This window comes from Burkholderia anthinoferrum (assembly GCF_002925705.1).
GTDB classification, from domain to species: domain Bacteria; phylum Pseudomonadota; class Gammaproteobacteria; order Burkholderiales; family Burkholderiaceae; genus Burkholderia; species Burkholderia semiarida.
This window is the reverse complement of record NZ_LFZP01000057.1, coordinates 112,419-168,990: the sequence shown is the minus strand read 5'-3', so window position 1 is coordinate 168,990 and position 56,572 is coordinate 112,419. Positions and strand designations below refer to the sequence as shown.

Below are 56,572 nucleotides of genomic sequence, written 5' to 3'. Positions count from 1 at the left end.
CGGCTTGCGATAGAGTCGATAGGAAGATCCAATAGTTAGGTGGAGTCCCGTGCTACTACGTCATATCCGTTACTTCCTTGCAGTGGCAGAACAGCGGAATTTCACGCGCGCTGCCGAGGCGCTTCATGTGTCGCAGCCGACCCTATCGCAGCAGATTCGGCAGCTCGAGGACACCTTGGGAACACAGCTGTTCGATCGTTCAGGCAGAACCGTTCAACTGACCGACGCGGGAGAAGCGTGGATGCGTTACGCCAAGCTCGCGCTACAGGACCTTGACGCAGGGGTGAGGGCGATACACGACGTGGCGGAACTGAGCCGGGGCAGCCTGCGTTTCGCAGTAACGCCGACCTATACGGCATCCTTGGTCGGGCCGATCGTCGATGGCTTCCACCAACTGCATCCTGGCATCAGGATCGATATTCGCGAACTCACACAGGATCAGATGGAGGCGCAGCTTGCAGACGACAAACTTGATATCGGTGTCGCATTCCATCCGGCCTTGTCGGTCGACATCGAAAGCCAACCCCTCTTCGCGGAGACGCTGAGCTTGGTGGTAGGCCGCAGCCACCCGCATGCCGCACGCCGTAAAGCACTCGCGGGGCATGACTTTGGCAAGGAGCCGTTGGTCTTGCTGAACGACACATTCGCGACACGTCGGTTCATCGACGAGCATTTTGCGCGTCACTCTATTCGACCGCTTGTCGTAATCGAAGTGGATACGATCGGTGCAATCGTTGAAATCGTGCGTCGCGGGCAGCTTGCGACGGTTCTCCCTGATCACATCGCACACGTACAAGAGGGCCTACATCGCGTGCCGCTTGATCCCCCTCTGCCAACGCGCACGGCCGCCGTTTTAGAGCGCAGGGGTGCGTATCGCACTGCGGCAAGCAGGGCGTTCTTACAACTGCTGACTGAGCGGTTCGGAAAGCCGACGTGACCTTCATCGACGCTGACAAAGACATCGACGGCGTCACGGAGTTGATTGACCTGCATCGAAGCTGATAGTCAAACCGTCAACCGCGTGCTCGCTGGCCGTAGATCCGGTGGATAGCGACGTTCTCCGCGTTTCCGCGCGCGATGCGTTCGCGTAACAGAAGACGGATGTCGGCGCGAAGGTTCTGCGATTGCGCCTTCAAAAGCTTGCAATGTCAGAAGTGGTTCACGAGGCTGCGGCTCACTTCCTCCGCTTGGCCTTCGCCGGCCTGCATTAGTGGAACCACCGGACGAGATTCGCGCACAATCCGACCAAACCAGCAGTACCAGTGAACTTCGACACACGCCCAACAATCCGTCGTTCTTCGCTACCGAATTGTCGGGCGCTGATCGCTCACCGCGGCTGTAACGATCCGGGCTTCAAAGCCCCAATTCGCTCAGTCCCGGATGATCGTCTGGCCGACGGCCCAAGGGCCAGTGATACTTGCGCTCGGATTCCTTGATCGGCATATCGTTGATGCACGCATAGCGGCGTTGCATGAGGCCATCCTCGCCGAACTCCCAGTTTTCGTTGCCATAGGAGCGGAACCAGTTGCCCGAGTCGTCGTGCCATTCATAGGCGTAGCGCACGGCAATGCGATTGCCGCCGAACGCCCACAGTTCCTTGATCAGACGATACTCGTGCTCCTTCTTCCACTTGCGCTCGAGGAACGCCTGCGCTTCCGCTCGATTGTTCGCGAACTCTGCGCGATTGCGCCATTTCGTGTCGAGCGAATAGGCGAGCGCGACCTTGGCGGCATCGCGCGAATTCCAGCCGTCTTCCGCGAGACGGACTTTCTCGATGGCCGTCTCCAGCGTGAACGGCGGAAGCGGCGGACGAATAGCGGCGGGTGAAGTCATTTCGGATCTCCTTGTGGGGGACAGCGCGTTGTTGGTGCTCGACGTGGAGCGCGGCCCCGCCATCGTGCAGCCCGAGAGGGCAAGGCCGCCCGAAGCGAGCGCGGCACCGGTGCTCAGCAAGAACTTTCGTCTTTGCATCATGGGTTCAGAACGGCTTGGTCGGCAGATACTTGCCGTTGAGCGTGATGACGGCACGCTCGCCACCTTCCGGGTCCGGAACCTTCTGGATATCGAGTTTGAAGTTGATCGCGCTGATGATGCCGTCGCCGAATTTCTCGTGAACCAGCGCCTTCAACGTCGTGCCGTACACCTGCACCATTTCGTAGAAGCGGTAGACGGTCGGATCGGTCGGCACGCCACCCGGAATGCTGCCGCGCACCGGAATGGTTTGCAGCAGGCGAACGGCGTCGTCGTCGAGCCCGAGGCGTTCGGCGACGAGCTTCGCCGCATTCTCCGGCAGCGTATGCTGACCGAGCAGCGCGGCTGTCGTGTATGCGAGGCTCAGGCCCGTGCCTTCGTTGATGGCTTCGAACGTGAGGTTCTTGCGCACCTTCGCGTCGACGATCGTTTCCGTCAAAGCTTCGCGTGCGTTCGGTGTGACTTGCGATTGGGTCATGATGTTGCTCCTTGAGTAAATCAACCTGGTGAGATCGGCGTCGGTGTGACGAGCCGGGAATCAGAGCGCAGCCGCGCACTCGGCGGGCGTCGCGGTGACATCGGGATGCGCGGCGAGCGGCACGAACTGGCGAGTCGCCGCGTCGAGCGCGTAGATCGAGCCGGATTCGATGTCGTAGACCCATCCGTGCAAATTGAGGCGGCCTTGCGCGAGTCCCAGTGCAACGGAGGGATGGGTCTTGAGGTTGTCGAGCTGTGCGATGACGTTCTCGCGCACCATCGAATCGACGCGCTCGCGCTCGCTCGCATGTTCACGCGCCTCGTTGACGAGCTTCGCCGAGTCGGCGTAGCGCAGCCAGTTCGCGACGGCGGGCATATGGTCGAGGCACTTGCACGTCGCGACGGCCGTCATCGCGCCGCAGTCCGAATGGCCGCATATCACCACATCCGTCACGCCGAGCGCGGCCACTGCATATTCGACGGTCGCCGAAACGCCGCCCGGCTCGGGACCGAACGAAGGCACGATGTTGCCGGCATTGCGGATCACGAACAGATCGCCCGGTTCGCGCTGAGTGACCAGTTCGGGAACCATGCGGCTATCGGAACAGGAAATGAACAGGGTGCGCGGCGTCTGGCTGGTGGCCAGCTTGCGGAACAACTCCCTGCGCGCGGGCATGATGTCCCGTTGAAACTTCAGAAAACCGTCGATGATCTCTTGCATGGTCAGCTCCATTCAGTCTGGCGTTCGCCGCCGCGTCGGTCAGTGCGATGCGTTGAACAGAGAATGGGCCCGTTCCGTCATAGTGTCCAAGACGGGTTTATGATGCTAACCATAGGAAAGACCAATTGTTGTCGGGCACGAAGAAATTCGCCGTGCTGCTGCGTGGTATCCGTTACTTCCCGGCCGTCCCGGAACACGGCAATTTCACGTGCGCCGCCGAGGCACTGCACGTTTCGCAGTCCACGCTGTCGGAGCAGATACGCCGACTGGAAGGCACGCTGCGCACTCAGCGGCTAGACCGTTCAGGGCGGAACGTGCAACTCATGGATGCCGGCGCGGCGGGGATGCGCTATGCGAAATCCGTGCTATGGGATCTGGATGCGGGCGGGCGATACATGACGTCGGCGAACTGAAGGCTCGGCAGACGAGTGATGACGAATCGATGATTTTTTCTGCCGACACCGCGAGTCACTGTCCGGCCGGGCAATGGGTGCCCGCGATGCTGGAAGGCGTATGGAGGCAAGCCACAAGCGCTCACGAACAGTAAGATCCGCTTCGTTTGCGCCGTAGCCGGTGTTGTATACGTTGAGCAAGCATATCGGCAGTCGAGATCTCCTCCTGGTCATTCGGCTGTTGGCCTTCGTGAAGAGCAAGCGCTGCCCCAATACCAACGGAGACTGCGGCGGCTCAACATCGGAGGACCGGTTCATGGTGAACAAGGGTCATTGGCGCGAACGATGCGAAGCGCCGCTCAGGGTCCTTTGGAGCCGGTAACGGACCACCGCCGCATGTGGCAACATTGCGGCCATCGCTACATCACACCACCGTGCTGACTGATCGATCCATCGGAGGGAACTCATGTTTGACCACGTCAAATTCGGCGTCAGCGACTACGCCGCCAGCAAGGCGTTTTTCCTGAAGGCGCTTGAACCGCTGGGCGCCGAAATTGTCGGGGAAGGTGAGCCGTCGTACGGGATCGAGATCGGGCTGCCCAGCAAGTCTTCACTGTGTTTGTTCCCGACCGACGAGAAGCCGGCGCCTCTCCACATCGCGTTCGCGGCCGACACGCGGCAGCAAGTCGATGCGTTCCATCGCGCGGCGCTGGAGGCCGGCGGGAAAGACAATGGCGCGCCCGGGCTACGGCCGCATTATCACGCGAACTACTACGCGGCGTTCGTCATCGGTCCGGATGGACACAATATCGAGGTGGTGTGTCATCGGGCGGAGGGGTGATGCGCTGGATCGGTAAAACGCTCGCGGCGATCGCAAGCATGGCGCTCGTCGGCATCGCCTGCGTTCAAGCAGCGCCCCGCGAAACGGCATTCCCGCGCTTCACGCAAACCGAAGGCAAGCTCGATGCCGACGGGCTTCCGCTGTCAGGCGTGAAGCTCTGCGCGCTGCCCGACCGTGCGCCGTGCTTCGAGATGCCGCCGGCGCCGCTTCCTCATTCCTCGAAGGAGCTATACCAGTTCGGCCTGAATCCACGGTCCGAGCGGTTACCGATTGCATCGGGCGGCTCGTGGGTGTTCTTCTCGGGGATGTTCTCGGGCGGCGGCAGCGGGATGCTGGAGCGTGTGGCCGTGCTGCGTGTCGGCGCGAACGGCAAGATCGAGAACCTGATGCCGATCGTCACCGAAACGGAAATGGCCGACCGCGCGATGTGGAACTTGCCGGAGGTGTCGCCGTATCCGCTGTTCGTCCGAGCCGATTACGTATGGGGCAAGGACGAGGATCATTTCGGTCAGCACTTCTTCGACGTCGACGCGTGGATGTTCGATCCCGCCGCCAATCAATACGTGAAGCGCTTTTCCTACCGCACGAGCAAACGCTACGACAGGGGCGAGGGCGCGGACCACGTGTTGACCGCCGAGCGTCCGGAGATCCTGCGGCGCCTTGCCGCCGGCAAGTAACGCAGCTATCGACGCATTTCTCCGTACGTTTCCTTGCACACCTCGCGTAGCGCGTCGACGAGCAGATCGCGCGCGGGCGAATGCGAATCGGCGGAGCGCGTGAACAATGCAATCGGCGGCAGCGTCCACACCAGCGAATAAGGCACGATCGCCACGCCGGCGATCCGCACCAGTTCCTCCGCGATATCGGCCGGGACGATCGACACGGCCTCGTCGCTCGACGCGATCATTTCGCCGATCAGCTTCGACGAGTAGCTTTCGACGATCGGCACGGGCGGCGCGATGCCGGCCGACAGGAACAGGTCGGTCACCTGTTCGCGCATCGGCGTATGCGGCGCGCCGAGAATCCAGTCGAGCGCGTGCAGCTTGTGCCAGTCGAGCGGCGTGCGGGCGAGCTTCGCGGCCAGCCGCCGGCTCGCGATCATGCGCGGCTGCTGCTGGTACAGCACTTCGAACGAAACCTGCCCGAGATCGATCGCCGACGACGCGCGCCCGATCACGATGTCGACACTGTGATCCCTGAGCTGCAGCAGCAGCTGGTCGCTGGTGCCTTCGTGAATCGTCACGGTCAGCCGCCGCTCCATGCGCGCTTGCAGCCGCTTCAGCGCGGCCGACAGCATCTGGCCGGAGATGAACGGAATCACGCCGATGTGCAGATGAGCCGCATGCCCGGCGGCGACGGCCTCCATCTCGCGGGCGAGGTGGTCGAGATCCTTGATCATCGCCTTCGCCCGCTCGAGCACGACCGCGCCGAGCGCGGTGGGCCGCATGCCGCGCGACGAGCGCTCGAACAGCGGCGTGCCGAACATGCTCTCCAGTTCGGACAGCGCGTTCGTCACGGCCGGCTGGCTGCTTGCCATGTGCTCGGCGACGCGCGTCAGCGATCCGTGCTGCTGGATCTGCAGCAACAGCACCAGATGCCGAATCTTCAGACGCGCGCCGAGCCGCCTGACCACGTCGTTTGCGTCAAAATTCATTGACTGGTCATGCATTCATCATGAAAAAGTGATGGGCCGATATTAAAACAGAATCATCACGTTATGGCGGATCCCTAGAATCACCTTCATGGATCGCGCCGGGACTGGCCTGGCGCCCACGCCGGGACGAAAACATGAAACAGACAGAGACACAGCAGCAGGCCGCTTTCGACTATCACGAATTTCCGACCCCCGGGAAAATCTCGGTCGTCGCGAGCAAGCCGCTGGTGACCCAGCGCGATCTGGCGCTGGCCTATACGCCCGGCGTGGCGAGCGTGTGCGAGTCGATCGCCGCCGATCCGCTGACGGCGCACCGCTTCACGAGCCGCGGCAACCTGGTGGGCGTGATCACGAACGGCACCGCCGTGCTTGGCCTGGGCAACATCGGCCCGCTCGCGTCGAAGCCGGTGATGGAAGGCAAGGCCGTACTGTTCAAGAAGTTCGCGGGCATCGACGTGTTCGACATCGAGATCAACGAAACCGACCCGGACAAGCTGGTCGACATCATTGCCGGCCTCGAACCGACGTTCGGCGGCATCAACCTCGAGGACATCAAGGCGCCGGAATGCTTCACCGTCGAGCAGAAGCTGCGCGAGCGCATGAAGATTCCCGTCTTCCACGACGACCAGCACGGCACGGCCATTACCGTGTCGGCCGCGTTCATCAACGGGCTGAAGGTGGTCGGGAAATCCATCAAGGAAGTGAAGGTCGTGACGTCGGGCGCCGGTGCGGCCGCGCTGGCGTGCTTGGACCTGCTGGTCGACCTCGGGCTGCCGGTGGAAAACGTGTGGGTGACCGACATCGAAGGCGTCGTCTATCGCGGCCGTACCACGCTGATGGACCCGGCCAAGTCGCGCTTCGCGCAGGAAACCGACGCGCGCAAGCTCGCCGACGTGATCGGCGGCGCGGATGTGTTCCTCGGGCTGTCGGTCGGCGGCATTCTCACGGCGGAGATGCTCAAGCAGATGGCGGCGCGCCCGCTGATTCTCGCGCTGGCCAACCCGACGCCGGAAATCTTCCCGGAACTGGCGCACGAGACGCGCGACGACGTCGTGATCGCGACGGGCCGCTCGGACTACCCGAACCAGGTCAACAACGTGCTGTGCTTCCCGTACATTTTCCGGGGCGCGCTGGACGTGGGTGCGACGACGATCACGCGCGAGATGGAAATCGCCGCGGTGCACGCGATCGCGGGGCTGGCCGAGGAAGAGCAGAACGAAGTCGTCGCGGCGGCCTATGGCGCGTACGACGTGTCGTTCGGCGCCCAATACCTGATTCCGAAGCCGTTCGACCCGCGCCTGATCGTGCGGATCGCGCCGGCCGTGGCGAAGGCGGCGATGGAAGGCGGCGTGGCGACGCGTCCGCTCGCGAATCTCGATGCGTACGTCGAGCAGTTGCAGCAGTTCGTCTATCACTCGGGTGCGTTCATGAAGCCGCTGTTCGCGACCGCGCGCCAGCTCGTGCGCGACGGCGGCAAGGCGCGGATCGTGTTCACCGAAGGCGAGGACGAGCGTGTGCTGCGTGCGGTGCAGGTGATCGTCGACGAGAAGCTGGCGCGGCCGATTCTGGTCGGGCGTCCGGAGGTGCTGCTCGCGCGCATCGAGCGGTTCGGGCTGCGTTTGCGGCTCGGTCAGGACGTCGAAGTGACCAATCCGGAATACGACGAACGTTTCCCGCAGTACTGGACGAAGTATTGGGAAATGCGCTGCCGCGACGGTATCTCGAAGGAAATGGCGCGCGTGGAAATGCGCCGCCGCCTGACGCTGATCGGCGCGATGATGGTGCGGCTCGGCGACGCGGACGGGATGATTTGCGGGACGGTGGGCGAGTATCACAATCACCTGCGGTTCGTGGACGAAGTGATCGGCAAGAAGCCGGGTGCGTCGACCTACGCGGCGATGAACATCCTGTTGCTCGATCAGCGGACGGTGGCGCTGGTGGATACGCACGTGAACGACAACCCGGATGCGGAGCAGATCGCCGAATTCACGATCGCGGCGGCGCGGCAGATGGAATGGTTGAACCTGACGCCGAAGGTTGCGCTGCTGTCGCGGTCGAATTTCGGGTCGGGGAGTGCGGCTTCGGGCGCGAAGATGCGCCGGGCGCTGGAGATCATGCGGGAGCAGGCGCCGGATATCGAGGCCGATGGCGAGATGCATGGCGACTGCGCGCTCGATGAAGGGCTGCGGGCGAAGCTGCTGCCGATGTCGCCTTTGAAGGGGGCGGCGAATTTGCTGGTCTGTCCGAATGTGGATGCCGGCAACATCGCGTACAACCTCCTCAAGACCGAGGCGGGGAGCAATGTGGCGGTGGGGCCTTTCCTGTTGGGGGTTAATGCTCCCGTGAACATCCTTACGTCCAGCGCCACCGTGCGGCGGATCGTGAATATGGCTGCGTTGACGGTGATTGAGGCGAATCGGGGTGTGGGTGGGTGATTGAATGGCTTCGTGGGGCGGCTGAGGCCGCCCTTTATTTGTCAGCTTCGGCCATGAGCGGCCGTCGTGACGGTGCCAAGCAATGTCTGCCCTAAGCTGGCACCCAAGCCAAGAATCTTGGAGCAACTCGTGACAAGTCCTCCTATTCAATCACCCCATTGAGAATTGTCCCAATCTTCGCGATTTTCTCGTAATCGAATTGATTTAACAGTTGTTTTCATTGCTATTGCGGAATTGCTTGGGTATCGATTATTTTGGCGCCGATTCGTTCAGAGGTGCTATCTACCCATGTCAGTTGTCAAAAAAGTTCCGTACTACCAGATGGAATCGCGCCTTTTATATTCCGGAAAGCATTGGAAATGCTATTCAGGCATCGTCGGGTGCGTTCCCATCGACACGCAGCAAAAGATCTCGTTCGCTAGGCTTGCGCCAAATGAGCAGCCACCGCCGCCTCCGCCCAAGATAGCCGATCGAGTCGCAGCGCAGAAGCCGCGAGCCCTGGCTCCAGCACCGGTTAAGTCACCCGCCAAGCCACAGCCGAGCGACAAGCCTCAAGACGCAGAGCAAGCCGACAAACTGCCCGAGTTCGATCTGCAGGATATCCCCAACGCGATGGACAGGGCGGGGTGGCCAATTTCGGCTAAGTTGGCGCGAAAGTGGTTGGCGAGTCCCAAGCATATCTACAACAACAAGCTCAACTCACCGCAGCCGATCGACGACACGACAGTCACTCTGGAGTGGGCGTTGAGATTTAGTGGTGCATCCTGGCGATTCAAGCAACTCGTCCGGCAAGCGATTTACACGGAGAAAGCTGCTGAAGCAGTCAAGAATGCGCTGGTGCCCGTGATCGAGAGGGTTTTTTCTGCCGGAAAGATGAACGCAGCGGGTATCGTGATCGACACTGCTCCGTTTCTGACGGATCTGCTTCAGTTTCATATCGCCTGGAGATTTCAGTTCCAGTCGGTATCATCCTTTGCCACCCTCGACGGAACGGCTTTGACCGATCTAACCGGCGCTCTGGGAAACTTCAATTTCTACGCTGCTGTTGGGAGGGCGACCGTTACCGGTGAGCGCTACTACAAGTACGAGGGTAAGAACACAATATTCTGTCTCGAACCGGTTGCACAGATGACCCACATCTATGTCTACATCAAGGACAGCTACTCGTTCAACGACGACTCGCCTTCCAAGAGCCAGTACCTCGGTCACTGGAACAAGAGCGGGATGGTTTTGTCCTATGCCGCGGCCATCAACGATCTCTTTAAGAGCAGTAACTTTAACGTTGGGAGCTCGACCATTGAGGAGTGGCGCTATCTCCCTGAGGGAGAAGAGATCGATAAGCCGATCGACAAACGAACCAGTCGCTTTCTGAAATTTCGAGTGAAAGATGTCTACTGGCCGGTGCATAACAAGACGTACCGGGACTGGAGGTCGGTGCATAATCGTGGTGGCGACTTCATGGTCTACAGCAAGCCAAAGCTCATCAAGCTGGACAAGCCGATCATTTTGAAAATTGACACCGTATGCAGATCCATTCCGGCCGAGCAATGAAAGGGGCCATGACCATCCTCAAAGTAGTCTTGTCCGTGAGCGCCATATACCTCGTTGTCGATATCGCGTGGCTGTGCTTGCCACTCAACGTGAGGAACGGAATCGTACTTGTCTCGGCGATGAATACGAAGCCGGCGATCTTCGCCATCACGTCGATCATCTTCGGTTTCTACCTGTACCGGCGCGTCAGAAATTTCAACCGTTTCAGCCGAGCGAAGCGCGCAGGCCTCGCGATCGTCACGCTCGTTTTTTTTGCGTTCGTCTACCTGGTAGGATTTCGCGGGATCATGGCTGACCGTACCGATTGTCAGCGCTTCAACTACAACGTCAAGATGAATGGCGGTGTCAAGCACGTTGACGGCACAACCTACATCATCAACATCTGCGGGAGTGGTGCTCCGGGCAATGGTTTTTTCGTGGATCAGAATGAGCAGGTCAAACTCGTCGTCAGCAATGCACACGGCTCGACGCTCGCCACTCGACTATTTTTCGTTTTTTGGGACGGCCGGCCGGGGGAAGAATCGACCATCATCCGTAAGAACAAGTTGATTTATTTCGACGCATCGGATGAGTACGACAGTGAAAGGTCGATCTCGCTGCCACCGACCATGCTCGATTGGATCGCGGCGAGAATTCCGATTTGGCTTCGCTGAGAACGCTCTCGATGCCGTGGTGGTCGTCGCGTTGAAGCGGCGCCGCCCACGATTCACGATTCTTGCTGAACCGCCCAAGCCAAGAAAGCCGTAGCGATCATCATGACCACCCGGGCGAAACAACCACCCGAATCAAACACCCGTTCGGCAAACCGCCCCGGAACCCCCGCATCATCCGCGCACCGCCAACACGCACCCCACCGCGATGTAATGACCAAACCGCAAGACCTAGTGCATAGATATCGTTTGCCGCGCCCTTAATGACTGTCGACAATCGTGGCTCGAATTCACCGCCGCGGCGCCAGAAGCGCCTTGGCGGCCGGCACTCGACGGCTATCCCGGCCGTCCGCGCCCACCCGCTCACGACGACATGTACGCGTTCACGCCCTCATTCCAAAACCCTGCCGGCTCGCCGATCCGCGAGTTGTTCAAGTACCTGTCCGAACCGGGCATGATTTCCTTCGCGGGCGGTTATCCGGCCAGCGACCTGTTCGACGTCGCCGGCCTGAACGCGGCCGCCGAACGCGCGTATGCCCAGCCCGTCCGCTGCCTGCAATACGGCCCGACCGACGGCCTCGCCGAACTGAAGCAGCAAGTGATCGCGCTGATGGCGCGGCGCGGCGTCGCATGCACGCCGGCCGAACTGCTCGTCACGACCGGATCGCAGCAAGGCCTCGACCTGCTGCTGCGCGTGATGGTGTCGTCCGGCGACGTCGTGCTGACCGAACAACCGGCGTACCCGGCCACGCTTCAAGCCATGCGTTTGCAACAGGCGCGCATCGTGACGATCCCCGTCGACGGCGAAGGCCTCGACGTCGATCGTCTCGGCGAACAACTCGCGTCCGGCGCGATCGCGCAGCCGAAGCTGCTCTACACGGTCCCTACCTTCGCGAACCCGACGGGCGCGACGCTCACGCGCGAACGCCGGCTGAAGCTGCTGCGTCTCGCGGTGCAATACCGTTTCCTGATCGTCGAGGACGACCCGTACGGCGACCTGCGCTTCGCGGGCGAAACGGTGCCGTCGATGCTCGCGCTCACCGGCGAGGTGGACGGCGCACGCGACTGGCTCGTGCATTTCGCGAGCCTGTCGAAGATCGTCGCGCCGGGGCTGCGCGTGGGCTGGACGATCGCGCCGGCCGAGATCGCGCGGCGCTGCGTGATCGCGAAGCAGACGGTCGATCTGTGCAGCGCACCGTGGACGCAGGCCACCGCCGCCGAATATTTGGCGGACGGCGCGCTCGAACGCCATCTGCCGCGCATCGCGGCCGCGTACCGGATCAAATGCGACGCGATGTGCGACGCGCTGCGCGACGGGTTCGGCGATGCGATCGAGTTCCATCGTCCCGAAGGCGGGATGTTCGTGTGGGCGCGAATCGGTGCGGTGTCGTCGGACGTGCTGCTGCAACAGGCGATCGCGCACAAGATCGTGTTCGTCCCCGGCAAGGCGTTCTTCGCGGACAACGTCGACGCGGCGTCGCTGCGCCTGTCGTTCGCCGCGCCGGACGTCGACGCGATCCGGGAAGGCGTCGCGCGCCTCGTCCGTGCGTATGGTGCGGCGCGGGCCGCGTAAGGAGACATCGGCATGACCATCACCGTCAACGAAACGGCATCGACGCGCGCAGCGGCGAGCGGCGGCGACAAGCGGCCGGCGAAGCATCGCTCGTCGCAGATCAGCGCCGGGCCGCAGTATGTGGCCGACGTGCTCGGCCGCTTCGGCGCGGAGCCGGCGACCGATGCCGGCGATGCGGCGCCGGTGGTGCTCGGCTACAACTGACTGGCACAGGCGCGGCGGCGCACCGGATGCGAGCCGTCGGCGAAACGAACGGTTAAGCTTGCGCGATCGAAACACCGACGATCGCCGCCGCCCCATGTCCGACTCGACCTCCGAATCGCTCGCGCAAACGTACGACCGCATCTGGTCCTGCCTCGAATCCGGCGTCAGCGTTCAGCGCTCGCCGTTCACGATGTTGCAGGCGGCGACGCTCGGTCTCGATGGCGCACCGAAGGTCCGGACGATCGTGTTGCGTCAGGTGAACCGCGTCGAGCGCGTGCTGTCGTTTCATACCGATGCGCGCTCGGCGAAGGTCGCGGAGTTGCGTCGCGATCCGCGTATCTCGATCGTCGCCAATGATCTCGACGCGCTCGTGCAGATTCGCGCGGAAGGAATTGCATCGGTCTGCGATGACGAAACGCAACGGCGCGCGCTCTGGGCATCGAGCCGCCCGCATACGCTGCTGCTGTATCGAGCACCGTTGCCGCCCGGCACGCCGGTCGCGTCTCCGGAAGCCGCACATGTCGACAGCACCGCACCAACCGGCGACGGCTACGAAAACTTCTGCCTGATCCACATGACGGTGACACGCATCGACTGGCTCGAACTCGCGCGCGCCGGCCATCGCCGAGCGGTATTCGACCTGAACGAAAACCGCTACGAAGCCCGCTGGATCGCGCCCTGAAGCGGGCCGAACGCGCTCGAGCCGCTCAAGGCCGCCCGTCCGACGCGGCTTGAATCATCCACTCACGCATCACCGCGATCGCACCGTCGTCGCGGCGCTCGGCCGGATACACGAGATAGAACCCCATCGACAGCGGAAACGCGAAGTCGAACGGCTTGCACAGCCGTCCGGCGGCGATGTCGCGCTCGACGAGCGGCTCGGTCGCGAGTGCGATGCCCTGGCCGGCGACGGCCGCATCGATCGCGAGCGACGTCTGGTTGAAGCGCAGCCCCTTGTGCGGATCGACGTCGACCGGTTCGGGCATCGCCGCGAGGAACTCGGGCCACAGGTCGTGCGCGTCGTGCAGCAGCACCTGGCCGGCAAGCGCGCGCGGCGAAGCCGGCGCGGTCAGCAGCGAAGGGCTGCACACCGCGCACACGTCGAGCGGGAACAGCGCATGGGTGACGAGATGCTTGCCGAACGGCGGCTTGCCGTAGCGAATCGCGAGATCGACGCCGTCGTGGCGGAACGTCGCGATCTGCGGGTCGGCGATCACGCGCACGTCGTAGTCGGGATGCGCGTCGGTGAACTGCGCGAGCCGCGGGATCAGCCACTTCGACGCGAACGACGGCGTCGTGCTGATCGTCAGCGCGGCGCGCCGTTTCACGAGCTTGTCGGTGGCGTCGGCGATCGCATGCAGCGCGCGCTGCACGTCGGAAAAATAAGCGGCGCCGTCGTGCGTGAGCGCGAGGCCGCGCGGCAGGCGCTCGAACAGCTTCAGGCCGAGCACGTCCTCGAGGTGGCGCACCTGCTGCGCGACGGCGCCCTGCGTGACGCCGATCTCGTCGGCGGCGGCGCGGAAATTGAGGTGTCGCGCCGAGACTTCGAACGCGCGAAGCGCATTCAGCGGCGGCAGGCGGGAAGGGCGTGGCGGCATCGTCAGACTGTAGAAAAACTATCGGCTGGCGGCAGAAATACTGGTTCGACAGCCGGAATCGATGCGCCTACATTACCACCATGGCGCGCCGAATGGCGGCTGCGCGGCGGCGGAATCGGAGCAAGGAGCACATCGTGACTGTAGAAAAAGTGGCGTTGATCACGGCGGCGGGCAAGGGCATGGGCGCGGCGATCGCGCGCGAACTGGCGGCGACGGGCTATCGCGTCGCGCTGATGTCGCCGTCGGGCAGCGCGGTGGCGCTCGGCGAGGAACTGGGCGGGTTCGGCATCAAGGGCTCGGTGACGGACGAAGCCGATATCGACACGCTCGTGCAGGAAACGGTCGCCCGCTACGGGCGGATCGACGCGGTCGTGAACAATACCGGCCATCCGCCGAAGGGCGAACTGCTGGCGATCACCGACGACAACTGGCACGCGGGGCTCGACCTGATCCTGCTGAACGTGGTGCGCGTGATGCGCCGCGTGACGCCGATCTTCCAGAAGCAGGGCGGCGGCGCGGTGGTGAACATCTCGAGCTTCGCGGCGGACGCGCCCGAGCAACCGATGCCGGTGTCATCGGCGCTGCGCGCGGCGCTGAGCGCATGGACGCGCCTGTACGCGGAACGCTATGCGGCCGAGAACATCCGGATGAACGCGGTGCTGCCGGGCTTCATCGACAGCTGGCCGGAAACGCCGGAGATCGTCGCGCGCATTCCGGCCGGCCGCTTCGGCAAGACCGGCGAGATCGCGAAGACGGTCGCGTTCCTGCTGTCGGACGGTGCGGGCTACATCACCGGGCAGAACATTCGCGTCGACGGCGCGATCGTCAAGGCGCTCTGAGCGCCGCAGCGGCGAGCGAGCGGCGGCGCGGGCCGCCCGCTCGCGGTGCAGCCGCTACAAACGCGTACAAATCAGACAAATCCCGGATACATCAGACCTTTCAAATGGGCGACGCCGCGTGACGAGGGCGCGCCGGATCGAAAGCCTGGGCGCGATCCCGCGCGCGGCATCTTCACTTTCCACTTCACGAAAGGATGCCGAACGATGTCTTCCACACCGTTTTCCCCGATGCGTCGCCACCTGCTGGCCACTTCCGTGGCCGCCGGGGTCTCGGCGATGCTGCCCACCGCGCTGCATGCCGCGACCGGCGCGAGCGGCATACGCCCGTTCACCGCGCACATTCCCGATGAAGCCGTGGTCGACCTGCGCCGCCGCATTGCCGCGACGCGCTGGCCGGGCCGCGAAACCGTCGCCGACGAATCGCAGGGCGTGCGGCTCGCGCGCATGCAGGCGCTGCTGCGCTACTGGGGCACCGACTACGACTGGCGCAAGGGCGAGGCGCGCCTGAACGGTTTCCCGATGTTCATCACGGAAATCGACGGGCTCGACATTCATTTCATCCACGTGCGCTCGCGGCACGAGAACGCGATGCCGATGATCATGACGCACGGCTGGCCCGGCTCGGTCTTCGAGCTGCTGAAGGCGATCGGCCCGCTGACCGACCCGACCGCGCACGGCGCGAGCGCGGACGACGCGTTTCACGTCGTCGTGCCGTCGTTGCCGGGTTTCGGCTTCTCGGGCCGTCCGACGAAGACCGGCTGGGGTTCCGATCACATCGCGCGCGCGTGGGGCGAGCTGATGGCGCGGCTCGGCTATACGCGCTTCGTGTCGCAGGGCGGCGACTGCGGCTCGGTGATTTCGCACCGGATGGCGATGCAGCGCGTGCAGGGCCTCGTCGGGATTCACGTGAACATGCCGGCGACGGTGCCGCCGGACATCGCGACGCTGCTCCAGGTCGATGCGCCGGCGCCGGCGTCGCTGTCGCCGAAGGAGAAGGCCGCGTACGAGAAGCTCGCGACGTTCTACCGCGACAACTGCGGCTACTCGGCGATGATGGTCACGCGGCCGCAGACGGTCGGCTATGCGCTGGCCGATTCGCCGTCCGGACAGGCCGCGTGGATGTACGACAAGATCTCGCAGTGGACGTACAGCGGCGGCGTGCCCGAACGCTCGATTCCGCGCGACGAGATTCTCGACGATATTTCGCTGTACTGGCTGACGAACACCGCGACGTCCGCCGCGCAGATCTACTGGGAGGATCACTCGAACAACTTCAACGCGGTGGATATCTCGCTGCCGGCCGCGATCACGGTGTTTCCGGGCGAGATCTACCAGGCGCCGCGCAGTTGGGCGGAGCGCAGCTATCACAACCTGATCTACTTCAACGAAGTCGACAAGGGCGGGCACTTCGCCGCATGGGAGGAGCCGGAACTGTTTGCGCGTGAAGTGCGTGCCGGGTTCCGGCCGTTGCGGCGCGTGTAAGCGCGGTTGCACGACGAATGCGGGCCAGGCGGTGGCGCGGCCCGTGTTCGTTTTCAGGTAACCGCCTGCAAGGCCTGCGCAAACCGCTTGTCCGCGAGATACGCAACGTTGAAGCGGCAATACCTCGACGGACGATCGGCCTGCGGCGAAAACACCGCACCGGGCGCGAGAATCACGCCACGCTCGAGCATTGCCTGCGCGAGCTGCATCGAATCGGGCCAGCCGGGCAGCGCGGCCCACAGATACAGGCTCTGGTCACAGGGCCGATAGACCTCCGCGCCGAGGCGGCCGAGCGCATCGAGTGCGGTACCGGTCGCGCGCCGCAACTTCTCCTGAAGATGAATCGTATGCCGGAGGAAATGGCCATCGCTGACGATCGCGTCGAGCGTGCGTTCGCAGTATTCCGAGCTGCTGACGTGCGTCAGCATCTTCACGTCGGCGAGATCGCTGGCAAGCGCCGCATTGCACGCGAGAAACCCGACACGCAGGGCCGCCGACACCGATTTCGAAAAACTGCCGATATAGATGGTGCGGCGCAGCTGGTCGAGCGTCGCGATGCGCGTGAGCGAGCGCGGCCGCAGGTCGGCGAGCGCATCGTCCTCGACGATGATCAGATCGTGCGCGTCGGCGAGCTGCAGAATGCGGTGTGCCTTGGCCGCGCTCGTATCGGTCGCGGTCGGGTTGTGGCCGACCGATTGCGTGAAGAACAGCTTCGGCCGGTACGCGGCGACATGCTCGGCCAGTTTCGCGACGTCGGGGCCGTCGATCTCGCGCGGCACGCCGACGATGTTCGCGCCGCTCAGCTTGAGCTTGCCGAACAGCGGGTAGTAGCCGGGATCGTCGACGAGCACGGTATCGCCGGGACGCACGAAGTAGCGCAGCACGAGGTCCATCGCCTGGTTCGCGCCGTGCGTGAGCACGATCTGCGCGGGCGGCGCCTCGATCTCGTAGCCGGCGAGCTTCTGCTGCAGCGACTGGCGCAGCGGCAGATAGCCGAAGCGGCTGCCGTAGCGGAACAGCGACGCGGCGCTCGTGCGCATGATGCGCTGCTGGTACTGGTTCAGCCGCGTTTCCTCGAGCCACTCGATCGGCGGGAAGCCTTCGCCGAGATTGAGCACGTCGGGCTTCACGTGCAGTTGCTCGCGCATCAGCCACACGATGTCCATCGCGCGGTCGAGCGAGCTCGGCTCGTCGATGTCGGGCACGGCGGCCGCGCGCCGCGTGACGAAGAAGCCCGAGCCGCGGCGCGGCTCGATCAGGCCATCGGCCGCGAGCATCTCGAACGCGCTGATCACGGTGTTCTTCGAGCAGCCGGACGCCTCGGCGTATTCCCTGATCGACGGCAGTTTCGCACCGGCCGGCAACACCCCTTCTTCTATCTGTCTGGCCAGATTGTCCGCCATTGCGCCAGACAGGCTGGCTTTCGCACGCTGTTTCATCGGAATGTTCCGTCGGGGCCGGCCCGCTGTCATGGGTACGGGTGGATGACTGTCTGCGCCGTCTGTACCTTTTCAATGGGTACAGCGTGACTATTATTCGGCTATCCGCTGCCTGCCGCAAGCGCCGACGGGCTACACCGCCACCCCGAAACAGCCGACCCATCATGCCGATCGATTCCGCCTTGCCGAACTTCCGCTCGCTCACGCCCGAGCAACGCCTGTCCCACCTGTCCCGCATCGTCGGGCTCGACGACGCCGAGCACGCGCTGCTCGCGAAACCGGGCGCGCTGCCGCTCGAGACCGCGAACGGGATGATCGAGAACGTGATCGGCACGTTCGAACTGCCGATGGCGGTGGCCGGCTACTTCCGGATCAACGATCGCGACGTGATCGTGCCGATGGCCGTCGAGGAGCCGTCGATCGTTGCGGCCGCATCGTATATGGCGAAGCTCTCCCGCGCGGCCGGCGGCTTCCGCACGTCCAGCAGCGGCCCGCTGATGCGTGCGCAGGTGCAGGTGATCGGCGTCGGCGATCCGTACGGCGCGCGGCTCGCGATCCTGCGGCACGCGGCCGAACTGATCGCCCTCGCGAACAGCCGCGACAAGGTGCTGGTCGGCCTCGGCGGCGGCTGTCGCGACATCGAGGTTCATGTGTTCCCCGACACGCCGCGCGGCGCGATGATCGTCGCGCACCTGATCGTCGACGTGCGCGACGCGATGGGCGCGAACACGGTGAACACGATGGCCGAAACCGTCGCGACCCGCATCGAGGCGATTACCGGCGGCCAGGTACGGTTGCGGATACTGTCCAACCTCGCCGATTTGCGGTTGGCGCGCGCGCAGGTACGGTACTCGGCGGCGACGCTCGCGACCGACGATTACGCCGGCGAGGACGTGATCGACCGCGTGATCGACGCATACGTGTTCGCGGCGACCGATCCGTACCGCGCGGCGACCCACAACAAGGGCATCATGAACGGCATCGATCCGGTGGTGGTCGCGACCGGCAACGACTGGCGCGCGGTCGAGGCCGGCGCGCATGCGTACGCGAGCCGCAGCGGCCGCTATACGTCGCTGACGACGTGGGAGAAGGCCGCCAACGGCGACCTCGTCGGCACGATCGAGATGCCGATGCCGGTCGGGCTCGTCGGCGGCGCGACGAAGACGCATCCGCTCGCGCGCCTTGCATTGAAGATCATGAACGTGACGTCGGCGCAGGAGCTCGGCGAAATTGCGGTCGCGGTCGGGCTTGCGCAGAATCTCGGTGCGCTGCGCGCGCTCGCGACCGAAGGGATCCAGCGCGGACACATGGCGCTGCATGCGCGCAACATCGCCGTCGCGGCCGGTGCGACGGGGGCCGACATCGACCGGATCGCGCAGCAGATGGTCGCGGCGAAGGACGTGCGTACCGATTTCGCCGTCGCGTTGCTCGCGGGCCGCAGCGGCGGCTGACCCGCGCGCTGCACGCCGCGCGATACAGGCGGCGCGCTGCGCGCCGCGCCGGCATGGCCGGCGACATATCAAACCAGGAGGAGACACATGGAACAGACCGGTTCAAGCGCCGTCGCACCCGCGCCGCATCGCGCCCGGCCGTTGGCCGGCGCCGATGCGGCGGCCACGACGCTCGTCGAGGTATGGGGCGATACGGTGGCGACGAAGCATCTTGCGTGGTCGGTGCTGCTCGGCATCGCGATCAGCCTCGGCGCGTTCGAGGTCGGCCGCATCGCGCTCGCATCGTTCGTGCACGACGCGGCGATCGCACGCGCTTACGCGATGCTGATCGGCCTGGGCGGCTGCCTGCTGGCCGGTGCGATCTGCGCGCGGCTGTTCAAGCCGAAGCGCACGGTGATCGAACATGCGGCGGGCGGCGCCGAGCGCGACGACGCATTGCGGCAACTCGCCGAAGCATCGGGCGGGCTCGGCTCGACGAACGACCTGTCGCCCGCCGCGCGCGCCGAGATGGAGGAACTCGGGTTGCTCGACCTGTTCGCGTCGTACGACGCCTCCACCGGGCGCGCCCGCGCGGGAGGCCGCTGATGGACGCGCTGCTGCATGCATTGCCGGCCGCGTTCGCGATGGGGCTGCTGGGCGCGATCGTGTTCTCCGCCATCGGCCTGATCTCCGGCACCGACGAAACGACGACGATCGCGCCGCTCACGTTGCTCGTCGCGCTGCTCGGCGTGCCGCCGGCCGGCGTGTTCACGTTCTTCCTCGCGGGCGCGGTGGCCAAGCACATCACGCACGCGATCCCGACCGCGCTGCTCGGTATTCCCGGCGACACGATGGCCGCGCCGCTGCTGCAACAGGCGACGCTGCTGCGCGCGCTCGGCGTGCCGCACATCGCGCTGCGCAAGATGATCTCCGGCGCGATCGTCGCGGCGTTCGTCGCACTGCCGCTCGCGGTGCTGTTCGCGTCGCTGCTCGCGCCGTTCGGCGCGGCGATCGCGAAGGCGGCGCCGTGGGTGTTCCTCGCGGCGGCCGTCGGCATCGCGTATTTCTCCGCCGGGCGATGGGCGTCGGTACTGCTGCTCGTGCCGTTCGTGATGCTGGTGGTCGGCTTGCAGGCGCTCACCGGTCGTTACGGCGTGAAGCTGAGCGTCAGCTACTTCCTCGGGATCGCGATCGGGCCGCTGGTGGCCGACCTGTTCTCGATCCTGTCGCCTGCCGAGCGGCGGCGCATGCGTCGCGACGGGCCGTCGACGTTCGTGCTCGCGCCCGACGTGAAAAGCTGGCGCGGCTACTTCCCGAATCCGCTGAAGGTGCTCGACCGCAAGCAGGTCGCATGGACGGTCGGCACGGCCGCCGTGTCGAGCGCGACGTTCGTGTTCAGCCCGGTCGCGATGACGGTGCTGATGGGCGAGATCGTCGGTGCGCGCGTGCGTCATGCGTACCAGCGCCTGACGACCGTGATCGCCGCGCGCAACGGCGTGACCGAGGCGACCTACATCGCCGAAGCGCTGATTCCGCTGATCGCGTTCGGGCTGCCGCTGAGCCCGGTGGCGGCCGGCCCCGCGGCGCCGCTGTTCAATGCGCCGCCGCGCTTCACGGTCGATGCGGCGAGCGGGCAGATCCACAACCTGCATACGCTGATGAGCTGGCCGGCGTTCCTCGGCTACGGGCTGCTGTCGATCGTGCTGGCCGCGCTGATCGCGTATCCGCTCGCGATGCACCACGCGCACCGCGCGGCGTCGTTCGTCGCGCGCAAGCTGAGCCATGAAGCGATCATCGCGACCTTCGCGGGGCTGATCGTCGTGATCGGCGTGTGGGAAGGGCAACTGCTCGGGCTCGCCGTGATCGTGACGATCGGCCTGTTCGGCGGAATGCTGTCGCGCCTGTTCGCGTTCAACACGGGCGTGCAGTTCATGGGCTATTACGTCGCGGTGCTCAGCGTGCCCGCGATCGCCAAACTGTTCTGACGCACCGGCGCCGGTCGCGGATGCCCGGCCATCGCGGCGAAACGTCGCTTTTCCGACGATTTTTGAATCGCTTTTTGTCGTGTTCGCACACAGATACGTTGGGATACAAAGCGCCCGGTCCGTTCGGATATAAAACCGGTGAAGCGATTCACACGACGGCGCGGTGCGATGCGCCGCCGCTGCGAACGACGATACCGGATTGCCCGCACGTGCCGCGGGCCCCTTCCTTAGCGATCGACAATGGAGAACCAGTCATGTCCGATAACGTGAACACCCGCCGCCGCCTGATCCTGGGCTCGACGCTGGCGAGCCTCAGCCTGGCCGACCTCGGCTTCAGCGCGCTTGCGCATGCGCAGTCCGCGCCCGACGCATCGGCCGGCAAGCGTGCGGCCGGCGCCGCGTCGCTGGGCACGATCCACCAGATCGACGCGGGCGTGCTCAACGTCGGGTATGCGGATCTCGGCCCGAAGAACGGCCCGGCCGTGTTCCTGCTGCACGGCTGGCCGTACGACATCTACAGCTATGCCGAAGTCGCGCCGCTGCTCGTCGCGGCCGGCTATCGCGTGATCGTGCCGTACCTGCGCGGCTACGGCTCGACGACGTTCCGCTCGGCCGACACGGTGCGCAACGGCCAGCAGGCCGTCACGGCCGTCGACATCGTCGCGCTGATGGATGCACTGAAGATCGACCGCGCGGTGTTCGGCGGCTACGACTGGGGCGCGCGCACGGCCGACGTCATCGCGGCGCTGTGGCCGCAGCGCGTGAAGGCGCTGGTGTCGGTGAGCGGTTACCTGATCGGCAGCCAGGCGGCGAACGCCAAGCCGCTGCCGCCGAAGGCCGAGCTGCAGTGGTGGTACCAGTTCTATTTCACGACGGAGCGCGGCGAACTCGGCTACGCGCAGAACCGCGATGCGTTCAACAAGCTGATCTGGCAGCTCGCGTCGCCGAAGTGGCAGTTCTCCGACGAAACGTTTGCGCGCACGGCCGCGTCGTTCCAGAATCCCGACCACGTGGCCGTCGTGATCCACAACTATCGCTGGCGCCTCGGGCTCGCGAAGGGCGAAGCGCAATACGACGACATCGAGCGGCGTCTCGCGGCAGGCCCCGCGATCGCCGTGCCGACGATCACGATGGAAGGCGACGCGAACGGCGCGCCGCATCCGGAGCCGGCCGCGTACGCGAAGAAGTTCACCGGCAAGTACCAGCACCGGACGATCACCGGCGGCATCGGCCACAACCTGCCGCAGGAAGCACCGCAGGCATTCGCCGATGCGATCCTGCAAGTGGAGCATCTGTGATGCGGGCGCGCGTGGGAGTGTGGCGGCGCGGTGCGCGCCGGGTGGTCGCCGCGGGCGTGCTGCTGGCCGGTGCGTGGTCGGCGAGCGGGCCGGCCGCGTTCGCGGAACAGCCGAAGCCGGCCGCGGCCGCGTCGCCGATCTACGGCGTGACGATTCCGCCCGGCTATCGCAAATGGGAAATGGTTGCGCCGGCAGAGGAAGCCGCGCCGCTCGACGAGTTGCGCGTGGTGCTCGGCAATCCGGTCGCGATCCGCGCGCTCGAAAAGGCGACGCTGCCGTTTCCGGATGGCACGATCCTCGTGAAGCTCGCGTACAAGCGCAAGCAGTCCGACGAGTTTCCGCCGGCGACGGTGCCCGGGCAGGCGACGACCGTGCAGGTGATGGTGAAGGACTCGCGCCGCTATGCATCGACGGGCGGCTGGGGCTTCGGACGCTTCATCAACGGCGTGCCCGCCGACATCGGCCAGCATCAGACGTGCTTTGCGTGTCACCAGGCGCGCGTGAAGAATCACGATTACGTGTTCACGCGGCTCGCGCCGTGACGTGACACGGCGGCGTGAAGTGGATGGAAAGGCGTGCCTTGCGAGGCACGCTTTTTTTTCATGCGGTGCGCGGCGGGGGGGCGAAACGGATCACGCGCGTTTGTATCGCACTGTATCTGCGGTCGTTCCTGAAAAACTGGCATGCAGAACGCCCCGGTTTCGGAAACATGCCGGATACGTGCGCGGGTTCTACTGTCGACATGCAGCAAGCGTTCAGCGCCAGACGTTCACGCCGAATGCCAAGTGATCGACACCCCAACTTCCTTCAAGGAGAACTCTCATGAAAGCCGCTCGAATCCTCGCCGTTGCCGTCCTCGCCATCGCTCCGGCCCTGTCGTTCGCCGATACGGGCCACGGCCTCACGCGTGCCGAAGTGCGCGCCGACCTCATCCGCCTCGAGCAGGCCGGCTACAACCCGGCCGGCAGCGAAGCGCACTACCCGGACGATATCGCGGCCGCGGAACAAGCCGTCGCCGCCGCGCAGCAGGTCGCACGCTCGGACCAGAACGGCCCGTCGAAGTCGCAAGGCGACAACGTGGCCGATGCGTCGACGTCGGCCGGCCATCGCGACGCCGCCAACGACCTGTACGCGCATTCGTGATCGGTCGCCGCGCCTGCCTCACGGAGGTGTGGCGCGCACTGAAGCACTTCACTTGAACAACACGAAGAAGAAAGGAGCATGACGATGGCCGGTTTGATGAAACGCGTTCTGGTATCCGCCGCGGTAGTCGGCGGACTGTTCGGTGCGGTCGCGGCGCAGGCCGCACCGAAGGAAGACCTGAAGGGCACCAACGTCGTGCTCGTGCACGGCGCGTTCGCCGACGGGTCGAGCTGGAACCGCGTGATTCCGCTGCTCGAGGCGCGCGGGCTGCACGTGGTGTCGGTGCAGAATCCGCTGAGTTCGCTCGCCGACGATGCGGCCGCGACGAAACGCACGATCGACGAACAGAAAGGGCCGGTCGTGCTGGTCGGCCATTCGTGGGCCGGCGTCGTGATCAGCGACGCGGGCAACGACGACAAGGTGAAGTCGCTCGTGTACGTCGCGGCGTTCGCGCCCGACAACGGCCAGTCGATCGCCGACGTCACGCAAGGGCTGCCGGCGCCGTCGTGGGCGGGCGAGTTGCGCAAGGACGCGGGTGGTTTCGCGCGGCTGTCGGACAAGGCGATCGCGCAGGATTTCGCGCCGGATCTGCCGCCCGCGCAGCAGCGCATCGTCGCGGCGACGCAAGGGCCGTGGTACGGTGGCTGCATCTCGGAGAAGGTCACGCAGGCCGCGTGGCATGCGAAGCCGTCGACGTTCGTCGTCGCGACGCAGGACCGGATGATCGATCCGAAGCTGCAGGAAGCGATGGCGAAGCGGATCGGCGCGACGGTCGCGCGCGTGAACGGCAGCCATGTCGCGATGCTGAGCCAGCCGAAAGCCGTGGCCGATGCGATCATCGCCGCCGCCGAGCGCACGAAGCACGATACGCAGTGAGCGAATGCGGCGCCGCGCCTTCGTGAGGATGCGCGGCGCCTTGAGTGATGGCGATGTCTTTCCACCAGGAGAAGTGATGACGCAACTCTGGCAACTGTCGGCAACCGAACTCGCGAAGCGCGTGCGGCAGCGTGAAGTGTCCGCGCGCGACGTGGCGGAATCCGTGCTCGACCGGCTGGACGCCGTGAATCCAGCGATCAACGCGGTGGTCGAGCATCGCCCCGACGACGTGCGGCGGCAGGCCGACGAAGTCGATCGCGCGATCGCGCGCGGCGACGATCCGGGGCCGCTCGCGGGCGTACCCGTCACCGTGAAGATCAACGTCGACCAGGCCGGCTTCGCGACGACCAACGGTACGCGCTTGCAGGAGAGCCTGATCGCGCAAGCCGACAGCCCGGTGGTCGCGAACATCCGCAAGGCCGGCGGGGTGCTGCTCGGCCGCACCAATTCGCCGACGTTCGCGTTGCGCTGGTTCACGTCGAATCTCGTGCATGGCCGCACGCGCAATCCGCGTAATCCGTCGCTGACGCCGGGCGGATCGAGCGGCGGCGCGGCGGCGGCCGTCGCGGCCGGGATCGGCCCGCTCGCGGTCGGCACCGACATCGGCGGCTCGGTGCGTTACCCGGCCTATGCGTGCGGCGTACACGGCATCCGGCCGTCGCTCGGCCGCGTGCCGGCGTTCAATGCATCGTCGCCCGAGCGGGCGATCGGCGCGCAACTGATGTCGACGGCTGGGCCGATCGCGCGCACGATCGACGATCTGTCGCTCGCGCTGCGGGCGTTCTCCGCACCGGACGCGCGCGATCCGTGGCACGTCGCGGTGCCGTTCGACGGGCGCGCGGTGCCGAAGCGCGCGGCGTTGTGCGTGCGTCCGCGTGGCCTCGAGGTCGTGCCCGAAGTCGAGGCCGCGTTGCGCGATGCCGCGCGTCGGCTCGTCGATGCAGGCTGGACCGTCGACGAGATCGACGATACGCCGCCGATGCGCGAGGCGGCGCTGCTGCAGGAGCAGCTGTGGCTGGGCGACGGGTTCGACGCGCTGGCGAACGCGGTCGAGCAAGACGGCGATCCGGGCGCGGCCGCGGTGATCGCCGCCGTGCGCGGCAAGGTGCGCGACCTGCCGGCCGACGTGATCAGTCGCGCACTGGTTCGACGCACGACGCTGACGCGGCAGTGGCGGCTGTTTCTCGATGAATATGCGGTGTTGCTGCTGCCTGTTTCCGCGGAACTGCCGTTTCCGGACGATCTCGACCGGCAAGGGCCGGACGGGTTCGAGCGCGTGTGGGAAGCGCAGCTCACGTTGCGCGCGCTGCCCGCGATGGGGCTGCCGGGGCTGGCCGTCACGACGTCGCTCGTGAACGGCGTGCCGGTGGGCGTGCAGGTGGTGGCCACGCATCATCGCGAGGATCTGTGTCTGCTTGCCGGGCGCGATATCGAGGCGCGTGGCGCGCCGGTTGCGCCGGTCGATCCGGTGGCGTGATGTGTCGACGGCGCGCGCATCGGCGAGGCTCGGCGGCTTCGTCGGTGCATCGCGTGGCCCGTGTCATTTCGGATTCCATGACGACGCGCGAAATGCGCGTCGATCGTCCCCCTCCTTTCTTTTCACCCCCTTCGATGCACGACATCGAACGGCCATCGCCCTCCATTTCCAGCCCGCGATCGACCGCGCGCCGATAGCGCGCGTCCGCTATTGCATTCCCCGCGGCGCTGATTAGGAAATGAATTTTTATTGGTTCTGCTTCCCGGACCGCACTCGCATAGTGGCGCTGACGGCTATAGACAGCACGCAAGCTGCGACGGCCGCATTCCCGGTGTTTTTGTTCATACGAATCTGCGAGAACGAGGAAGTGTCATGACGGTTGAACTGCAAGAACGAACCGCTGCGCAGCAGGCGCTCGAAGACGCGCGCGCGGCAGCCGTGGCGGCCGGCACGCCCTACGCGGGCGGCGTCGCGCCGCAAGCCGCGTGGGCGCTGTTCGCGGCGGGCGATGCATTGCTGGTGGACGTGCGCACGGCCGAGGAACGGAAATTCGTCGGTTACGTGCCGGAGTCGCTGCACGTGCCGTGGGCGACCGGCACGAGCCTGACGCGCAACCCGCGCTTCGTGCGCGAGCTGGAAGCAAAGACCGGCAAGGATGCGGTCGTGCTGTTGCTGTGCCGCAGCGGCAACCGCTCGGCGCAGGCGGCCGAGGCTGCCACGAAGGGCGGTTTCACGCAGGTATTCAACGTGCTCGAAGGCTTCGAGGGCGACCTCGACGACCGGCAGCATCGCGGCGGCCGCAACGGCTGGCGCTTTCGCGGCCTGCCCTGGGCGCAGGATTGATTCACGGCCGTTACGGGGAGAAAGCAGCATGGCCGCGTTCGACATCGACGACATCGTTCAATCGCTGCAGACGGTGCGCCGCGCATGGCGCGAAAAGCAGCGGCGCTCGCTTGAACCGGGCGGGCGCGATTTGCCGGCGCGCGAGGCACTCGCGCAGATCGTCGGCGCGCTGAAGGGCGTGCTGTTCCCGATGCGGCTCGGGCCGCCCGACCTGCGGCAGGAAAGCGAGAACCTTCACGTGGCCCACGCGCTCGACGCGGCGCTGAATGCGCTGCTCACTCAAGTGACGCTCGAATTGCGCTACGCGGCGCGTCAGCGCAATGCCGACGGGCCGCTCGACAACCTCGACGAAGTCGCGTCGAAGGCCGTGCAGGCATTCGCCGCGCGCCTGCCGGAGATTCGCCGGCTGCTCGACAGCGACGTGCTGGCCGCCTTCCACGGCGATCCGGCGGCCGGCAGCGTCGACGAGGTGCTGCTGTGCTACCCGGGCATCCTCGCGATGATCCACCACCGGCTCGCACACGAGCTGTACGGGCTCGGCCTGCCGCTGCTCGCGCGGATCATCGCCGAGCAGGCGCATGCGGAAACGGGCATCGACATTCATCCGGGCGCGCGCATCGGCGCGGGCTTCTTCATCGATCACGGCACGGGCGTCGTGATCGGCGAGACGGCGATCATCGGCGAGCGCGTGCGCGTGTACCAGGCCGTCACGCTCGGCGCGAAGCGCTTCCCGCGCGATGCGGCCGGCCATCTGGAGAAAGGGCTGGCCCGCCATCCGATCGTCGAGGACGACGTGGTGATCTATGCGGGCGCAACGATTCTCGGCCGCGTGACGATCGGGCGCGGCGCGGTGATCGGCGGCAACGTGTGGCTCACGCAGGACGTGCCGCCCGGCGAAAACGTCACGCAGGCCGTGCTGCGCAGCGAAGCGAACGCCGCGCCGCGCACGGCGGCGCGCGTCGCCTGGGAGGCGCGATGAGCGACCTCATCCATCACTTCGGCGCCAACGTGCGCAAGCTGCGCGAAGCGCGCACGTGGTCGCAGGAGCAACTGGCCGAGCATGCGGGGCTGAACCGCTCGTACGTCGGCGAGATCGAGCGTGGCGAGGCGATCGCGTCGATCGTCACGGCCGACAAGATCGCGCGCGCTTTCGACGTGTCGATCTCGACGCTGCTGCCGGGCGCGTACGTCACCTGAGCTCGCGCCGCATCGTTTCCCCTTCGGTTGCACGCCCCTGACGGCTATAGCATGTTGAGCCGGCACGGGTGTGCTTCCGATAATCACCGAGCGTCATAAGCAATCCCGTTTTTCATCTTAAGAACCCGGAGCCACACATGTCGACCGTTGCAAGCGGCATGGCCGCGCTGAGCGATCACGCCGCCCGCCAACTAGCGAACGCTACCAAGACCGTCCCCCAGCTTTCCACGATCACGCCGCGCTGGCTGACCCATCTGCTGCAATGGGTGCCGGTCGAGGCCGGCATCTATCGGCTGAACCAGGTGAAGAACCCGGAAGCCGTGCGCGCCGCGTGCACGCAGCTCGAGGACGAAAGCGTGCTGCCGCAGACCTTCGTGCCGTACGAGGAACAGCCGCGCGAATACTTCCTGAACGCGGTGAGCACGGTGCTCGACGTGCATACGCGGATCTCCGATCTTTACAGCAGTCCTCACGACCAGATCAAGGAACAGCTGCGCCTGACGATCGAGACGATCAAGGAGCTGCAGGAAAGCCAGCTGATCAACAATCCCGATTACGGGCTGCTCGCGAACGTGACCGACGAACAGCGGATCTTCCCGCTGACGGGCGCGCCGACGCCGGACGATCTCGACGAGCTGCTGACGAAGGTGTGGAAGGAGCCGGCGTTCTTCCTCACGCACCCGCTCGCGATCGCCGCGTTCGGCCGCGAATGCACGCGGCGCGGCGTGCCGCCGCCGACGGTCAGCCTGTTCGGCTCGCAGTTCCTCACGTGGCGCGGCATTCCGCTGATCCCGTCGGACAAGGTGCCGGTCGCGGACGGCAAGACCAAGATCCTGCTGCTGCGCGTCGGCGACAAGCGCCAGGGCGTCGTCGGCCTGTATCAGCCGGGCGTCGCGGGCGAGCAGGGGCCGGGCCTGTCGGTCCGCTTCATGGGGATCAACAACCAGGCGATCGCGTCGTACCTGATCTCGCTGTATTGCTCGCTCGCGGTCCATTCGCCGGATGCGCTGGCTGTCCTCGATGACGTCGAAATCGCCAAGTTCCATGACTATCCCGACACCTATCGTTAATCCCGGCGTGGCCGCCGGCGACGCGCACGCGTTGCCGCACGCGCCGCTGCCGGCCGGGTTGCCCGATCCGGCGACGCTTGCGCGGCTCGCGTCCGAGTTCTTCGCGACGCCGCCCGGGCAGGCCACCGCGCCCGGGCTGTCGGCGGGCAGCGGCGCGGTCGGCGGCGTGCCGTCGGCATTGCCGGCGGCGGCGCCGATCCTCGCGTCGGTCAGCAACCCGGTGCCGGGCGGCTCTCCGCTTGCAGGCCCGGGCGGAGCGGGCACCGGCGTGCCGGGGCTCGCGCTGCCGCAAGGCAAGGTACCGGGCGCGAACCTCGCGCCGTCCGCGCCGACGCATGTGTTGTCGCTCGGCAACCGCGCACCCGCGCTCGCGCCGCATGCGGCCGCGCAGAACGGGCTGCCCGACAACGCCGTGTCGATCGCGCCCGCGCTCGAACCGCGGGTCGGCGGCGCGGCGCTCGGCGTGCCGCAGGTGAACGCGGCCGCACCGGAAGGCGCGACGAAGGCGTCGCCGTACTACTTCACCGACGGTTCGCTGCAGGGCTGGCAGGCGACGCCGCAGGACATCGTCGTGCCGTCGAACGGCCTCGCGTCGCCGGAAGCGTTCGGGTTGCCGGGCGACGACGCGCTGCGCGAACTGCTCGCCGTGCGTCGCGACGTGCCGGTGTCGCGTGGGTCGGGCGCCGACGTGCCGCGTTATTTCATCGACGATGCGCAGGCGGCCGAGCCGCAGGGCCAGCCGTATCGCGGCGCCCACCCGCCGTTCGACGTGAACGCGGTCCGCCGCGATTTCCCGATCCTTCAGGAGCGCGTGAACGGCAAGCAGCTCGTCTGGTTCGACAACGCGGCGACGACGCACAAGCCGCAGGCCGTGATCGACCGCCTCGCGTACTTCTACGCACACGAGAACTCGAACATCCACCGCGCGGCCCACGCACTGGCGGGCCGCGCGACGGATGCGTACGAGCATGCGCGGGAAACGGTGCAGCGCTTCATCGGCGCATCGTCGCCCGACGAGATCGTGTTCGTGCGCGGCACGACCGAGGCGATCAACCTGATCGCGAAGACGTGGGGCGTGCAGAACGTCGGCGAAGGCGACGAGATCGTCGTGTCGCATCTCGAGCATCACGCGAACATCGTGCCGTGGCAGCAGCTTGCCGCGCAGAAAGGCGCGAAGCTGCGCGTGATTCCGGTCGACGATTCGGGGCAGGTACTGCTCGACGAATACCGGAAGCTGCTCAACGATCGCACGAAGATCGTGTCCGTCACGCAGGTGTCGAACGCGCTCGGCACGGTCGTGCCGGTGAAGGAGATCGTCGAGCTCGCGCATCGCGCGGGCGCGAAGGCGCTGGTCGACGGCGCGCAGTCGATCTCGCACATGCGGGTGGACGTGCAGGCGCTCGATGCGGATTTCTTCGTGTTCTCCGGGCACAAGATCTACGGGCCGACCGGGATCGGCGTCGTGTACGGCAAGCGCGCGATCCTCGACGACATGCCGCCGTGGCAGGGCGGCGGCAACATGATCGCGGACGTGACGTTCGAGCGCACGGTGTTCCAGCCGCCGCCGAACCGCTTCGAAGCCGGTACCGGCAACATCGCGGATGCGGTGGGGCTGGGTGCCGCGCTCGATTACGTGAACCGCGTCGGCATCGAGAACATCGCGCGCTACGAGCACGATCTGCTCGCGTATGCGACGAGCGTGCTCGCGCCGGTGCCGGGCGTGCGGCTCGTCGGCACCGCGCGCGACAAGGCGAGCGTGCTGTCGTTCGTGCTGAAGGGCTATGAAACCGAGGAAGTCGGGCAGGCGCTGAACGAAGAGGGCATCGCGGTGCGCTCGGGGCACCACTGCGCGCAACCGATCCTGCGGCGTTTCGGGCTCGAGGCCACGGTGCGGCCGTCGCTCGCGTTCTACAACACGTGCGACGAAGTCGATGCGCTGGTGAGTGTCGTCAGGAGACTGGCGGCGCGACGTTGACGTCGTCGTTCTCGTTGCGCCGATGTTGTCCACTTGCGGCGGCCTTCGCGGGCCGCCGCAAGCGTTTTCATGCTACCCGGTCAGAAGCGCACGACCGGCTTCTTCTCGACGTTGAACCCGTCGCGCAGCACGCACGTGATCGAACGCACGCGTTGCGATGCGCGATGACCGTATCGACCTCGTGTTCAGGCGTGCGCGGGAATGCGCGCCGGCGCGGTACGGCAGGTGAACGGCGAGCATTCGAAACGGACAAATATGCAGCGAATCAACGTCCGGCCAGCATCCGCCCGCCGACCCCTATCAGCAACAGCCCGGCCGCCGTATCGAGCACGGCCTTGCGCTGGACCAGCAGCCGGCGCACCGACGGGTGCGACGCGAGCAGCGCCATCGTGCAATACCATGCGGCCGAGATCGCGACCGACAGCGCGACGACCGACAGATCGAGCCACGCCGGCGCGTGGGCCGGCACCATCAGCGCGAAGATGCTGCCGTAGAACGCGACGGATTTCGGGTTCGTCATGCTGACGACGTAGCCCTTTCTCGCCGCGTGCCAGTCGGACATCGCGGCCGGCGCGGAAACGGGCAGCGGCTTGCGCGCGGTCGCGATCATCTTCAGGCCGAGCCAGATCAGGTACGCGGCGCCCGCCAGCCGCAGTGCGGTGTGAACCCATGCGACGTGCGTGACGAGCAGGCTCAACCCGCCGATCGCGATCGCGGCCCAGGTGCCGGACGCCGCGGCCAGGCCGAGCCCCGTCATCACGCCGGCGCGACGCGACGCGACCGCGGTGGAGGTGACGATCACGAAGTTCGGGCCCGGGCTGGCGACGCTCAGCAGCAGGACGCCGGCGAGCGGCAGCAGGGTGTTGGCGATGGGTGACATGGGGTGGAAGCGGCGTGGCGGAACGGATCTTGATCTTACCCGAGCGCGGCAGGCGGCTTCGTCGAACCCGGCATTCCGTGGCGCCAAAGCAAACAACGCGTGACGACTTCCGTCGCCACGCGTTGTTGCAGGATTCTGCCCAACCGCGCGCACGCCGACAAACCGGCGCGCACGCTGCCGCGTCGTCAGAAATCGAACCCCGGCCCGCCCGCACCCGGGCCGCCCGGCGCGGCGGCCGGCGCCGCGTCCTTCGGCGCTTCGAACACGGTCGCATCCGTCGTCAGCAGCAGCCCGGCCACCGACGCCGCGTTCTGCAGCGCGGTGCGCGTGACCTTGGTCGGATCGAGCACGCCCGATTCGACGAGATCGCCGTACTCGCCCGTCTGCGCGTTGTACCCGAAGTTGCCCGTGCCTTCGGCGACCTTCGCGACGACGACGCTCGCTTCCTCGCCCGCATTCGTGACGATCTGGCGCAGCGGTTCCTCGAGCGCGCGCAGCACGATCTTGATGCCCGCGTCCTGATCGGCGTTCGCGCCCTTCAGTTCGCGGATCGCCTGCCGCACGCGGATCAGCGCGACGCCGCCGCCCGGCACGATGCCTTCCTCGACGGCCGCGCGCGTGGCGTGCAGCGCGTCGTCGACGCGGTCCTTCTTCTCCTTTACCTCGATTTCGGTCGCACCGCCGACCTTGATCACCGCCACGCCGCCCGCGAGCTTCGCGACGCGTTCCTGCAGCTTCTCGCGGTCGTAGTCGGAGGTCGCCTCGTCGATCTGCACGCGGATCTGCTTCACGCGCGCCTCGATGTTCTTCGCATCGCCCGCGCCGTCGATCACCGTGGTGTTTTCCTTGCCGACCTCGATGCGCTTCGCCTGGCCCAGTTCTGCCAGCGTTGCCTTCTCGAGCGTCAGGCCGGTTTCTTCCGCGATGACTTGACCGCCGGTCAGGATCGCGATGTCCTCGAGCAGCGCCTTGCGGCGATCGCCGAAGCCCGGCGCCTTGACCGCGACCGTCTTCAGGATCCCGCGGATGTTGTTCACGACGAGCGTCGCGAGCGCTTCGCCTTCGACGTCTTCGGCGATGATCAGCAGCGGCCGGCCCGACTTGGCGACTTGTTCGAGCACCGGCAGCAGGTCGCGGATGTTCGAGATCTTCTTGTCGTGCAGCAGGATGTACGGGTTTTCGATCTCGGCGATCTGCTTGTCCGGATTGTTGATGAAGTACGGCGACAGGTAGCCGCGGTCGAACTGCAGCCCTTCGACGACGTCGAGCTCGTCGGCGAGCGACTTGCCGTCCTCGACGGTGATCACGCCTTCCTTGCCGACGCGGTCGATGGCCTCGGCGATGCGCTGGCCGATCGATTCCTCGCCGTTCGCGGAGATCGTCGCGACCTGGGCGATTTCCTTGCTGGTGGTGGTCGGCTTGCTGATCTTCTTCAGTTCGTCGACGGCCGACGCGACGGCCTTGTCGATGCCGCGCTTCAGGTCGAGCGGATTGAGCCCGGCCGCCACGTATTTCTGGCCTTCTCGGACGATCGCCTGCGCGAGCACGGTGGCCGTCGTCGTGCCGTCGCCGGCCGCATCGCTGGTGCGCGACGCGACTTCCTTCACGAGCTGGGCTCCGATGTTCTGCAGCTTGTCCGCGAGTTCGATTTCCTTCGCGACCGACACGCCGTCCTTCGTGACGACGGGCGCGCCGAAGCTGCGTTCGAGCACGACGTTGCGGCCCTTCGGCCCGAGCGTGACCTTCACCGCGTTCGCGAGGATGTTGACGCCTTCGGTCAGTTTCGACCGGGCGATGTCGCTGAAAATGATTTCCTTGGCTGCCATGATTGCGCTCCGTTATTGATTGACGACCGCGACGATGTCTTCCTCGCGCAGCACGAGAAACTCGTTGCCGTCCACCTTGACGGCTTGCCCCGCGTACTTGCCGAACAGCACGCGCTCGCCGACCTGAAGGTCGGGCACGATGCGCTGGCCGTCCGTGTCCTTGCGGCCGGGGCCCACGGCGATGACTTCGCCCTGATCGGGCTTTTCGGCGGCGCTGTCGGGGATCACGATGCCCGACGCGGTGGTGGTTTCCTGATCGAGTCGCTTCACGATCACGCGATCGTGCAAGGGGCGTAGGCTCATTGGTTCGTCCTGTGCGGTTCTGTCGAAATTGGCTGGCACTCTTTGGCAGAGAGTGCTGACGAGTATAAAAACGCGCGGCGGCGCGATCCAATAACGGATTTCGAAAAGCATTTGCGCGAATGCGCTATGGACGAACAGCAGCCGGTGCAGGCCGTCAGATCAGCAGCGACACCGTCTTGAACAGCGCGAGGTCCTCCTTGCGCGCGGATCGCGCGTGCCGGCGGATGACATGCAGCAGGCAATCGATGAAGCAGCGCGCGGCGTCGCTGAGCGTGCTGCTGCGGCGCGTGACGATGCCGAGCTCGCGCGGTTCGAACGTCTCCTTCAGCGACAACGCGCGCATCCGGTCGCCGGACGGCGGCACGGCCGCGAGAATCGTCGGGCACCACGTGCACATGTCGGCCTGTTCGAGCATCGTCTGCAACATCGCGACCGACTGCGCGCGGACGATGCGCCGCTCGTCGATCCGGGCGCCGTGGCGCGTGAACAGATAGTCGACGAGCGCGGCCTGCCCGTCGGCCGCGAAGTTCAGCACCCAGTCGTTGTCGAGCAGGTCGTGGATCGACCGCGCGCGTTCGAGCGGATGGCCGGCGCGCACCATGACCGACGTCTCGTAGCGCAACATCGGCTCGCATGCGAATTCCTGCGTGCCGCCCGGCTGCACGTGCCCGAGCGCGAAATCCATGCTGCCGTCGCGCAGCAGCGGTTGTGCGACGGCCATCAGCGCGTCGTAGAGTTCGAGCCGCACGTCGGGCATGTGCTCGCGAAATCGCAGCACCGCTTCCGCGAGGAACGTCATCGTGAGCCACGGCGTGACACCGATGCTCAGTCGGCCCTCGACGCGGCCGCGCATGCGTTCGAGATCGCTCTGCGCGTGTTCGAGCTGTTTCAGCACGAGCCTCGCGTGCGTGAGCAGCGTCTTGCCGTAGTCGGTGAAGCCGATCCCCTCCGGCGCGCGCACGAGCAGCGGCAGGCGCTCGCTCGCCTCCAGCTCGCGCAGCGCACGCGTGACGGCCGCCTGCGACAGCCCGAGCGAGCGTGCCGCGCCGCGAATGCTTCCAGCCTCCGCGCTGGCGACGAGCGCCTGCAACTGATGCAGCTTGATCGTGCTCATGGTGCGATACCCGACAACGAAAGGTTGTCATCATAACGAAACCGCGGCTGTTCGACGGGATTTTCGCTACCTACGATTAGGGCACGATCGGTCATTCGGGCGATCGGCAACCGGAATGCATCGAGGAGAATCGGGTTGGACCATTCATCCATTCAGCCGGAAATGGCGGCGATCGAGGCGGAGATGATCGCGCTGCGGCGCCGGCTGCACGCGCATCCGGAGCTGGGTTTCGACGAGCATGCGACGAGCGATCTCGTGGCCAAGCATCTGACAACGTGGGGTTATCGGGTGACGCGCGGGCTCGGCGGCACCGGCGTGGTCGGCACGCTCACGCGCGGCGCCGGGAAGCGGCTCGGGCTGCGCGCCGACATGGACGCGCTGCCGATTCGCGAGGCCACCGGGCTGCCGCATGCGAGCCGGCACGACGGCGTGATGCACGCGTGCGGTCACGACGGCCATACGACGATGTTGCTCGCGGCCGCGCGCTGTCTGGCGGAACGCGCATGCTTCACGGGTACGCTGAACCTGATCTTCCAGCCGGCGGAGGAAGGGCTCGGCGGCGCGAAGCGGATGATCGACGACGGGCTGTTCGCGCGCTTTCCCTGCGACGCGGTGTTCGCGATGCACAACGTGCCGGGCCTGCCGGCCGGCGTGCTCGGCTTCTGCGACGGCCCGGCGATGGCGTCGGCCGACGAGGTGCGCGTGCGTGTGACCGGGCGCGGCGGGCATGGCGCGGCGCCGCACCTGACGGTCGATCCCGTGGTCGTATGCGCGTCGATCGTGATGGCGCTGCAAAGCGTCGTGTCGCGCAACGTCAATCCGCAGGATCTGGCCATCGTCACGGCCGGGTCGATTCATGCGGGCACGGCATCGAACGTGATTCCCGCGCATGCGGAGCTCGCGCTCAGCGTGCGAGCGCTTTCGCCCGACGTGCGCGCGCTGCTCGAAACGCGCATTCGCGAGATCGTGCACGGGCAGGCCGCGAGTTACGGCGCGACGGCCGAGATCGATTACCGCCACGACTATCCGGTGCTGGTCAATCACGCGGCGGAGACCGCGTTCGCGCGCGACGTCGCCCGCGAATGGGGCGGCGATGCCGCGCTGATTCCGCACCTGAAGCCGATCGCGGCCAGCGAGGATTTCGCGTTCATGCTCGAAGCGTGCCCCGGCAGCTACCTGTCGATCGGCAACGGCGACGGTGTCGGCGGTTGCGGGCTGCATCACCCGGGTTACGACTTCAACGACGCATGCGTCGCCATCGGCGCGAGCTACTGGATTGCGCTGGCGGAGCGCTACCTCGCGTGAGGCGCCCGCACGCTTTCGATCGACGATTCACACACGCAAGGAGACTGGCAATGAAGACATGGATGGCGGCGCTCGCGGTGGCGCTGGCGGCAGGAACGGCGCAGGCGGGCGACTGGGCGGGCAAGGAGATTCGCCTCGCGGTCGATCCGACTTATCCGCCGCTCGAATACAAGCTGCCCGACGGCACGCTGACGGGCTTCGGGATCGACATCACGAACGCGTTGTGCGCGGAGTTGCGTGCGCGCTGCGTGTGGGTCGAGTCGAGCTTCGACGGGATGATCCCCGGGCTGCTCGCTCGCAAGTTCGACGTGATCGCATCGTCGATGACGATCACGCCGAAGCGGATGCAGCAGATCACGTTCACGAACCGGATCTCGAACGCGCCCGCGCGGCTGATCGCGCGCAAGGGTTCGCCGCTGCTGCCGACGGCCGCCGCGCTGAAGGGCAAGCGGGTAGGTGTCGAGCAGGGTTCCGCGCAGGCCGATTACGCGATTGCGAACTGGCAACCGGCCGGCGTGCAGATCGTGTCGTATCAGAACCAGGACCAGGTCTACGCCGATCTCGTGACGGGCCGGCTCGACGCGGCATTCCAGGCGTCGATCGCGGCCAGCGACGGTTTCCTGAAGAAGCCGCAGGGCAAGGATTTCGCGTTCGTCGGCCAGGCGATCGACGACGTGAAGTACTTCGGGCAGGGCGACGGACTCGGGCTGCGCAAGCAGGACAACGATCTGCGCGAGGCATTCAACCGCGCGCTCGCGACGATTCTCGCGAACGGCACGTACCAACGGATCAACCGGAAGTACTTCGACTTCGACATCTACGGCGCGAAGTAACGCGCGGGACCGGCACGAGGGGACGGTGCGCGGCTCGCCGCGCACCGGAAACGGAAGCAGCATCGCACCTGTGCGAGCGGCGGACCATGAACCGCCGGCTCGCCACGGTAAATCATATCGATAAGGATTACATATAATGAAATGGAGATTTGTTTTCGTCGCGATTCCGGCGCTGTGCGCGGCGCCCGCGTTCGCGCAAGGCAGCGTCACGCTTTACGGCCTCGTCGACGCGGGTATCGACTATACGAACAACGTCGGCGGGCACGGCGCGTGGCAGATGGCAAGCGGCTTCGCACAGGGTAGCCGCTGGGGGCTGAAGGGCACCGAGGACCTCGGCGGCGGCTACAGCGCGCTGTTCCAGATCGAGAACGGTTTCAACGTCAACAGCGGCACCCTCGCGCAGGGCGGTCGCATGTTCGGGCGGCAGGCGTACGTCGGGCTCGGCAGCGCACGGTTCGGCACGCTGACGCTCGGCCGGCAGTACGACGCGCTCGTCGACTATCTCGCGCCGACCACCGCGAACGGCAGTTGGGGCGTCTATCCGTTCGCGCATCCGTTCGACAACGACAATACCGGCAACACGTTTCGCGTGAACAACACGGTCAAGTACACGAGCCCGGATTTTTCCGGCTTTTCGTTCGGCGGCACGTACAGCTTCAGCAACGACACGGGCTTCGCGAACAACCGGCAATGGAGCGTCGGCGCGCAGTACGAGCACGGCGGCCTGCTCGTCGGCGCGGCGTTTCTCAACGCGGACAACCCGGGTGCGACGTCGGGCGGTGCGATCGCCGGTTCGGGGTCGGTCGGCGCCGATGCCAATTTCGCGTCGGCGCGGTTGCGGATCTTCGGCGCGGGCATCAACTACACGGCGGGGCCCGCGACGGTCGGCTTCGCTTACACGAACAGCAACGTCACGCGGCCGGGCGCGAACGTCGGCTACCTGTTCGGCGACGAAACGATCGAGCCGGTGACGGGCCCGCTCGCGGGCGGCACGGTCACGTCGATCAAGTACCAGAACTTCGAAGTGAACGGCAAGTATCAGTTCACGCCGGCGCTGTTCGTCGGTGCGCAGTACGTGTACACGACAGTGCGCTATGACGCGACGACGGGCTCCGCGAAACCGAAGATTCATTCGATCGGGCTGATGGCCGACTACAACCTGTCGAAGCGCACGGACGTGTACCTGATGGGCGCATTCCAGCGCGTGGCGGGCGACGCGACCGGCTCGTCGCTCGACCAGGCTTACATTCCCGGTGCGGCGGATCTGTCGTCCACGTCGAAGCAATTGATGGTGCATGCCGGGATTCGTCACAAGTTCTGACGAGGTCATCCGGGAAGCGGCGAGCGCGGCACGAGGCCGTCCGCCGCTCGCCGCCCGTGCATCTCGCGTCGCTCACTGAGCGACGCGAATCACGACCTTGCCGAAGTGCTGCCCCGACTCCAGGTACGCATACGCCTGCGGCGCTTCGTCGAAGCCGAACACGCGATCGACCACCGGCTCGATCCGTTTCGCGTCGACGAGCCGCACGACGTCGTCGAGCATCGTGCGGCTGCCGACCATGAAGCCGTGCAGCCGCCGGAAGCCGCCGATCAGCGGCAGCAGCGCGAGTTCCGGGCCGCCGAAGCTGCTGAGTCCGCCGATCACCGACACGAGGCCGCCCAGCTTCGTCGCGGCGACCGAGCGCGGCAGCGTGTCGCGGCCGCCGACTTCGACGACCAGATCCGCGCCGGCGCCGCCGGTGAGCCGCAGCACTTCGTTTTGCCATTCGGGTGTCGCGCGATAGTTGATCGTTGCGTTCGCACCGAGTGCGCGGGCGCGTTCGAGCTTCGCGTCGCTCGACGAGGTCACGATCGTGCGCAGCCCGGCCGCCTGCGCGAGCTGCAGCGCGATGATCGACACGCCGCCGGTGCCGAGCAGCACGACAGTCGCGCCCGGCGCCAGCCCGCCGTCGACGAACAGCGCGTTCCACGCGGTGACGCCCGCACACGACAACGTCGCCGCCTTGTCGTAGTCGAGATGCGCGGGAATCGCCACCAGCGCCGTTTCGTCGGCGACGAAGCGTTCGGCCAGCACGCCGTCGAATTGCGCGCCGGGCGAGCCCGATACTTTGTGCGGCGTCGGCGGCCCGTCGATCCAGCGCGGGAAATAGGTATTGATCACGCGGTCGCCCGGCTTGAAGCGCGTGACGTCGCGGCCGGTCTCGACGACTTCGCCGGCGCCGTCGGCGACCGGGATCAGCGCTTCCTTTCCGATGCCGAGATAGTCGCCGCGCGCGAACATCAGGTCGCGATAATTCAGCGCGGCCGAGTGGATCTTCACGACGACGTCGGTCGGCCCGACCGGATGTTCCGTCGCATCGACGCGACCGAGCCCGGCAATGCCGTCGCCCGGTTTGATTTGCCATGCATGCATGTCGGCTCCTTTTCGAGATAGTCGGGACTATCATAGTGTCGCGCCCGGGGACGCATTGGCGAGAATTCGGCCAATGATTGTCGCCGGTGTGGAAACAACCCTGTCATCCCATTTCATCGGAGCGGAACGACATGGACGAACGGCTCAGAGGCGTCGCCGAATTCGTCGACGTGGTGGAATCGGGCAGCTTCGCGGCGGCGGCGCTGCGCCTCGGCATGACGCGCTCGGCGGTCGCGAAGATCGTCGCGCGGCTCGAACAGCGTCTCGGCGCGAGGCTGCTGCAGCGTACGACGCGCCAGCTCGGCCTGACCGACGAAGGGCACGTCTATTACGAGCAGTGCCGGCGGCTGCTCGCCGAACTCGGCGAGACGGAGGCCGCGCTCGACGCGGGCCGCCGCGAGCCGGTCGGGCGCGTGCGCATCAGCGTGCCCGTGCTGTTCGGGCGGCAATGCGTGGCGCCCGTCGTGCGGCGCCTCGTCGAGCGTCATCCGCGGCTCGAAATCGACGTGTCGTTCAGCGATCGCGTGGCCGACCTCGTCAACGACGGTTTCGACCTGGCGGTGCGCATCGGCGAACTGGCCGATACGAGCGCGCTGGTCGGCCGCAAGCTCGGCGTGCAGCGCATGGGCATCTGCGCATCGCCCGCGTATCTCGCGCGTCACGGCCGGCCAGCGGGGCTCGCCGAACTCGCGTCGCACGTCGGCATCGCGTATTCGCGCGGCGGACAGCCGGCGCCGTGGCGGATCATCGGCGCGGACGGCGCGGTGCACGACCATCGCGCGGCCGGCCGCCTGCGGTTAGACGACCTGCAGGCGATCGCAGACGCGGCCGCCGCCGGTGCGGGCCTCGCGTGGCTGCCGTGCTGGCTGATGGCGCCGTACGTGCGCGACGGCCGTCTCGCGCTCGTGATGGACAGCGACAGCGTGTCGGGCGCCGAGGTGTTCGCGGTGCGGCCGGCTGCGCGTCACGTGCCGTCGAAGGTGCGGGTGGTCGTCGATGCGCTGGTCGACGAGATTCCGCGGATGCTGGCGTCGGACGACGCGAACGGCGAGCGCGCATGACGGCGGCCGATTCTCCGATGACGGCGCGCAATCCGGTTGGCTGCACGTCGCGCTTGCTCTCGTCTCACATATCGAGAAGGTAACCGGTAAGGCGCTACGTATTCTTTTCCATTGTCTCCAACGCTCGGCGTAACAATGTCAGTTCGATCACTTCGAGTTGGTACGCGAAGCGCGACTGGACCCGCCTCATCATCATGGAGCCGACGGACAATCCAAAGACGAGGGCGATACCCCAGAGAATCGCCGTGTTGATGAAGTTTCCGGAGACGAATCCGCTCGCCAGCGTATTCCCCAGCCACGGCAATCCACCCGCATCCTTAATGTTGGTGAACGTGATGGCAAGAAGCGCATATGCTGCCGCGCCGCTACCAAAGAATGAAGCGACACGCGAATCGAGGCGTTTCACCTTGATCCGCAGGCAATGCTGCGCGCATTTGAGGGTGTCGTCCGCATAGCTGTTCAGCAATCGGGCGTTCTTTTCGTCGGTTTCTATCTCGCGGATGAGCGTATCCAGCGCTTCTTGCTTCCAGTGACACATCTTTACGACGCCGACGATGGGTTCCACAACGAGAGAGAGCAGGCTGAGGACGACTGTAAAGGTATAGAGTGTGACTGCCGGAATCACCTGCCACTCGGCAGCCGCCAATTTATGCCACCCGGCTAACAAGAGGAGCAGCAGAAAGCAGAAGCCGCCACTGCCAAGGAGGAGTGTGGAGGCCTTCCGCGCGCGCTCCATAGACAACGTTTTTATTGGACGGTAAGGCTCGCAAGTATCGAGCGTTTTCAGTAGTTCCGTGATTTTCGACATGACGACTCCGATGAAAATTCGATGGTTGGATGGCGTGCCTGCATGGTCTTGAAAGCGACATCAACATGCGGATGCGCGCGTGAACGACGGCGCACGACGGGATGATGGGGCGGGGATGCGCATTCCTGTCTCGATTACGGTTTGGAAAGCATGGGCAAGCACGCGCTGCTTGAGCCGCATATTCCCGCACCCCGTTAGCATGTGACGAATCCGACTTTGGGCGCCGCGCGAGCAACGCTAAGATCGCCGCTCCCGTAGCTCGAGCGTCAACAAAAATGAAAAAGTCCGCGTCGCCGTTGCATGCCGTTCGTTTCCGTGTCGTCTGCGCCGCGATTGCCGGCGCGGTGTCGCTCGCGTCGTGCGGCGGCGTCGACAGCAATCCGCCGCCGCAGGCCAGCGCGACGCCGTCGGCCAAGCGCCCGAACATCCTGTACATCATGGCCGACGATCTCGGCTATTCCGACATCCACGCATTCGGCGGCGAGATCAATACGCCGAACCTCGACGCGCTCGTCGCATCGGGCCGCATCCTGTCGAACCATCACACGGGCACCGTCTGCGCGATCACGCGCGCGATGCTGGTGTCGGGCACCGATCACCATCTCGTCGGCGAAGGCACGATGGGCGTGCCGACCGACGAGCGGCGCGGGCTGCCCGGCTACGAAGGCTACCTGAACGACCGCGCGCTGTCGTTCGCGCAACTGCTGAAGGACGCCGGCTATCACACCTATATCGCGGGCAAGTGGCACATCGGCTCCGGAATCGTCGGCAGTACGACGGGTAGCGGGCAGACGCCCGACCAGTGGGGCTTCGAGCGCAGCTACGTGCTGCTCGGCGGCGCGGCGACGAACCACTTCGCGCACGAGCCGGCCGGCTCGTCGAACTACACGGAAGACGGCCGCTACGTGCAACCGGGCCAGCCCGGGCAGCCGGGCGGCGCGGGCGGCAGCCCGGCCGTGTTCTATTCGACCGATTTCTATACGCAGAAGCTGATCTCGTACATCGATGCGAACAGGCAGGACGGCAAGCCGTTCTTCGCGTACGCGGCCTATACGTCGCCGCACTGGCCGCTGCAGGTGCCCGATCCGTGGCTGCACAAATATGCGGGCGTCTACGACGCCGGCTACGATGCGATCCGCAACGCGCGGATCGCGCGACAGAAGGCGCTCGGCCTGATTCCGGCGGATTTCAAGCCATTCGACGGGCTGCCCGAGACGACGACGGCATCGCCCGCGACCGCGAACAACGGCACCGCGAACGCGAAGTACATCAGCGCGGTACATTCGGCCGCGGACGGCTACAGCGACTACGGCAGCGGCAAGGTCGACAAGCTGTGGTCGAGCCTGTCGCCGGCCGAGCGGAAGGCGCAGGCGCGCTACATGGAGATCTACGCGGGGATGGTCGAGAACCTCGACTACAACATCGGACTCCTGATCCAGCATCTGAAGGACATCGGCGAATACGACAACACGTTCATCATGTTCCAGTCGGACAACGGCGCGGAAGGCTGGCCGATCGATTCCGGCGCGGACCCGACCGCCACCGACACCGCGAACGCGCAGGAGCCGGTCTATTCCGCGCTCGGCACCGACAATGGCAAGCAGAATGCGCAGCGCCTCCAGTACGGGCTGCGCTGGGCCGAAGTGAGCGCGGCGCCGTTCCGGCTCACGAAGGGCTATTCGGGCGAAGGCGGCGTATCGACGCCGACGATCGTGCACCTGCCGGGCCAGTCGCAGCCGTTGCCGACGCTGCGCGCGTTCACGCACGTGACCGACAACACGGCGACGTTCCTCGCGGTCGCGGGCGTCACGCCGCCGTCGCAGCCGGCGCCGCCGCTCGTCAACACGCTGACGGGCGTCGACCAGAACAAGGGCAAGGTCGTCTACAACAACCGCTACGTGTATCCGGTCACCGGCCAGTCGCTGCTGCCCGTGCTCACCGGCTCGGCGACGGGCGAGGTGCACACGACGCCGTTCGGCGACGAAGCGTACGGTCGCGCGTACCTGCGCAGCGCCGACGGCCGCTGGAAGGCGCTGTGGACCGAGCCGCCGCTCGGGCCGCTCGACGGTCACTGGCAACTGTACGACCTCGCGTCGGATCGCGGCGAGACGACCGACGTGTCCGCGCAGAACCCGTCGGTGGTCGGCACGCTCGTCGACCAGTGGAAGGCCTACATGAGCAACGTCGGCGGTGTCGAGCCGCTGCGTCCGCGCGGCTATTACTGATCGCGGGGCGAGACGATGCGGTTGCGTTTCTGGACGATCGGCGCGGCGCTGGCCGCCACGCTGTTCGCCGCCGCGTTCGCGGCGGGCTATGCGAATCCGGCGGCGCCGGCAGGCGACGCGTTCGACGAGCTGAATCGCGGCCGCGCGCTCGCGCCGCTCGGTTCGGAGCGCGCGTGCGAACGCTATTCGGGGTTGCCCGCGAAGTGGCGCGACGATCCGAAGGCCGGAATGGTGCATCTGCGCGGCGGCGCGTTCGTGTTCGGCAGCACGCGCGGCTATGCGGACGAGCGTCCGGCGGGCGACGGGCGCGCGCGTGTCGGCGGCTTCTGGATCGACCAGACCGACGTGACGATCGCGCAGTTCGCGGCATTCGTGCAGGCGACCGGTTACGTGACCGAGGCCGAGCAGCAGGGCGGCGCGGCGGTGTTCCATGTGCCGACGCGCGACGAGTTGAATGCGCGCGACCTCGCGTGGTGGTCGTGGGTGAAGGGCGCGTCGTGGCGGCATCCGCGCGGGCCCGGCAGCAACGTGGACGGGCTCGGCAACCTGCCGGTGACGCTCGTCACGCAGCGCGATGCGCTCGCGTATGCGCACTGGCTCGGCCGCGACCTGCCGACCGAGGCCGAATGGGAATATGCGGGCAAGGCCGGCCGCGACGACGCATCGCTCGATGCGGCGCCGCGCGATGCGCACGGCAAGCCGGCCGCGAACTACTGGCAGGGTGCGTTTCCGGTGCTCGACTCGGCCGAGGACGGCCATGCGGGGCTGGCGCCGGTCGGCTGCTATGCGGCGAACGGCTTTCGTCTTTACGACATGATCGGCAACGCGTGGGAATGGACGAAGGACGCGTACACGGGCCCGCATCAGTCGCACACGAACGGCGATACGGCGGCCGTCGCCCCGCCGACGCACCGGCACGATACGCCGATGGTCATCAAGGGCGGCTCGTTCCTGTGCTCGCGCGATTACTGCGTGCGCTATCGCGCATCGTCGCGCGAACAGCAGGAAGCCGATCTCGGCGCGTCGCATATCGGCTTCCGCACGATCCTGAGGGACGCGTCATGACGACGCGCATCGGGCGTTGGGTGGCGGCCTGGCTGCTGGCCGCATGTGGCGTCGTGCATCACGGCGCGGCGATGGCCGCCGAAGCCGCCGCTCCGGCCGTGCGCGTGGGCGTCACGCGCGGCGTGCATGCGCAGATTCTCGACGAAGTGAAGCGGGTGGCGGCCGCGCGCGGGCTGAGCGTCGACGTCGTCGAGTTCGACGATGCGTCGCGCATCGACACGGCGCTGGCCGACGGGCGCATCGACGCGGCCAGCTTCGAGGATGCGCAACAGCTTGCCGCGACGCGTGCGCGCAAGCGCTATGCGCTGACCGAAGTCGCGCCGACGGTCACGCTGCCGATGGCGTTCTATTCGCGCAAGCTGAAGCGCCTGAACGAACTGCAACCCGGCGCGACGGTCGCGCTTCCCGCCGATCCGCGCGGCTTGGCGCGCGCGCTCGTGCTGCTGCAGAACGACACGCTGGTGACGCTGCGCGAAAAAGCCGGCCTGCATGCGACGCTGCGCGACGTGACGGGCAACCGGCTCGGGCTCAAATTCGTCGCGCTGCGCCGCGACCGGCTTTACGCGGCGCTCGATACGGCCGCGTTCGTCGCGATCGACAGCGACGACGCGGCCCGCTTCGGGCTGCAGCCGGCGCGCGACAGCATAAGCCTCGAGGACGCCCGCTCGCCGTATGCGAACGTGCTGACGGTGCGCGACGCCGATCGCGCGAAGCCGTGGGTCGCGCAGCTCGTCGCCGCGTATCACTCGGACGACGTCGCGCGCTTCATCCTCACGCGCTACCAGGATTCGGTGCGGCGGCCGTGGTAGACACCTGGCTGCTCGCGTGCAACGCGTGCGGACGCTGCTGCAACAGCGCGCCCACGTTGTCGTTGCGCGAGCTGTTCCGGCATCGGCATCGCTTCGTCGGCGCGTTGACGATTCGCCGCGTGCCGAAGCGGCGGATCGGCGAACGCTGGCAGGCGGGCGGGCGCGAGCATGCGCTCGATGCGGCCGACGTCGCGGCCGCCGATGCGCTGGCGGACCGGTTGTTCCACCGCGGCGGCGGCGTGCATGGCGAATGGCTCGCGCTGACGCTGCAAGGCTACGACTATCCGTCGCTGGGCCGCTGCGCGGCGCTCGCCGACGACGGCCGTTGCGGCGTGCACGCGAACAAGCCGTCGATCTGCCGCGCGGTGCCGCTCGATCCGATGCTGCCCGACCGGTTGCAGTCGCGCGTGCTCGTGGCACGGCGCGACGATGCGGCGTGGCTGGGCGCGAACTGCATCGTCGAGGCGGGAAGCGGGCAATCCGCCGGCGAGCGGGCGTTTCCGATTCCGCTGGTGACGGCCGGGCAGGTCGCGGATCGTGCGGCGCTCGACGCGCATCGCGATGCGCTCGTGTTCGAGCGTGCGGTGTGGCGCGACGCCGTGTTCGCATCGTTGACCGATGGCGGGCACGACGTGCGTCATGCGCTGTCGCGGCTTGCGCCCGGCGGCTACCTGACCGTGTCGATCGTGCCGGTGCTGTTGGCCGTCGCACCGGTTTCCGCACGTTGTCGCGCACTGTGCATCGACTTGATCGATGCTCAACTCGCGTTGATCGGCACCCGCATCGAAGCGGCGCTCGCGCGCCGACGAGCCGACGACCGGCCGGCGACGAGCGAATTGCGCGGCTTCGCGCAGGCGCTGGAACGGGCGCGACGCGCGCTTGCGGCCATGCCGGCTCCGGCAGCCGCAACGCATGAGGACGCGCCGCGCATCGACGCGTGGCTCGACGATCGCGTCGACACCGATTCGCTTGCCGCCTGACGATCGCGGTACGCCGCGCGTGCCTTACACTTGGCGCTCTTTCAATCGTTGCAGAGCGAGCGGACATGTACGCGTCGACCTTCATTTTCCGTGCCGGGCAGTACGACGACGAATTCCACCGGCTCGACCGGCAGATCGCCGACGTGGCGCGCGCGACGCCCGGCTATCTCGGCGAGGAAACGTGGGAGAACGCGGAAGCTGGCCTGATCCAGAACGTCTACTACTGGGAATCCGAGGCGGCGCTGCGGCAATTGATGCAGCATCCCGCGCATCTCGAAGCCAAGGCGAAGCACGCGCGCTGGCTGGACGGGTATCGCGTCGTGATTTCGCAGGTGCTTCGCGAGTACGGCGACGGCAAGCTGACGCCGCCGCATGCGGGGCCCTCCGCGTAACGGCTGCCGGTCAGGCGGTCGCGCCGGCGTCTCCCGGCGTGGCCGGTTCGCGCGCCGGGCGCTCCCAGATCGGGAACGTCGCGTTCTGGATCGACGTCTGCGCGTCGATGACCTTGCGGTGATCGATGCCGGGCAGGTCGAGCAGCCGATCGACCGCCGCCTTCGCGCCCTCCGCATCCTGCGGGAATGCGCACGCGAATTGCCTGTTCGTATCGAACAGGACCCACCAGACATCCGACGCGAACGGCCCCTGGTCGTTGGTTTCGATCAGGATCGCGCCGAGGTCGGACAGCGCGATGCCACGCGTCGCTCCGGTCCGGTCGGTCGACTCGATGCGCGTATCGGTTGCCGTCACGGTCCAGCCGCGCGGCCGGGCATTCGGCCGGGCCGCGGTGCGGGGGCCGGTGCCGGTCGGCACGGCCGCGTCCGCGGCGCCGGCGGCAAGGCCCGGCGCACCGCCCTCCTGCGCCCCCCGCCCGTCGATCCACGGTAGCGCGGCGGCGCCCGCGATCGCTGCAACCCACAAGTAGTATCCGGCCCCGAACGTACGGATCGTTTCGTAGTTCGCGTCGGTCGGGATCGTATGCCACCCGAGCGCAAAGACCACGACGACGGCCAGCAACGCCGACACGGTGCGGCTCGGCCTGAGCAGCGCGACGACGAGCAGCGGGTTGCCGAGCCATGCGAATTGCAGGTCGAGGATCGCGAGCGGCCCGAGCGCGAGCACGGTGTAGCCGTGCCACCAGCTCACCGCGCCGGCCGCATTCGGCGGTTCGGCCGCGACGGGCAGCAGCGACGCGACATACAGCGCGACGATCACGATGCGCGCGAGGTTCAGGCGGGGCGAAGCGGAGCGAATCTGCATGTTGCCTTCTCGTGGTGCACGATCATGCGAAGCGACGAATGCCGGACGGCGGGGCCGTCATTCACGACGCGCGGCGCCGATGTGGCGACGCGCCGAACGCGATTGTGGGCGATTCGCGCCGCGATGTCGAACGCGCGATATCCGGCGCGTCACGGTCAAAGCGCTTCGACCAGCAACCGCGTGCTCTTCTCGCAATACTCGTGACATGCCGCGCGCGCGGCGATCGATGCGCCGTGCACGAACCGCGGCGCGTCGGCCCGCCGCGACATCGACACGACGATCGACGGCGGCGACGGCTGCAGCGGCAGCTCGACGACTTCGCCGCTTTCGATCAGCGCGTCGACGAACAGCACCGGAATCGCGGCGACGCCGAAGCCGTCGCGCACCAGTTGCACGATCACCGAGATCGACGGCGACCCGGTGATGCGCGTCTCCGACAGCGGCACGCCGTGCGCGTGCGCGAGCGTGCGCACGATGTCTTCCAGCGCGCGATGGGGCGCGGTGCCGCGCCCGTAGGTGAGGATCGGCTGGCGCAGCACCTGCCGCGCGAGGCCCGTGCGCGTGTTCGGCAGCAGCCCGGCGCGCGCGATCCAGCGCACCGGGTAGTTCGCGAGCGCATCGCATACGACCGACGCCTCGTCGCTGCCCTCGACGCGGATGATCAGGTCGAGCTCGCCGGCCATCAGCCGGCGCTGCAGCACGACGCTGACGTCGACGGTCAGGTCGATCTCGAGCTGCGGATAGTCGGCCGCAAGCCGCCGCATGTAGTGCGGCAGCCAGCTGTGCACGACCGTCTCGATCACGCCGAGCCGCAGCTTGCCGCGCAGGGCGCTCTCGCCGGACGCGGCGGCCTGCAGCTCCTGCGTCGCCTCGACCACCGCTTTCGCATAGCCGAGCAGGTATTCGCCGTTCGGCGTGAGCCGGAATTCACGGCTGTCGCGGTCGACGAGTACCGTATGCAGTTCGTCCTCGAGCGCCTTCAGGCGCTGCGAGATCGCGGCCGGCGTCGCGTGCAGCGCAGCCGCGGTCGTGCGGAAGTTGCGCAGCTTCGCGAGCGTGACGAAGGTTTCGAGAAAACGCGTGTTCATGGTGGACGGGCGAGCAGTGGATGCGCAGCTTGCCGCCGACGAAAAATGAACGGGACCGGGGAAAACCCGCGGATACGTTAAGAAATTCTATACAGCGGGCGCAAAAAAACTCGTTGGCGACAAAATTTTTTCCTTTCTATTCTTTGCCGTATCCGATGACACACCACCGTCATCGCCACGTCATCCCGACCCGAGACCGATTCTCATGACGCCTTCCGAATTCCGCCAGTCCGTGCGCCGCGGCGCGTTCCGCGGCCCGACCGCCGGCCATTGCGGCCCATTTGCCCAGGCGAACCTGGCGATCCTGCCCGACGCGTACGCGCACGATTTCCTGCGCTTCTGCCAGGCCAACCCGAAGGCCTGCCCGCTGCTGGGCGTCGGCGAACCGGGTGCGTTCCGGATCGACGCGCTGGGCGAGGATCTCGACATCCGCACCGACGTGCCGAGCTACAACATATATAGGGACGGCCGCCTGACCGAGCGCGTCGAGTCGCTCGAAGCGCTGTGGCGCGACGATTTCGTCGTATTTGCGATCGGCTGCTCGTTCTCGTTCGAGGACATGCTCGCCCGCGAAGGCATCGGGCTGCGCCATGTCGAAGAAGGTCGCAACGTGCCGATGTACCGCACGTCGATCGCGAACCGCCGCGCGGGCATCTTCGGCGGCCAGCTGGTCGTGTCGATGCGGCCGCTGCGCGGCGCCGACGCCATTCGCGCGGTGCAGATCACGAGCCGGTTCCCCGGCGTGCACGGCGCGCCGATCCATATCGGCCACCCGCGGGAACTCGGCATCGAGGATCTGAACGCGCCCGAATTCGGCGACGCGGTGACGATTCGCGACGGCGAACTGCCGGTGTTCTGGGCGTGCGGCGTGACGCCGCAAACCGCGCTGATGGACGCGAAGCTGCCGATCGCGATCGCGCATACGCCCGGCCACATGCTGATGACCGACATCCCGAACGCGTCGCTGGCCGTGTTCTGACGCGGCCGGCATCCGGTACGCCACGCACATACGACACACCGCACCCCACGCCCTTTGACGGCGCACAACGACAGGAGCACCACCATGGAAAGCAAGACCTTCGCGGCGCCCGCCGCCGAGCCCGCGAGCCGCGCGCGCAGCGGCCTGTTCTCGTGGTACGCGGATGCGCAGCCGCGCGAGCGCCGCGCATTCTGGAGCTGCAAGGTCGGCTACATGCTCGACGGGATGGACACGCAGATGCTGTCGTTCGTGATCCCGACGCTCGTCGCGACCTGGGGCATCTCGCTCGCCGACGCAGGCTTCATCGGCACGGTCACGCTGCTCGCGTCGGCGCTCGGCGGCTGGATCGCCGGCATCCTGTCCGACCGCATCGGCCGCGTGCGCACGCTGCAGCTCACGGTGCTGTGGTTCGCGGTGTTCACCGCGCTGTGCGGGCTCGCGCAGAACTACCACCAACTGGTCGCGGCGCGGGCGCTGATGGGCTTCGGCTTCGGCGGCGAATGGACGGCCGGCGCGGTGCTGATCGGCGAGGTGATTCGCGCGCGCGACCGCGGCCGGGCCGTCGGCCTCGTGCAGTCGGGCTGGGCGATCGGCTGGGGGCTCTGCGCGCTGCTGTATGCGCTGCTGTTCTCGGTGCTGCCGGCCGAGCAGGCGTGGCGCGCGCTGTTCCTCGTCGGGCTCGCGCCCGCGCTGCTGGTCGTCGCGATCCGTCGCTACGTGAAGGAGCCCGACGTCTACGAGAAGGAAAAGGCCGCGCAGGCGAAAGTGGCCGACGCGCCGCGCCTCACCGAGATCTTCGCGCCGAAGCTGATCACGACGACGCTGCGCGCGGCGCTCCTGACGACCGGCGCGCAGGGCGGCTACTACGCGATCACGACGTGGTTGCCGACCTTCCTGAAGACCGAGCGGCATCTCACCGTGATGGGCACCGGCGGCTATCTCGCGATGATCATCTTCGGCTCGTGGGTCGGCTACCTGACGAGCGCGTACCTGACCGACCGCCTCGGCCGCAAGCCGAACTTCATCCTGTTCGCGGTCGGCTCGATGGTGATCGCATTCTCGTACACGTCGCTGAACCTGACCAACGCGTCGATGCTGTGGCTCGGCTTCCCGCTCGGCTTCTTCGCCTCGGGCATCTTCTCGGGGATGGGCGCGTTCCTCACCGAGCTGTTCCCGACCCGCGTGCGCGGCTCCGGCCAGGGCTTCTGCTACAACGTGGGCCGCGCGATCGGTGCGCTGTTCCCGTTCCTGATCGGCGCGCTGTCCAGGCAGTACGGGCTCGGCACGAGCATCGGCATCTTCGCGGTCGCCGCCTACGGCGTGGTGATCGTCGCCGCGCTGACGCTGCCCGAGACCCGCGGCCGCGAACTCGACGCCGCCTGACCGACGGCGGCGGCCGGCCGTTCGTTTTTCTTCCCCTTTCATCGACACCGTGACACGGCGCGCGACGCGCGCCGTGCGGCGGCGCTCGTCCCTCGAATCAACGACGCATCGACCCGACATCATGACCGATCGACACCTTTCCCCCGTTTCCTCCGACGCCGCACGCTGGCAATTCTGGATCGACCGCGGCGGCACGTTCACCGATATCGTCGCGCGCCGGCCGGACGGCACGCTCGTCACGCACAAGCTGCTGTCGGAGAACCCCGAGCAATACCGCGACGCGGCCGTGGCCGGCATCCGCCACCTGCTCGGCCTCGCGGCCGGCGAGCCGATCACGCCCGAGCGCGTCGACATGGTGAAGATGGGCACGACGGTCGCGACCAACGCGCTGCTCGAACGCAAGGGCGAGCGTACCGCGCTGGCGACGACGCGCGGCTTTCGCGACGTGCTGCGCATCGCGTACCAGAACCGGCCGCGCCTGTTCGATCTCGACATCGTGCTGCCCGACGCGCTGTACGAGACGGTCGTCGAGATCGACGAGCGCGTCGGCGCGCATGGCGACGTGGTCGTGCCGCTCGATGTTCAGGGTGCCGAAGCGTCGTTGCGCCGCGTGTTCGACAGCGGCGTGCGCGCGCTCGCGATCGTGCTGATCCACGGCTACCGCCATACCGCGCACGAACGCGCGCTGGCCGAACTCGCGCGCCGCATCGGCTTCACGCAGGTGTCGGTGTCGCACCAGGTGTCGCCGCTGATGAAGATGGTGTCGCGCGGCGACACGACCGTCGTCGACGCGTACCTGTCGCCGATCCTGCGCCGCTACGTCGAGCAGGTCGCGCACGAGATGCCGGGCGTGAACCTGCAGTTCATGCAGAGCAGTGGCGGGCTGACGCGCGCCGATGCGTTCCAGGGCAAGGACGCGATCCTGTCGGGCCCGGCCGGCGGCATCGTCGGGATGGTGCGCGCCGCCCGCGCGGCCGGCTTCGACCAGGTGATCGGCTTCGACATGGGCGGCACGTCGACCGACGTGTCGCACTACAACGGCGAATTCGAGCGCGTGTTCGAGACGCAGGTGGCCGGCGTGCGGATGCGCGCGCCGATGATGAGCATCCATACCGTCGCGGCGGGCGGCGGCTCCGTGCTCGGCTTCGACGGCGCGCGGCTGCGCGTCGGGCCCGAATCGGCCGGCGCGAACCCGGGGCCGGCCGCGTACCGGCGCGGCGGCCCGCTGACGGTGACCGACTGCAACGTGATGCTCGGCAAGATCCAGCCCGATCATTTCCCGCGCGTGTTCGGCCCGCAGGCGGACCAGCCGCTCGACCGCGACGGCGTGGTCGCGAAGTTCGCGGCGCTCGCCGACGAGATCCATGCGGCGACCGGGCGGCGCGAGACGCCCGAGGCGCTCGCCGAAGGGTTCCTGGAGATCGCGATCGGCAGCATGGCGAACGCGATCAAGAAGATTTCCGTGCAGCGCGGCCATGACGTATCGCGCTACGTGCTGACGACGTTCGGCGGCGCGGGCGGCCAGCATGCGTGCGGCGTGGCCGATGCGCTCGGGATGACGCAGGTGTTCGCGCATCCGCTCGCGGGCGTGCTGTCCGCGTACGGGATGGGGCTTGCCGACCAGACGGCCATGCGCGAGCGCGCGGTGGAAGCCGTGTTGTCCGACGAATCGCTGCCGGCGCTGAGCGCCGCGCTCGACCGGCTGGCCGACGAGGCCGTCGGCGCGCTGCTCGAACAGGGCGTGCCGCCGGAGCGGATCGTGACCGAACGGCGCGTGCACCTGCGCTACCAGGGCACCGATTCGGCGCTCGACGTACCGGCCGGCAGCGTCGCCGCGATGCAGCAGGCGTTCGAGGCCGCGTACCGGCAGCGCTACGCGTTCCTGATGCCCGGCACGCCGCTCGTGGCCGAGCTCGCGTCGGTCGAGGCGATCGGCCGCTCGGACGCGCCGGTCGATATCGCGCCGCTCGCACCGCGCGAGGCGGGCGCGGCGCCGCAAGCGCACGCGGCCGTGCGCTTTTATTCCGGCGGCCAGTGGCACGACGCGGCGCTGTACGTGCGCGACACGCTCCTCGCCGGCGACGCGATCGACGGCCCGGCGATCGTCGCGGAGCAGAACGGCACGACCGTGGTCGAGCCCGGCTGGCGCGCCGGGATGACCGCGCAGGGCAACCTCGTGCTGACGCGCACGACGCCGCTGCCGACGCGCCGCTCGCTCGGCACCGACGCCGACCCGGTGCGGCTCGAGATCTTCAACAACCTGTTCATGTCGATCGCCGAGCAGATGGGGCTGCGGCTGCAGAACACCGCGTACTCGGTAAACATCAAGGAGCGGCTCGACTTCTCGTGCGCGATCTTCGACGGCGACGGCAACCTGATCGCGAACGCGCCGCACATGCCCGTGCACCTCGGCTCGATGGGGGAGAGCATCCGCACCGTGATCGAGCGCAACCGCGGCCGCATGCGCGACGGCGACGTGTTCATGCTGAACGACCCGTACCACGGCGGCACGCACCTGCCGGACGTGACGGTCATCACGCCGGTGTTCGCGGACGGCTCGGACGCGCCGCTGTTCTACGTCGGCTCGCGCGGCCACCACGCGGACATCGGCGGCACGACGCCGGGCTCGATGCCGCCCGATTCGACCCATATCGACGAGGAAGGCGTGCTGATCGACAACTGGCAGCTCGTGTCGGCCGGCGTGCTGCGCGATGCCGAGACACGCGCGCTGCTGGCGTCGGGCCGCTACCCGGCGCGCAACGTCGAGCAGAACATGGCCGACCTGCGCGCGCAGGTCGCCGCGAACCAGAAGGGCGTCGACGAGCTGCGCCGGATGGTCGCGCAGTTCGGCCGCGACGTCGTGCTCGCGTTCATGGGGCACGTGCAGGACAACGCGGAAGAAGCCGTGCGGCGCGTGATCGGCGCGCTGCAGGACGGCGCGTACCGCTACCCGCTCGACAACGGCGCCCAGATTCGCGTCGCGATTCGCGTCGATCGCACGGCGCGGCGCGCGGAGATCGATTTCACCGGCACGTCCGCGCAGCTCGACAACAACTTCAACGCGCCGAAGGCCGTCTGCATGGCCGCCGTGCTGTACGTGTTCCGCACGCTGGTGGGCGACGACATCCCGCTGAACGCCGGCTGCCTGAAGCCGCTGACCGTGATCGTGCCCGCCCGCTCGATGCTGAACCCCGAGTATCCGGCGGCCGTCGTGTCGGGTAACGTCGAGACGTCGTCGGCGATCACCAACGCGCTGTACGGCGCGCTCGGCTGCGTCGCGTCGAGCCAGGGGACGATGAATAACTTCACATTCGGTAACGATCGCTACCAGTACTACGAGACGATCGCGGGCGGCAGCGGCGCGGGCGACGGCTTCGCGGGCGTCGGCGCGGTGCAGACGCACATGACGAACTCGCGGCTCACCGATCCGGAGGTGCTCGAATGGCGCTACCCGGTGCGGCTCGATTCGCACCGGATCCGCGCCGGCTCGGGCGGCGGCGGGCGCTGGCGCGGCGGCGACGGCGCGGTGCGGCGGATTCGCTTCCTCGAGCCGATGACGGCGTCGATCCTGTCGAACAACCGGATCCACGCGCCGTTCGGCGCGGCAGGCGGCGAGGCCGGCGCGCTCGGCCGCAACACGATCGAGCGGGCGGACGGCACCATCGAGACGCTCGATCACATCGGCCGCGCGCAGATGGCGCCGGGCGACGTGTTCGTCGTCGAAACGCCGGGCGGCGGCGGCTACGGCGCGGCAGGCTGAGCTGTGCACCCGGCGCGAACATCCCGCGCCGGGTGCGGGCGGCGGGTGGACGACATTGCAACGAACTGTGGAATAAAGCCGCGCATTCGCGCACAAATTGAATCAAAAATAGCAAAAAACCGGATCACGGCATCCGGGTCGACCTGGCCGCCCCGGCGTCGCCAAACGATCTGTCCCGATATTCTCGGATCGGCCGCGACCGCCCGCCCGTCGGGCCGCGCGGCGTGGCACGCGGCGCCCCGCACGCGCCGCGTCGCCCGCTCATTCGCACGCTGCCAATCATGAAAAATCCGGCTTGCCAATCGAGTCCCAATTCCTTGACACTCTGCTCTAAATGTGAGTGCCAATCCTCATCGTCATTTGATAAGATGGCTCTCATCATTCATTCGTAAGGCAGAACCTGCGCATCACGCGCGAACGCCGGTCGCATCAGCTGCAAACAAGTACGGGACGAGACTCGCCGTCACGGCAATCGCGTCCGCCCTGCCGGCCCGCGCACCGCGCGTCCCGGGAAGGCGGCCGGCCGGCTCGCCTCCGTCTACACTGTGCGTTTTTTCTGGATCGGGGCGTGTCCATGGATGACGAAAACGATAGCGCGGTGCTCGAGGCGCATGTCGGTACGCGCAGCCCCTGCTGGCGTCTCGGCAGCGACAGCAACGCGCTCGAACTCGCCGCGGTGCGCGGCCTGACCAACGTCGCGGTCGCGCTGACGGCCGAGCAGGCCGCGCGCATCCGCGCGCTGACCGGCGTCACGTCGCACCTCGTGCTCGACATCGTGCTGTTCGGCAGTCCGGTCAGCCTCCATCTCGTCGGCAGGAAGATCAACACGGTCGACTGGGCCGGCACGGCGTCCGCCTATTCCGATACCGAATCCGTCGCCGGCGATCTGTCGCACGGGCTCGCGTTCGCCGAGCAGGTGGTGTCGGAGGTCAATTCGCTCGTCGTGATCCTCGACCGCAACGGGATGGTGCAGCGCTTCAACCGCCTGTGCGAGGAAGTGACGGGCAAGCGCGAGGTCGACGTGATCGGCCGCAGCGCGTTCGAGCTGTTCATGAGCCCGGAGCAGGGCGCGCAGTCGCGCAGCAACATCACGGGCTTCTTCGCGAGCAACCAGCCGTTCGCGGTCGAGCGCTACATCAACACGGTCAACGGGCCGCGCCTGTTCCAGTTCCGCAACAAGTTCGTGCAGAGCGGCAGCGGCGTCGACGAGCAGTTCCTGATCTGCTCGGGCATCGACATCACCGAGGAGCGCAACGCGCAGCAGCGGCTCACCGAGCTCGCGAATACCGACGTGCTCACCGGGCTGCCGAACCGCCATGCGATCAGCGAGCGCATCCGCGCGGCGATCGCGGAGGAAGACGC

52 protein-coding genes (1 of these 52 running past the window's edge) are annotated in these 56,572 nt (G+C 66.8%); 38 read left to right on the top strand and 14 right to left on the bottom strand.

What is annotated here, in order from left to right:
* Positions 1-49: 49 nt before the first annotated feature.
* Positions 50-937, top strand: a complete 888-nt coding sequence (gene cynR, locus C5F75_RS28065) for a transcriptional regulator CynR (protein WP_104013052.1) — start codon at positions 50-52, stop codon at positions 935-937.
* 416 nt (positions 938-1,353) lie between these two features.
* Here the strand turns inward: cynR and C5F75_RS28060 are convergent, their stop codons facing one another.
* The 3 genes from C5F75_RS28060 to C5F75_RS28050 form a co-directional block, all read right to left on the bottom strand.
* Complete coding sequence (locus tag C5F75_RS28060; RefSeq protein ID WP_010808884.1) at positions 1,354-1,833, bottom strand: nuclear transport factor 2 family protein; 480 nt, start codon at positions 1,831-1,833, stop codon at positions 1,354-1,356.
* A 145-nt stretch (positions 1,834-1,978) separates the two neighbouring features.
* The gene (gene cynS / locus C5F75_RS28055) at positions 1,979-2,449 is read right to left on the bottom strand and encodes a cyanase (protein ID WP_104013051.1); all 471 of its coding nucleotides are present in this window, start codon (positions 2,447-2,449) and stop codon (positions 1,979-1,981) included.
* Between the two features lie 60 nt (positions 2,450-2,509).
* Entirely contained in the window at positions 2,510-3,169 is a 660-nt protein-coding gene (locus tag C5F75_RS28050) for a carbonic anhydrase (RefSeq protein WP_104013061.1), read from the bottom strand.
* A gap of 128 nt (positions 3,170-3,297) precedes the next feature.
* Between C5F75_RS28050 and C5F75_RS28045 the strand changes: the two genes are divergently transcribed.
* The 3 genes from C5F75_RS28045 to C5F75_RS28035 all read left to right on the top strand — a co-directional run bounded on the left by C5F75_RS28045 (position 3,298) and on the right by C5F75_RS28035 (position 5,079).
* Positions 3,298-3,582, top strand: coding sequence for a LysR family transcriptional regulator (locus C5F75_RS28045; protein WP_407641363.1), 285 nt, complete (start codon positions 3,298-3,300; stop codon positions 3,580-3,582).
* A gap of 445 nt (positions 3,583-4,027) precedes the next feature.
* Complete coding sequence (locus tag C5F75_RS28040) at positions 4,028-4,402, top strand: VOC family protein (protein ID WP_104013050.1); 375 nt, start codon at positions 4,028-4,030, stop codon at positions 4,400-4,402.
* Positions 4,402-5,079: a hypothetical protein gene (locus C5F75_RS28035; RefSeq protein WP_104013049.1), complete on the top strand. Its 678-nt coding sequence runs from the start codon at positions 4,402-4,404 to the stop codon at positions 5,077-5,079. The genes C5F75_RS28040 and C5F75_RS28035 overlap by 1 nt, the downstream gene beginning before the upstream one ends.
* A gap of 5 nt (positions 5,080-5,084) precedes the next feature.
* Here the strand turns inward: C5F75_RS28035 and C5F75_RS28030 are convergent, their stop codons facing one another.
* Positions 5,085-6,056: a LysR substrate-binding domain-containing protein gene (locus tag C5F75_RS28030; RefSeq protein ID WP_059579885.1), complete on the bottom strand. Its 972-nt coding sequence runs from the start codon at positions 6,054-6,056 to the stop codon at positions 5,085-5,087.
* Between the two features lie 134 nt (positions 6,057-6,190).
* On the opposite strand from C5F75_RS28030, the gene C5F75_RS28025 reads away from it, so the two are divergent.
* The 6 genes from C5F75_RS28025 (at position 6,191) to C5F75_RS28000 (ending at position 13,151) form a co-directional block, all read left to right on the top strand.
* Positions 6,191-8,491 (top strand): NADP-dependent malic enzyme, encoded by a 2,301-nt coding sequence (locus C5F75_RS28025; protein WP_104013048.1) that lies wholly within the window; start codon positions 6,191-6,193, stop codon positions 8,489-8,491.
* A 288-nt stretch (positions 8,492-8,779) separates the two neighbouring features.
* Positions 8,780-10,042 carry a DUF6402 family protein gene (locus C5F75_RS28020; protein WP_181035486.1) on the top strand — a complete coding sequence of 421 codons (1,263 nt, stop codon included), beginning with the start codon at positions 8,780-8,782 and terminating at the stop codon, positions 10,040-10,042.
* 8 nt (positions 10,043-10,050) lie between these two features.
* Positions 10,051-10,695: a hypothetical protein gene (locus C5F75_RS28015; RefSeq protein ID WP_258048606.1), complete on the top strand. Its 645-nt coding sequence runs from the start codon at positions 10,051-10,053 to the stop codon at positions 10,693-10,695.
* 370 nt (positions 10,696-11,065) lie between these two features.
* Positions 11,066-12,265, top strand: coding sequence for an aminotransferase-like domain-containing protein (locus tag C5F75_RS28010; protein WP_104013046.1), 1,200 nt, complete (start codon positions 11,066-11,068; stop codon positions 12,263-12,265).
* Positions 12,266-12,277: 12 nt separating this feature from the next.
* Positions 12,278-12,469: a hypothetical protein gene (locus C5F75_RS28005; RefSeq protein WP_104013045.1), complete on the top strand. Its 192-nt coding sequence runs from the start codon at positions 12,278-12,280 to the stop codon at positions 12,467-12,469.
* Between the two features lie 94 nt (positions 12,470-12,563).
* A complete protein-coding gene (locus C5F75_RS28000) occupies positions 12,564-13,151 on the top strand; it encodes a pyridoxamine 5'-phosphate oxidase family protein (protein WP_099317068.1) in 588 nt (195 codons plus the stop codon).
* Between the two features lie 25 nt (positions 13,152-13,176).
* Here C5F75_RS28000 and gcvA read toward each other — a convergent pair whose 3' ends face one another.
* Positions 13,177-14,067: a transcriptional regulator GcvA gene (gene gcvA, locus C5F75_RS27995; RefSeq protein ID WP_059579899.1), complete on the bottom strand. Its 891-nt coding sequence runs from the start codon at positions 14,065-14,067 to the stop codon at positions 13,177-13,179.
* 134 nt (positions 14,068-14,201) lie between these two features.
* On the opposite strand from gcvA, the gene C5F75_RS27990 reads away from it, so the two are divergent.
* On the top strand, positions 14,202-14,906 hold the full coding sequence (locus C5F75_RS27990) for an SDR family oxidoreductase (protein ID WP_059580315.1): 705 nt from the start codon (positions 14,202-14,204) through the stop codon (positions 14,904-14,906).
* Positions 14,907-15,110: 204 nt separating this feature from the next.
* The gene (locus C5F75_RS27985; protein ID WP_059579901.1) at positions 15,111-16,388 is read left to right on the top strand and encodes an epoxide hydrolase family protein; all 1,278 of its coding nucleotides are present in this window, start codon (positions 15,111-15,113) and stop codon (positions 16,386-16,388) included.
* Between the two features lie 53 nt (positions 16,389-16,441).
* Here the strand turns inward: C5F75_RS27985 and C5F75_RS27980 are convergent, their stop codons facing one another.
* On the bottom strand, positions 16,442-17,827 hold the full coding sequence (locus C5F75_RS27980) for an aminotransferase-like domain-containing protein (protein ID WP_104013044.1): 1,386 nt from the start codon (positions 17,825-17,827) through the stop codon (positions 16,442-16,444).
* A gap of 164 nt (positions 17,828-17,991) precedes the next feature.
* On the opposite strand from C5F75_RS27980, the gene C5F75_RS27975 reads away from it, so the two are divergent.
* The 13 genes from C5F75_RS27975 (at position 17,992) to C5F75_RS27910 (ending at position 31,121) form a co-directional block, all read left to right on the top strand.
* Entirely contained in the window at positions 17,992-19,278 is a 1,287-nt protein-coding gene (locus C5F75_RS27975; protein WP_099317069.1) for a hydroxymethylglutaryl-CoA reductase, degradative, read from the top strand.
* Between the two features lie 87 nt (positions 19,279-19,365).
* Positions 19,366-19,863 carry a hypothetical protein gene (locus C5F75_RS27970; protein WP_104013043.1) on the top strand — a complete coding sequence of 166 codons (498 nt, stop codon included), beginning with the start codon at positions 19,366-19,368 and terminating at the stop codon, positions 19,861-19,863.
* The gene (locus C5F75_RS27965) at positions 19,863-21,242 is read left to right on the top strand and encodes a tripartite tricarboxylate transporter permease (RefSeq protein ID WP_104013042.1); all 1,380 of its coding nucleotides are present in this window, start codon (positions 19,863-19,865) and stop codon (positions 21,240-21,242) included. Before C5F75_RS27970 ends, C5F75_RS27965 begins: the two co-directional genes overlap by 1 nt.
* 254 nt (positions 21,243-21,496) lie before the next feature.
* Complete coding sequence (locus C5F75_RS27955; protein WP_059640422.1) at positions 21,497-22,540, top strand: alpha/beta fold hydrolase; 1,044 nt, start codon at positions 21,497-21,499, stop codon at positions 22,538-22,540.
* A complete protein-coding gene (locus C5F75_RS27950; RefSeq protein ID WP_059579916.1) occupies positions 22,540-23,082 on the top strand; it encodes a cytochrome P460 family protein in 543 nt (180 codons plus the stop codon). The genes C5F75_RS27955 and C5F75_RS27950 overlap by 1 nt, the downstream gene beginning before the upstream one ends.
* A 280-nt stretch (positions 23,083-23,362) precedes the next feature.
* Entirely contained in the window at positions 23,363-23,683 is a 321-nt protein-coding gene (locus C5F75_RS27945; protein WP_104013041.1) for a DUF4148 domain-containing protein, read from the top strand.
* Between the two features lie 84 nt (positions 23,684-23,767).
* Positions 23,768-24,559 carry an alpha/beta fold hydrolase gene (locus tag C5F75_RS27940; RefSeq protein WP_059580317.1) on the top strand — a complete coding sequence of 264 codons (792 nt, stop codon included), beginning with the start codon at positions 23,768-23,770 and terminating at the stop codon, positions 24,557-24,559.
* Between the two features lie 76 nt (positions 24,560-24,635).
* Positions 24,636-26,036, top strand: coding sequence for an amidase family protein (locus C5F75_RS27935; RefSeq protein ID WP_104013040.1), 1,401 nt, complete (start codon positions 24,636-24,638; stop codon positions 26,034-26,036).
* Between the two features lie 372 nt (positions 26,037-26,408).
* Positions 26,409-26,879, top strand: a complete 471-nt coding sequence (locus tag C5F75_RS27930) for a rhodanese-like domain-containing protein (protein WP_104013039.1) — start codon at positions 26,409-26,411, stop codon at positions 26,877-26,879.
* Positions 26,880-26,907: 28 nt separating this feature from the next.
* Positions 26,908-27,858, top strand: coding sequence for a serine O-acetyltransferase EpsC (gene epsC / locus C5F75_RS27925; protein WP_059640414.1), 951 nt, complete (start codon positions 26,908-26,910; stop codon positions 27,856-27,858).
* Positions 27,855-28,076 (top strand): helix-turn-helix domain-containing protein, encoded by a 222-nt coding sequence (locus C5F75_RS27920; protein WP_011356215.1) that lies wholly within the window; start codon positions 27,855-27,857, stop codon positions 28,074-28,076. Before epsC ends, C5F75_RS27920 begins: the two co-directional genes overlap by 4 nt.
* A gap of 137 nt (positions 28,077-28,213) precedes the next feature.
* Positions 28,214-29,146, top strand: a complete 933-nt coding sequence (locus C5F75_RS27915; RefSeq protein WP_104013038.1) for a family 2A encapsulin nanocompartment shell protein — start codon at positions 28,214-28,216, stop codon at positions 29,144-29,146.
* A complete protein-coding gene (locus tag C5F75_RS27910; RefSeq protein ID WP_104013037.1) occupies positions 29,121-31,121 on the top strand; it encodes a family 2A encapsulin nanocompartment cargo protein cysteine desulfurase in 2,001 nt (666 codons plus the stop codon). The genes C5F75_RS27915 and C5F75_RS27910 overlap by 26 nt, the downstream gene beginning before the upstream one ends.
* Positions 31,122-31,386: 265 nt before the next feature.
* Here C5F75_RS27910 and C5F75_RS27905 read toward each other — a convergent pair whose 3' ends face one another.
* The 4 genes from C5F75_RS27905 to C5F75_RS27890 form a co-directional block, all read right to left on the bottom strand.
* Positions 31,387-32,001: a LysE family translocator gene (locus tag C5F75_RS27905; RefSeq protein WP_104013036.1), complete on the bottom strand. Its 615-nt coding sequence runs from the start codon at positions 31,999-32,001 to the stop codon at positions 31,387-31,389.
* A 185-nt stretch (positions 32,002-32,186) separates the two neighbouring features.
* Positions 32,187-33,827 carry a chaperonin GroEL gene (gene groL, locus C5F75_RS27900; protein WP_059579935.1) on the bottom strand — a complete coding sequence of 547 codons (1,641 nt, stop codon included), beginning with the start codon at positions 33,825-33,827 and terminating at the stop codon, positions 32,187-32,189.
* 12 nt (positions 33,828-33,839) lie between these two features.
* A complete protein-coding gene (locus C5F75_RS27895; protein ID WP_011694564.1) occupies positions 33,840-34,130 on the bottom strand; it encodes a co-chaperone GroES in 291 nt (96 codons plus the stop codon).
* A gap of 154 nt (positions 34,131-34,284) precedes the next feature.
* Positions 34,285-35,244, bottom strand: a complete 960-nt coding sequence (locus tag C5F75_RS27890) for a LysR substrate-binding domain-containing protein (RefSeq protein ID WP_059579937.1) — start codon at positions 35,242-35,244, stop codon at positions 34,285-34,287.
* A 183-nt stretch (positions 35,245-35,427) separates the two neighbouring features.
* On the opposite strand from C5F75_RS27890, the gene C5F75_RS27885 reads away from it, so the two are divergent.
* The 3 genes from C5F75_RS27885 to C5F75_RS27875 all read left to right on the top strand — a co-directional run bounded on the left by C5F75_RS27885 (position 35,428) and on the right by C5F75_RS27875 (position 38,703).
* On the top strand, positions 35,428-36,549 hold the full coding sequence (locus tag C5F75_RS27885) for a M20 aminoacylase family protein (RefSeq protein WP_407641364.1): 1,122 nt from the start codon (positions 35,428-35,430) through the stop codon (positions 36,547-36,549).
* Positions 36,550-36,599: 50 nt separating this feature from the next.
* Entirely contained in the window at positions 36,600-37,382 is a 783-nt protein-coding gene (locus C5F75_RS27880) for an ABC transporter substrate-binding protein (protein WP_104013034.1), read from the top strand.
* A 136-nt stretch (positions 37,383-37,518) separates the two neighbouring features.
* Positions 37,519-38,703, top strand: a complete 1,185-nt coding sequence (locus tag C5F75_RS27875; protein ID WP_104013033.1) for a porin — start codon at positions 37,519-37,521, stop codon at positions 38,701-38,703.
* Positions 38,704-38,775: 72 nt separating this feature from the next.
* Here the strand turns inward: C5F75_RS27875 and C5F75_RS27870 are convergent, their stop codons facing one another.
* Entirely contained in the window at positions 38,776-39,795 is a 1,020-nt protein-coding gene (locus C5F75_RS27870) for a zinc-dependent alcohol dehydrogenase family protein (RefSeq protein ID WP_104013032.1), read from the bottom strand.
* A gap of 131 nt (positions 39,796-39,926) precedes the next feature.
* Between C5F75_RS27870 and C5F75_RS27865 the strand changes: the two genes are divergently transcribed.
* Entirely contained in the window at positions 39,927-40,856 is a 930-nt protein-coding gene (locus C5F75_RS27865; protein ID WP_104013031.1) for a LysR family transcriptional regulator, read from the top strand.
* 94 nt (positions 40,857-40,950) lie between these two features.
* Here C5F75_RS27865 and C5F75_RS27860 read toward each other — a convergent pair whose 3' ends face one another.
* The gene (locus tag C5F75_RS27860) at positions 40,951-41,664 is read right to left on the bottom strand and encodes a hypothetical protein (RefSeq protein WP_104013030.1); all 714 of its coding nucleotides are present in this window, start codon (positions 41,662-41,664) and stop codon (positions 40,951-40,953) included.
* A 275-nt stretch (positions 41,665-41,939) separates the two neighbouring features.
* On the opposite strand from C5F75_RS27860, the gene C5F75_RS27855 reads away from it, so the two are divergent.
* The 5 genes from C5F75_RS27855 (at position 41,940) to C5F75_RS27835 (ending at position 47,135) form a co-directional block, all read left to right on the top strand.
* On the top strand, positions 41,940-43,889 hold the full coding sequence (locus C5F75_RS27855) for an arylsulfatase (RefSeq protein ID WP_059579955.1): 1,950 nt from the start codon (positions 41,940-41,942) through the stop codon (positions 43,887-43,889).
* A 15-nt stretch (positions 43,890-43,904) separates the two neighbouring features.
* Positions 43,905-44,954, top strand: coding sequence for a formylglycine-generating enzyme family protein (locus C5F75_RS27850; protein ID WP_059579958.1), 1,050 nt, complete (start codon positions 43,905-43,907; stop codon positions 44,952-44,954).
* Positions 44,951-45,763 carry a MetQ/NlpA family lipoprotein gene (locus C5F75_RS27845; RefSeq protein ID WP_059579961.1) on the top strand — a complete coding sequence of 271 codons (813 nt, stop codon included), beginning with the start codon at positions 44,951-44,953 and terminating at the stop codon, positions 45,761-45,763. The genes C5F75_RS27850 and C5F75_RS27845 overlap by 4 nt, the downstream gene beginning before the upstream one ends.
* Positions 45,757-46,743 (top strand): YkgJ family cysteine cluster protein, encoded by a 987-nt coding sequence (locus C5F75_RS27840; protein ID WP_059579965.1) that lies wholly within the window; start codon positions 45,757-45,759, stop codon positions 46,741-46,743. Before C5F75_RS27845 ends, C5F75_RS27840 begins: the two co-directional genes overlap by 7 nt.
* 65 nt (positions 46,744-46,808) lie before the next feature.
* Positions 46,809-47,135, top strand: a complete 327-nt coding sequence (locus C5F75_RS27835; protein WP_059579967.1) for an antibiotic biosynthesis monooxygenase family protein — start codon at positions 46,809-46,811, stop codon at positions 47,133-47,135.
* A 10-nt stretch (positions 47,136-47,145) separates the two neighbouring features.
* On the opposite strand, the gene C5F75_RS27830 is transcribed toward C5F75_RS27835, so the two are convergent.
* Together C5F75_RS27830 and C5F75_RS27825 are read right to left on the bottom strand one after the other, a co-directional pair.
* Positions 47,146-48,000: a hypothetical protein gene (locus C5F75_RS27830; protein ID WP_104013029.1), complete on the bottom strand. Its 855-nt coding sequence runs from the start codon at positions 47,998-48,000 to the stop codon at positions 47,146-47,148.
* Positions 48,001-48,155: 155 nt separating this feature from the next.
* Positions 48,156-49,088, bottom strand: coding sequence for a LysR family transcriptional regulator (locus C5F75_RS27825; RefSeq protein WP_059579973.1), 933 nt, complete (start codon positions 49,086-49,088; stop codon positions 48,156-48,158).
* A 205-nt stretch (positions 49,089-49,293) separates the two neighbouring features.
* Here C5F75_RS27825 and C5F75_RS27815 point away from each other — a divergent pair, with 205 nt between their 5' ends.
* The 4 genes from C5F75_RS27815 to pdeR all read left to right on the top strand — a co-directional run.
* A complete protein-coding gene (locus tag C5F75_RS27815) occupies positions 49,294-50,067 on the top strand; it encodes a putative hydro-lyase (protein WP_059640380.1) in 774 nt (257 codons plus the stop codon).
* Positions 50,068-50,151: 84 nt separating this feature from the next.
* On the top strand, positions 50,152-51,450 hold the full coding sequence (locus C5F75_RS27810) for an MFS transporter (RefSeq protein ID WP_059640378.1): 1,299 nt from the start codon (positions 50,152-50,154) through the stop codon (positions 51,448-51,450).
* Positions 51,451-51,571: 121 nt separating this feature from the next.
* On the top strand, positions 51,572-55,210 hold the full coding sequence (locus tag C5F75_RS27805; RefSeq protein WP_104013027.1) for a hydantoinase B/oxoprolinase family protein: 3,639 nt from the start codon (positions 51,572-51,574) through the stop codon (positions 55,208-55,210).
* 574 nt (positions 55,211-55,784) lie between these two features.
* Positions 55,785-56,572, top strand: partial view of a cyclic di-GMP phosphodiesterase gene (pdeR, locus tag C5F75_RS27800; protein ID WP_060315859.1) — the 5' portion only. Its footprint extends 1,216 nt past the window's final position; the window shows 788 of its 2,004 coding nt (coding positions 1-788); the start codon lies at positions 55,785-55,787; its stop codon lies off the right edge, out of view.

What these genes read in the sequence shown, in the direction of transcription:
- C5F75_RS28060 (WP_010808884.1), bottom strand. Translation starts at nt 1,833, where the DNA reads ATGACTTCACCCGCCGCTATTCGTCCGCCGCTTCCGCCGTTCACGCTG.
- cynS (WP_104013051.1), bottom strand. Translation starts at nt 2,449, where the DNA reads ATGACCCAATCGCAAGTCACACCGAACGCACGCGAAGCTTTGACGGAA.
- C5F75_RS28050 (WP_104013061.1), bottom strand. Translation starts at nt 3,169, where the DNA reads ATGCAAGAGATCATCGACGGTTTTCTGAAGTTTCAACGGGACATCATG.
- C5F75_RS28040 (WP_104013050.1), top strand. Translation starts at nt 4,028, where the DNA reads ATGTTTGACCACGTCAAATTCGGCGTCAGCGACTACGCCGCCAGCAAG.
- C5F75_RS28035 (WP_104013049.1), top strand. Translation starts at nt 4,402, where the DNA reads ATGCGCTGGATCGGTAAAACGCTCGCGGCGATCGCAAGCATGGCGCTC.
- C5F75_RS28030 (WP_059579885.1), bottom strand. Translation starts at nt 6,056, where the DNA reads ATGAATTTTGACGCAAACGACGTGGTCAGGCGGCTCGGCGCGCGTCTG.
- C5F75_RS28025 (WP_104013048.1), top strand. Translation starts at nt 6,191, where the DNA reads ATGAAACAGACAGAGACACAGCAGCAGGCCGCTTTCGACTATCACGAA.
- C5F75_RS28020 (WP_181035486.1), top strand. Translation starts at nt 8,780, where the DNA reads ATGTCAGTTGTCAAAAAAGTTCCGTACTACCAGATGGAATCGCGCCTT.
- C5F75_RS28015 (WP_258048606.1), top strand. Translation starts at nt 10,051, where the DNA reads ATGACCATCCTCAAAGTAGTCTTGTCCGTGAGCGCCATATACCTCGTT.
- C5F75_RS28010 (WP_104013046.1), top strand. Translation starts at nt 11,066, where the DNA reads ATGTACGCGTTCACGCCCTCATTCCAAAACCCTGCCGGCTCGCCGATC.
- C5F75_RS28005 (WP_104013045.1), top strand. Translation starts at nt 12,278, where the DNA reads ATGACCATCACCGTCAACGAAACGGCATCGACGCGCGCAGCGGCGAGC.
- C5F75_RS28000 (WP_099317068.1), top strand. Translation starts at nt 12,564, where the DNA reads ATGTCCGACTCGACCTCCGAATCGCTCGCGCAAACGTACGACCGCATC.
- gcvA (WP_059579899.1), bottom strand. Translation starts at nt 14,067, where the DNA reads ATGCCGCCACGCCCTTCCCGCCTGCCGCCGCTGAATGCGCTTCGCGCG.
- C5F75_RS27985 (WP_059579901.1), top strand. Translation starts at nt 15,111, where the DNA reads ATGTCTTCCACACCGTTTTCCCCGATGCGTCGCCACCTGCTGGCCACT.
- C5F75_RS27980 (WP_104013044.1), bottom strand. Translation starts at nt 17,827, where the DNA reads ATGAAACAGCGTGCGAAAGCCAGCCTGTCTGGCGCAATGGCGGACAAT.
- C5F75_RS27975 (WP_099317069.1), top strand. Translation starts at nt 17,992, where the DNA reads ATGCCGATCGATTCCGCCTTGCCGAACTTCCGCTCGCTCACGCCCGAG.
- C5F75_RS27970 (WP_104013043.1), top strand. Translation starts at nt 19,366, where the DNA reads ATGGAACAGACCGGTTCAAGCGCCGTCGCACCCGCGCCGCATCGCGCC.
- C5F75_RS27965 (WP_104013042.1), top strand. Translation starts at nt 19,863, where the DNA reads ATGGACGCGCTGCTGCATGCATTGCCGGCCGCGTTCGCGATGGGGCTG.
- C5F75_RS27955 (WP_059640422.1), top strand. Translation starts at nt 21,497, where the DNA reads ATGTCCGATAACGTGAACACCCGCCGCCGCCTGATCCTGGGCTCGACG.
- C5F75_RS27950 (WP_059579916.1), top strand. Translation starts at nt 22,540, where the DNA reads ATGCGGGCGCGCGTGGGAGTGTGGCGGCGCGGTGCGCGCCGGGTGGTC.
- C5F75_RS27945 (WP_104013041.1), top strand. Translation starts at nt 23,363, where the DNA reads ATGAAAGCCGCTCGAATCCTCGCCGTTGCCGTCCTCGCCATCGCTCCG.
- C5F75_RS27940 (WP_059580317.1), top strand. Translation starts at nt 23,768, where the DNA reads ATGGCCGGTTTGATGAAACGCGTTCTGGTATCCGCCGCGGTAGTCGGC.
- C5F75_RS27935 (WP_104013040.1), top strand. Translation starts at nt 24,636, where the DNA reads ATGACGCAACTCTGGCAACTGTCGGCAACCGAACTCGCGAAGCGCGTG.
- C5F75_RS27930 (WP_104013039.1), top strand. Translation starts at nt 26,409, where the DNA reads ATGACGGTTGAACTGCAAGAACGAACCGCTGCGCAGCAGGCGCTCGAA.
- epsC (WP_059640414.1), top strand. Translation starts at nt 26,908, where the DNA reads ATGGCCGCGTTCGACATCGACGACATCGTTCAATCGCTGCAGACGGTG.
- C5F75_RS27920 (WP_011356215.1), top strand. Translation starts at nt 27,855, where the DNA reads ATGAGCGACCTCATCCATCACTTCGGCGCCAACGTGCGCAAGCTGCGC.
- C5F75_RS27915 (WP_104013038.1), top strand. Translation starts at nt 28,214, where the DNA reads ATGTCGACCGTTGCAAGCGGCATGGCCGCGCTGAGCGATCACGCCGCC.
- C5F75_RS27910 (WP_104013037.1), top strand. Translation starts at nt 29,121, where the DNA reads ATGACTATCCCGACACCTATCGTTAATCCCGGCGTGGCCGCCGGCGAC.
- C5F75_RS27905 (WP_104013036.1), bottom strand. Translation starts at nt 32,001, where the DNA reads ATGTCACCCATCGCCAACACCCTGCTGCCGCTCGCCGGCGTCCTGCTG.
- groL (WP_059579935.1), bottom strand. Translation starts at nt 33,827, where the DNA reads ATGGCAGCCAAGGAAATCATTTTCAGCGACATCGCCCGGTCGAAACTG.
- C5F75_RS27895 (WP_011694564.1), bottom strand. Translation starts at nt 34,130, where the DNA reads ATGAGCCTACGCCCCTTGCACGATCGCGTGATCGTGAAGCGACTCGAT.
- C5F75_RS27890 (WP_059579937.1), bottom strand. Translation starts at nt 35,244, where the DNA reads ATGAGCACGATCAAGCTGCATCAGTTGCAGGCGCTCGTCGCCAGCGCG.
- C5F75_RS27885 (WP_407641364.1), top strand. Translation starts at nt 35,428, where the DNA reads ATGATCGCGCTGCGGCGCCGGCTGCACGCGCATCCGGAGCTGGGTTTC.
- C5F75_RS27880 (WP_104013034.1), top strand. Translation starts at nt 36,600, where the DNA reads ATGAAGACATGGATGGCGGCGCTCGCGGTGGCGCTGGCGGCAGGAACG.
- C5F75_RS27875 (WP_104013033.1), top strand. Translation starts at nt 37,519, where the DNA reads ATGAAATGGAGATTTGTTTTCGTCGCGATTCCGGCGCTGTGCGCGGCG.
- C5F75_RS27870 (WP_104013032.1), bottom strand. Translation starts at nt 39,795, where the DNA reads ATGCATGCATGGCAAATCAAACCGGGCGACGGCATTGCCGGGCTCGGT.
- C5F75_RS27865 (WP_104013031.1), top strand. Translation starts at nt 39,927, where the DNA reads ATGGACGAACGGCTCAGAGGCGTCGCCGAATTCGTCGACGTGGTGGAA.
- C5F75_RS27860 (WP_104013030.1), bottom strand. Translation starts at nt 41,664, where the DNA reads ATGTCGAAAATCACGGAACTACTGAAAACGCTCGATACTTGCGAGCCT.
- C5F75_RS27855 (WP_059579955.1), top strand. Translation starts at nt 41,940, where the DNA reads ATGAAAAAGTCCGCGTCGCCGTTGCATGCCGTTCGTTTCCGTGTCGTC.
- C5F75_RS27850 (WP_059579958.1), top strand. Translation starts at nt 43,905, where the DNA reads ATGCGGTTGCGTTTCTGGACGATCGGCGCGGCGCTGGCCGCCACGCTG.
- C5F75_RS27845 (WP_059579961.1), top strand. Translation starts at nt 44,951, where the DNA reads ATGACGACGCGCATCGGGCGTTGGGTGGCGGCCTGGCTGCTGGCCGCA.
- C5F75_RS27835 (WP_059579967.1), top strand. Translation starts at nt 46,809, where the DNA reads ATGTACGCGTCGACCTTCATTTTCCGTGCCGGGCAGTACGACGACGAA.
- C5F75_RS27830 (WP_104013029.1), bottom strand. Translation starts at nt 48,000, where the DNA reads ATGCAGATTCGCTCCGCTTCGCCCCGCCTGAACCTCGCGCGCATCGTG.
- C5F75_RS27825 (WP_059579973.1), bottom strand. Translation starts at nt 49,088, where the DNA reads ATGAACACGCGTTTTCTCGAAACCTTCGTCACGCTCGCGAAGCTGCGC.
- C5F75_RS27815 (WP_059640380.1), top strand. Translation starts at nt 49,294, where the DNA reads ATGACGCCTTCCGAATTCCGCCAGTCCGTGCGCCGCGGCGCGTTCCGC.
- C5F75_RS27810 (WP_059640378.1), top strand. Translation starts at nt 50,152, where the DNA reads ATGGAAAGCAAGACCTTCGCGGCGCCCGCCGCCGAGCCCGCGAGCCGC.
- C5F75_RS27805 (WP_104013027.1), top strand. Translation starts at nt 51,572, where the DNA reads ATGACCGATCGACACCTTTCCCCCGTTTCCTCCGACGCCGCACGCTGG.